The sequence below is a fragment of the Paraburkholderia sp. BCC1884 genome, from assembly GCF_900996225.1.
In the GTDB taxonomy this organism is placed as follows: Bacteria; Pseudomonadota; Gammaproteobacteria; order Burkholderiales; family Burkholderiaceae; genus Paraburkholderia.
Genome location: NZ_CAAJGL010000090.1, coordinates 170,382 through 228,052, shown reverse-complemented (window position 1 = coordinate 228,052; position 57,671 = coordinate 170,382). Strand labels below are relative to the sequence as shown.

General features: G+C 57.9%; 51 protein-coding genes, 1 pseudogene and 1 riboswitch (2 of these 53 cut by a window edge). Of the genes and pseudogenes, 32 read left to right on the top strand and 20 right to left on the bottom strand.

Features of this window, described 5'->3' with window-relative positions:
• Positions 1–238, top strand: partial view of a hypothetical protein gene (locus FQ705_RS19930; RefSeq protein ID WP_091797059.1) — the 3' portion only. The gene continues 53 nt to the left of window position 1, outside the view; only the last 238 of its 291 coding nucleotides appear in the window; the start codon falls outside the window, past its left edge; it ends in the stop codon at positions 236–238.
• A gap of 6 nt (positions 239–244) precedes the next feature.
• Here the strand turns inward: FQ705_RS19930 and FQ705_RS19925 are convergent, their stop codons facing one another.
• Complete coding sequence (locus FQ705_RS19925) at positions 245–592, bottom strand: helix-turn-helix domain-containing protein (protein ID WP_091797061.1); 348 nt, start codon at positions 590–592, stop codon at positions 245–247.
• Positions 593–734: 142 nt separating this feature from the next.
• On the opposite strand from FQ705_RS19925, the gene FQ705_RS19920 reads away from it, so the two are divergent.
• The 4 genes from FQ705_RS19920 to FQ705_RS19905 all read left to right on the top strand — a co-directional run bounded on the left by FQ705_RS19920 (position 735) and on the right by FQ705_RS19905 (position 4,253).
• Entirely contained in the window at positions 735–2,078 is a 1,344-nt protein-coding gene (locus tag FQ705_RS19920) for a hypothetical protein (protein ID WP_260854576.1), read from the top strand.
• A 14-nt stretch (positions 2,079–2,092) separates the two neighbouring features.
• The gene (locus FQ705_RS19915; protein WP_260854575.1) at positions 2,093–3,049 is read left to right on the top strand and encodes an HlyD family secretion protein; all 957 of its coding nucleotides are present in this window, start codon (positions 2,093–2,095) and stop codon (positions 3,047–3,049) included.
• 396 nt (positions 3,050–3,445) lie between these two features.
• Positions 3,446–3,850 (top strand): DUF2924 domain-containing protein, encoded by a 405-nt coding sequence (locus FQ705_RS19910; RefSeq protein WP_144143774.1) that lies wholly within the window; start codon positions 3,446–3,448, stop codon positions 3,848–3,850.
• 52 nt (positions 3,851–3,902) lie between these two features.
• Positions 3,903–4,253, top strand: a complete 351-nt coding sequence (locus FQ705_RS19905) for a hypothetical protein (RefSeq protein WP_144143773.1) — start codon at positions 3,903–3,905, stop codon at positions 4,251–4,253.
• A gap of 358 nt (positions 4,254–4,611) precedes the next feature.
• Here FQ705_RS19905 and FQ705_RS19900 read toward each other — a convergent pair whose 3' ends face one another.
• From FQ705_RS19900 to FQ705_RS19840, 13 genes are all read right to left on the bottom strand, one after another.
• A complete protein-coding gene (locus tag FQ705_RS19900; RefSeq protein ID WP_144143772.1) occupies positions 4,612–4,989 on the bottom strand; it encodes a hypothetical protein in 378 nt (125 codons plus the stop codon).
• A 933-nt stretch (positions 4,990–5,922) separates the two neighbouring features.
• Positions 5,923–6,402 (bottom strand): arsenic resistance N-acetyltransferase ArsN2, encoded by a 480-nt coding sequence (arsN2, locus tag FQ705_RS19890; RefSeq protein ID WP_144143770.1) that lies wholly within the window; start codon positions 6,400–6,402, stop codon positions 5,923–5,925.
• Between the two features lie 10 nt (positions 6,403–6,412).
• Positions 6,413–7,675, bottom strand: a complete 1,263-nt coding sequence (locus tag FQ705_RS19885) for an MFS transporter (protein WP_144143769.1) — start codon at positions 7,673–7,675, stop codon at positions 6,413–6,415.
• The gene (arsH, locus tag FQ705_RS19880; protein ID WP_144143768.1) at positions 7,644–8,408 is read right to left on the bottom strand and encodes an arsenical resistance protein ArsH; all 765 of its coding nucleotides are present in this window, start codon (positions 8,406–8,408) and stop codon (positions 7,644–7,646) included. Before arsH ends, FQ705_RS19885 begins: the two co-directional genes overlap by 32 nt.
• Positions 8,408–8,830, bottom strand: a complete 423-nt coding sequence (gene arsC / locus FQ705_RS19875; protein WP_144143767.1) for an arsenate reductase (glutaredoxin) — start codon at positions 8,828–8,830, stop codon at positions 8,408–8,410. The genes arsH and arsC overlap by 1 nt, the downstream gene beginning before the upstream one ends.
• A complete protein-coding gene (arsB, locus tag FQ705_RS19870) occupies positions 8,827–9,912 on the bottom strand; it encodes an ACR3 family arsenite efflux transporter (protein WP_144144344.1) in 1,086 nt (361 codons plus the stop codon). Before arsB ends, arsC begins: the two co-directional genes overlap by 4 nt.
• Positions 9,899–10,420, bottom strand: coding sequence for an arsenate reductase ArsC (locus FQ705_RS19865; protein WP_093647732.1), 522 nt, complete (start codon positions 10,418–10,420; stop codon positions 9,899–9,901). The genes arsB and FQ705_RS19865 overlap by 14 nt, the downstream gene beginning before the upstream one ends.
• Positions 10,421–10,447: 27 nt before the next feature.
• Complete coding sequence (locus FQ705_RS19860) at positions 10,448–10,888, bottom strand: ArsI/CadI family heavy metal resistance metalloenzyme (protein WP_144143766.1); 441 nt, start codon at positions 10,886–10,888, stop codon at positions 10,448–10,450.
• Positions 10,885–11,217: an ArsR/SmtB family transcription factor gene (locus FQ705_RS19855; RefSeq protein ID WP_144144342.1), complete on the bottom strand. Its 333-nt coding sequence runs from the start codon at positions 11,215–11,217 to the stop codon at positions 10,885–10,887. Before FQ705_RS19855 ends, FQ705_RS19860 begins: the two co-directional genes overlap by 4 nt.
• A gap of 591 nt (positions 11,218–11,808) precedes the next feature.
• Positions 11,809–13,320: a DUF1254 domain-containing protein gene (locus tag FQ705_RS19850; RefSeq protein WP_260854574.1), complete on the bottom strand. Its 1,512-nt coding sequence runs from the start codon at positions 13,318–13,320 to the stop codon at positions 11,809–11,811.
• A 39-nt stretch (positions 13,321–13,359) separates the two neighbouring features.
• A complete protein-coding gene (locus tag FQ705_RS34590; RefSeq protein WP_260854573.1) occupies positions 13,360–14,160 on the bottom strand; it encodes a DUF1214 domain-containing protein in 801 nt (266 codons plus the stop codon).
• Positions 14,157–14,837: a DUF1254 domain-containing protein gene (locus FQ705_RS34585; RefSeq protein WP_260854572.1), complete on the bottom strand. Its 681-nt coding sequence runs from the start codon at positions 14,835–14,837 to the stop codon at positions 14,157–14,159. Before FQ705_RS34585 ends, FQ705_RS34590 begins: the two co-directional genes overlap by 4 nt.
• A gap of 45 nt (positions 14,838–14,882) precedes the next feature.
• The gene (locus FQ705_RS19840; RefSeq protein WP_144143764.1) at positions 14,883–15,152 is read right to left on the bottom strand and encodes an H-NS family nucleoid-associated regulatory protein; all 270 of its coding nucleotides are present in this window, start codon (positions 15,150–15,152) and stop codon (positions 14,883–14,885) included.
• A gap of 94 nt (positions 15,153–15,246) precedes the next feature.
• Between FQ705_RS19840 and FQ705_RS19835 the strand changes: the two genes are divergently transcribed.
• From FQ705_RS19835 to FQ705_RS19810, 6 genes are all read left to right on the top strand, one after another.
• The gene (locus tag FQ705_RS19835; RefSeq protein WP_144143763.1) at positions 15,247–16,236 is read left to right on the top strand and encodes a helix-turn-helix domain-containing protein; all 990 of its coding nucleotides are present in this window, start codon (positions 15,247–15,249) and stop codon (positions 16,234–16,236) included.
• A gap of 101 nt (positions 16,237–16,337) precedes the next feature.
• Entirely contained in the window at positions 16,338–16,673 is a 336-nt protein-coding gene (locus FQ705_RS19830) for a hypothetical protein (protein WP_144143762.1), read from the top strand.
• Entirely contained in the window at positions 16,670–17,482 is an 813-nt protein-coding gene (locus tag FQ705_RS19825) for a transporter (RefSeq protein ID WP_260854571.1), read from the top strand. Before FQ705_RS19830 ends, FQ705_RS19825 begins: the two co-directional genes overlap by 4 nt.
• A 174-nt stretch (positions 17,483–17,656) precedes the next feature.
• Complete coding sequence (locus FQ705_RS19820; RefSeq protein WP_144143761.1) at positions 17,657–18,418, top strand: hypothetical protein; 762 nt, start codon at positions 17,657–17,659, stop codon at positions 18,416–18,418.
• 208 nt (positions 18,419–18,626) lie between these two features.
• On the top strand, positions 18,627–19,985 hold the full coding sequence (locus FQ705_RS19815) for a DUF1214 domain-containing protein (protein ID WP_260854570.1): 1,359 nt from the start codon (positions 18,627–18,629) through the stop codon (positions 19,983–19,985).
• A gap of 65 nt (positions 19,986–20,050) precedes the next feature.
• Positions 20,051–21,577: a DUF1254 domain-containing protein gene (locus FQ705_RS19810; protein WP_144143760.1), complete on the top strand. Its 1,527-nt coding sequence runs from the start codon at positions 20,051–20,053 to the stop codon at positions 21,575–21,577.
• Between the two features lie 529 nt (positions 21,578–22,106).
• Here the strand turns inward: FQ705_RS19810 and FQ705_RS19805 are convergent.
• The 4 genes from FQ705_RS19805 to FQ705_RS19790 form a co-directional block, all read right to left on the bottom strand.
• Positions 22,107–22,382, bottom strand: a complete 276-nt coding sequence (locus FQ705_RS19805) for a hypothetical protein (RefSeq protein ID WP_144143759.1) — start codon at positions 22,380–22,382, stop codon at positions 22,107–22,109.
• A gap of 1 nt (position 22,383) precedes the next feature.
• Positions 22,384–23,496, bottom strand: a complete 1,113-nt coding sequence (locus FQ705_RS19800) for a YcjF family protein (RefSeq protein ID WP_144143758.1) — start codon at positions 23,494–23,496, stop codon at positions 22,384–22,386.
• A 392-nt stretch (positions 23,497–23,888) separates the two neighbouring features.
• On the bottom strand, positions 23,889–24,023 hold the full coding sequence (locus FQ705_RS34580; RefSeq protein ID WP_260854569.1) for a hypothetical protein: 135 nt from the start codon (positions 24,021–24,023) through the stop codon (positions 23,889–23,891).
• A gap of 76 nt (positions 24,024–24,099) precedes the next feature.
• Positions 24,100–25,239, bottom strand: coding sequence for a helix-turn-helix transcriptional regulator (locus FQ705_RS19790; RefSeq protein WP_260854568.1), 1,140 nt, complete (start codon positions 25,237–25,239; stop codon positions 24,100–24,102).
• 520 nt (positions 25,240–25,759) lie between these two features.
• Here FQ705_RS19790 and FQ705_RS19785 point away from each other — a divergent pair.
• The 5 genes from FQ705_RS19785 (at position 25,760) to FQ705_RS19765 (ending at position 37,597) form a co-directional block, all read left to right on the top strand.
• The gene (locus tag FQ705_RS19785) at positions 25,760–28,822 is read left to right on the top strand and encodes a BPTD_3080 family restriction endonuclease (RefSeq protein WP_144143756.1); all 3,063 of its coding nucleotides are present in this window, start codon (positions 25,760–25,762) and stop codon (positions 28,820–28,822) included.
• A gap of 117 nt (positions 28,823–28,939) precedes the next feature.
• Positions 28,940–31,816, top strand: a complete 2,877-nt coding sequence (locus FQ705_RS19780) for a site-specific DNA-methyltransferase (protein ID WP_144143755.1) — start codon at positions 28,940–28,942, stop codon at positions 31,814–31,816.
• Positions 31,816–33,885 carry a UvrD-helicase domain-containing protein gene (locus tag FQ705_RS19775; protein ID WP_144143754.1) on the top strand — a complete coding sequence of 690 codons (2,070 nt, stop codon included), beginning with the start codon at positions 31,816–31,818 and terminating at the stop codon, positions 33,883–33,885. Before FQ705_RS19780 ends, FQ705_RS19775 begins: the two co-directional genes overlap by 1 nt.
• Positions 33,886–34,244: 359 nt before the next feature.
• A complete protein-coding gene (locus FQ705_RS19770; RefSeq protein WP_144143753.1) occupies positions 34,245–35,243 on the top strand; it encodes an AAA family ATPase in 999 nt (332 codons plus the stop codon).
• 14 nt (positions 35,244–35,257) lie between these two features.
• Positions 35,258–37,597, top strand: a complete 2,340-nt coding sequence (locus tag FQ705_RS19765) for a S8 family peptidase (RefSeq protein ID WP_144143752.1) — start codon at positions 35,258–35,260, stop codon at positions 37,595–37,597.
• Positions 37,598–37,607: 10 nt separating this feature from the next.
• Here the strand turns inward: FQ705_RS19765 and FQ705_RS19760 are convergent, their stop codons facing one another.
• A complete protein-coding gene (locus tag FQ705_RS19760; protein WP_144143751.1) occupies positions 37,608–38,747 on the bottom strand; it encodes a tyrosine-type recombinase/integrase in 1,140 nt (379 codons plus the stop codon).
• 816 nt (positions 38,748–39,563) lie between these two features.
• Between FQ705_RS19760 and FQ705_RS19755 the strand changes: the two genes are divergently transcribed.
• From FQ705_RS19755 to FQ705_RS19710, 10 genes and pseudogenes are all read left to right on the top strand, one after another.
• Complete coding sequence (locus tag FQ705_RS19755; protein ID WP_144143750.1) at positions 39,564–42,086, top strand: type VI secretion system Vgr family protein; 2,523 nt, start codon at positions 39,564–39,566, stop codon at positions 42,084–42,086.
• 21 nt (positions 42,087–42,107) lie between these two features.
• On the top strand, positions 42,108–44,426 hold the full coding sequence (locus tag FQ705_RS19750; protein ID WP_144143749.1) for a hypothetical protein: 2,319 nt from the start codon (positions 42,108–42,110) through the stop codon (positions 44,424–44,426).
• Positions 44,427–44,530: 104 nt separating this feature from the next.
• Entirely contained in the window at positions 44,531–45,133 is a 603-nt protein-coding gene (locus tag FQ705_RS19745) for a hypothetical protein (protein ID WP_144143748.1), read from the top strand.
• Between the two features lie 137 nt (positions 45,134–45,270).
• The gene (locus FQ705_RS19740; protein ID WP_144143747.1) at positions 45,271–45,795 is read left to right on the top strand and encodes a hypothetical protein; all 525 of its coding nucleotides are present in this window, start codon (positions 45,271–45,273) and stop codon (positions 45,793–45,795) included.
• Positions 45,796–46,203: 408 nt separating this feature from the next.
• On the top strand, positions 46,204–46,254 hold the full coding sequence (locus FQ705_RS34995; protein WP_409934726.1) for a hypothetical protein: 51 nt from the start codon (positions 46,204–46,206) through the stop codon (positions 46,252–46,254).
• Positions 46,255–46,463: 209 nt separating this feature from the next.
• Positions 46,464–47,390 carry a hypothetical protein gene (locus FQ705_RS19730; RefSeq protein ID WP_144143746.1) on the top strand — a complete coding sequence of 309 codons (927 nt, stop codon included), beginning with the start codon at positions 46,464–46,466 and terminating at the stop codon, positions 47,388–47,390.
• 95 nt (positions 47,391–47,485) lie between these two features.
• Positions 47,486–48,025: a hypothetical protein gene (locus tag FQ705_RS19725; RefSeq protein ID WP_144143745.1), complete on the top strand. Its 540-nt coding sequence runs from the start codon at positions 47,486–47,488 to the stop codon at positions 48,023–48,025.
• A 189-nt stretch (positions 48,026–48,214) separates the two neighbouring features.
• Positions 48,215–48,442 (top strand): annotated as a pseudogene (locus tag FQ705_RS34575) (hypothetical protein); the annotation flags it as partial.
• A 759-nt stretch (positions 48,443–49,201) separates the two neighbouring features.
• Entirely contained in the window at positions 49,202–49,723 is a 522-nt protein-coding gene (locus FQ705_RS19715) for an outer membrane protein (RefSeq protein ID WP_144143744.1), read from the top strand.
• Positions 49,724–49,802: 79 nt separating this feature from the next.
• Positions 49,803–49,977, top strand: a riboswitch (yybP-ykoY riboswitch).
• Between the two features lie 95 nt (positions 49,978–50,072).
• Entirely contained in the window at positions 50,073–51,083 is a 1,011-nt protein-coding gene (locus tag FQ705_RS19710; protein WP_144143743.1) for a sodium:calcium antiporter, read from the top strand.
• A 51-nt stretch (positions 51,084–51,134) separates the two neighbouring features.
• On the opposite strand, the gene FQ705_RS19705 is transcribed toward FQ705_RS19710, so the two are convergent.
• A complete protein-coding gene (locus FQ705_RS19705; RefSeq protein ID WP_144143742.1) occupies positions 51,135–52,223 on the bottom strand; it encodes an HAD family hydrolase in 1,089 nt (362 codons plus the stop codon).
• Positions 52,224–52,717: 494 nt separating this feature from the next.
• Between FQ705_RS19705 and FQ705_RS19700 the strand changes: the two genes are divergently transcribed.
• The 6 genes in view from FQ705_RS19700 to fabZ are tightly spaced (at most 43 nt apart) and all read left to right on the top strand, a layout consistent with a single transcriptional unit that may run on beyond the window.
• Complete coding sequence (locus FQ705_RS19700; RefSeq protein WP_144143741.1) at positions 52,718–53,380, top strand: acetyltransferase; 663 nt, start codon at positions 52,718–52,720, stop codon at positions 53,378–53,380.
• Between the two features lie 13 nt (positions 53,381–53,393).
• Positions 53,394–53,633: an acyl carrier protein gene (locus tag FQ705_RS19695; protein WP_144143740.1), complete on the top strand. Its 240-nt coding sequence runs from the start codon at positions 53,394–53,396 to the stop codon at positions 53,631–53,633.
• Positions 53,630–55,042: an AMP-binding protein gene (locus tag FQ705_RS19690; protein WP_144143739.1), complete on the top strand. Its 1,413-nt coding sequence runs from the start codon at positions 53,630–53,632 to the stop codon at positions 55,040–55,042. Before FQ705_RS19695 ends, FQ705_RS19690 begins: the two co-directional genes overlap by 4 nt.
• Entirely contained in the window at positions 55,021–56,103 is a 1,083-nt protein-coding gene (locus FQ705_RS19685; protein ID WP_144143738.1) for an acyl-protein synthetase, read from the top strand. The genes FQ705_RS19690 and FQ705_RS19685 overlap by 22 nt, the downstream gene beginning before the upstream one ends.
• 43 nt (positions 56,104–56,146) lie before the next feature.
• Entirely contained in the window at positions 56,147–57,301 is a 1,155-nt protein-coding gene (locus FQ705_RS19680; RefSeq protein WP_260854567.1) for an acyl-CoA reductase, read from the top strand.
• Positions 57,302–57,324: 23 nt separating this feature from the next.
• Positions 57,325–57,671: the 5' portion of a 3-hydroxyacyl-ACP dehydratase FabZ gene (gene fabZ / locus FQ705_RS19675; RefSeq protein ID WP_144143736.1), read on the top strand. Its footprint extends 127 nt past the window's final position; the window shows 347 of its 474 coding nt (coding positions 1–347); its start codon is at positions 57,325–57,327; the stop codon falls past the right edge of the window.

Genomic DNA, 57,671 nt, shown 5'->3' with positions numbered 1-57,671 from the left:
GCCAAGCGCTCAGGCCTTACTCGATGAGGTCGACATATCGGGGATCTTGCTGCTCGCCCGCCATATTCATGGCGATTGGGGTGATCTTTCGGTCGAAGACCAGACGGCGAACGAACTGGCACTGCTCACCGGCCGACGCTTGTTGTCGAGCTATGACCTACCGGGCGGCGGGAAAGTATGGATCATCACCGAAGCCGACCGTTCAGTCACGACGATCCTGTTACCAGAAGACTACTGACTGGCATCAACGCTTCGCGAGTCGTCCAGCCAGCCGCTCAACGATCTCGACCACCATCGTCCGGTCATTCCCGCCGAGCTTCGCCAGAAGCTGAGCGACGTACTTCGCCTGATCGCTGGTGCGGCTGCTAGCTTCCGTCAGCAGGTCGGCCGCATTGCATTCAAACAGGTCGGCGAGTTCCACCAGTCTCGCCACGGTAGGCATCACGATACCGCGTTCCATACGCGATACCGCCTCATTGCCGATTCCCAGCGCCTCGGCCACCTGTTCCTGCGTGAAGCTACTTGCCACGCGATGTTTCGCGATCGCCCGGCCAATCACTACGGCGAGCGGTTCCTGATCGACTTGAGCCATGTACCCTCCATTCAACCCGAATGGTCGAGCCACAACCCAAATAAATTAAGGACCTTACACGTTGAGTCTAAACCTTTAAAGTTGAATGCCGATATCTTTCCTGACAGCCCCCTTCATCAGCCATCTGAAAAGGAATCATGCAGTGAACAAAAACAAGATCAACAAGATAAAAATCACCGTATTCGCGCTTGGCGCATCCATGTGTGCGGTGCTAGCTGCATGCGGAGGAGGCGGCGGCGGAAGTTCGCCGGCTGCAGGTAGCGGATCCGCGTCGGTCAACACAACCGGTACTGCGGCGATCGGTTCGCCGATCATCGGCGGCTCGATCGAACTGAAATGTGCATCGGGCACGACGACCTCAACCACAACCGGTACGGACGGCAGTTGGAACGTCTCGCTCAAGAGCACGGACTATCCATGCGTTGCCCGTGTGTCGGGCGGACAGGTCAACGGCTCTACGCTGGCTTCGGCACTGCATTCGGTTGCCGCAGCCCCGGGCACGACCAATATCACGCCCTTGACCGACATCGTCGTCGGAGTGCTCGGCAAGCAGGACCCGGATGCATGGTTCAACAGCGCGAAGAGCGGCGATCTGAGCGGCGCGGTCACGACCGACAATCTGAATGGTGCGCTGGCGAAGCTGGTGACCGCCCTGGCTACCCTGCCGGGAAAGCCCACCTTGCCGGATGGATTCAATCCACTCAATACGAGCTTCAAGGCTCAGAAGGGCGATGCAGGCGACGGCCTGCTTGAAACCTATGGTGCAGCGCTGACGGCGTCCGGTCTGTCGCAATCGGATGCCGCTGTGAAAACAGCCAATGGCTCGGCGCTGACACAGCAGGCTTACGCCGCTACGGCCTATACGACTCCGGGCATCACGGCGATCCAGATCGGTTCGTCCGTGAATCTGGACGGCACCTTCGCGATTGCCATCGCCGATCCGAATCGCGGCCAGTACACGGCCAAGGCCAACATCGACGCCTCCGGCAATGTGACCTCGTTCACGGATGCCGGGAAATTTAGTGCCGTTATCAGTTTGCTGGGCAACCGCGTCGGCCAGCTCTGCACGGTCAATGGTGTCGGCAGCGTCGCCACTGCTCAACCGGGCCAGTACGTGTTCGCATCGTCTGACCTGACCGAAGTGACCGATCCGAACGAACTGAACGAACTGAACGGCAAGACGTTCGACGAGTATGAGGACTGCACGAAATCAGGTACGACGGCATTCGCGAACGGCAACTCCACGTTCACCGGCATTGATGGTGGCACGGATGCACCGGTCAGCGTTGCCCAGGCACTGACGGCTGACGGGATTGCGGATCCAGCAAACCATTCGGTCGAGCATGCCAAGATTTACAAATACACCGATCCGGCATCCGGCATGACGAAGTACGCCTATATCACCGTGAACAGCACGACCGGAACCGACGATCCGCTCACGTTCGATACCGACACGAAATACGTAACGATCGGGCTGTCGCAGTAAGCCTCCGGCTGTCCATGCCTCCACTTCTGGGTGCGGCGGCATCGTTCCTCGCGCAGCAGCTAGTTGGTCGAGCTTGCTGCGATTTCCTTATCTGGCGTGCGCGATTCCGTGAGCCGCGCACGCCAATCTTCATTCATTTTTCGCTGATGAACATGAAATTCACCACGCTTGCCTCGGCGGCGTTCTTAAGCCTGGCATTGGCCGGCTGCGGCCATTCCGAAATCGATACGGTCAAGGCTGCAATCGTTCCGCAAGACTCGACCCATACCTACGAAACGGCTCTATCGAATCGAGATTCATGCGAGAAGGATAGCTGGCGCACGTTCAAAGACGACACGAACCGCACGGTCGTCGAGTACCGCTGTGATCTGAGGAACGGCGCGGCGCTTCTTGCGGCGCTCCGTCAGCAGAAGATCGTCGATACGCAGCACGATTTCCAGGGCTATTCCAACGGCCTCGATCAAACTGCCGGGAACATCCAGAACCCCGAGCAGTTGGAGAAGCAGCTCGCCGACGCCCAGAACCAGCTCGCGCAGTTGCAGGCCAATGGCACACCACGGGCGGACACGCCGGAGGCGCTGAAACAGGGCATCGTCAATCGTGAAGGTGCGATGGAAGCGGCTCAATCCGCCGTCGAGCGGGCACAACGGGAGCTGGATGATGCGAAGAATGGCCTGACGGGCGTACAGCAGGAGCGCACTCGTTTTGAGAAATCAGAGAAAGACGCGCTCGCGCAAATCGACAGGACATACGGCGGCGTAACCGAGGCGAGCGAGGTGTTCCAGTGGTACGTCACAGATGATGAGGTCGTGCCGGCCTGGGCTGGCGTCGAGTTGACGAAGCAGGGCGGCAGCACTGCGCGCCAGGACAGAGGGTGGCAGCAGACCATATGGGATTTGCTTAATCACCGGGGCGACGATCACGTTCATGCGGTGCTCAACGTCCCGGACAACATCGTCCCCGGCCAGTAGCCATCGGCATCAGTACAGGCCGCCAATACGAGCCTGGCAACAGGATGAATCTGGCTAAGCCAGCACAACATGCCGCGCCAGTATGGGCGGCATTTTTTTTGCCGCCCAAGCGTGTCATCGGTCCGGCACCGGCCATGAGGCGACACTCGCTGCCCCTCGAGTCGGGACATTCACATGTCCGGTTTGACGTCAAACCCGCCATCAAAGTGTCCGATTGCGCGACGATGCGACGGACGGAAGGGGGTGCCGTCAAGATTCGGACTTTTTCGTACGCTAAGCCGCTAGTCGGAGGCGTTAGCTATTTCTCTTCGAACAGCTCGCCGAAAAGTTCCAACATAGGAGTTTACTTTAAGAGGACTGTCGGGTACTGTTGGAGTATTATCACTGGAGACTGCCATGTCCTACCCGCTCGATTCGTTTGTTGCCGTGCCCCTGTCCTCTGAACTGTATGCCCGTGTGGCCGCCCGCTTTCCGTCGCGCGTGAGCTCGCTAATCGAGGATGTGCTCAATGATTTCCTCGAACGCACCGCCGACGATGACGGCCAGGCACCGCGTACCGGCGTGAAGTGGGAAGGCCTCTTTCTGGCCAGCGGCACGCTTGCCCGCACGCGCTATCACGGCGAGGAAAAGCAGGCCGAAGTGATCGACGCCGAGATTGTCTGGCAGGGCGAGGCCTATCCGTCGTTCGGCCGTCTTGCCAATGCCATGCGCGGCGACACCAGCAATAACGCGTGGAAAGTGCTTGAACTGAAGCGGCCCACGGACGCGCAATGGCAGCCGGCGTTCCTGCTGCGCAACTGAAAACGAAGTCCATCTTCTCGCACCGTCATCACTCAACACGAAAGAATCCAAAATGGACCGTGGCGCAATTTTGGGCGCGATGCCCAGCAACGAAGAATTCCAAGCCGCGCCGGACTACCAGAAGCAACGGATCGTCGCAGACCTTCTCAGGGCGATTCTTGATGCACTGAATCAAGAAGGCCGTGAGCTGGATCGCTGGGAAGGGCAGAACATCGCGCAGGCGATTGGCTTTCTTCTGGCACATTGGTATCACGCTGCGGCTGCCGCAGCAGTGATCGCGATGACGCCTTCTAACGAGCGCGGTAAACCTGAGACGTGGGGCAGGACCAATGACACAGTAACCGCTTGTGCGCTTCGGGACGCGCTCGAATACGCGGCAGGCAAGCCAGCAATGAACCGGTGACTAACACGAACAAAGTACGGGACCGTCACCCTGAACTTTTCCTAATAAGAGGATGCCAATGTGGAACATAGTCATCGCAGGATTACTCGCGACCATAGTCGTATTGTTGTTACTACCCCGGAAGGCGCGCTGCCCAATTGCAGGCTCGCAGCTCAAGATCAAAAATTGATGATGTCCTGCTCTGAATACTGCGCGCTGAGTGTTTGCGGCTTGTGTTCGGAGTGCGATACAAGGCCTCGATGCCCGCGCGCTTCACCGAGGCGCTGACGTGCTTGCGTACGACCCTGTCGCCTTCGTGACGCAGCAGGCGTCTGGCGGCGCTGAACGCCATGGTAAGGACTAGGGGGTCTTTTCAAAATCACGGGCAAGGGTAGATTTGTTGCGCCTTCAGCAAAATGGCGAGTGATAGCGGTGTGTCAGGCCGAAACGTGTCCGCACCGGCTCGGGCATAGTCGAGTAACCCTTCAAGCTCCCAGCCTGCTAGTTGTTTGTTCTTTTCCTTTATGCAATACAACTTCTTTTCATGGTGGAGTTCGAGCAGGGCATTGGCGCTATTGAATGAAGACGCGATGCCGGCAATGTAAATGTCCAAAAGATCTCCCTGCATTTTTACTTTAGGGCCACCCGACGTGTAGTGATCTCTATACTCGTTCCAAGTCTGCCAGGTATATTCGGCGTGCGCGATCGGCGCATAAAGGCTGAAGAGTGCCGCGATAGCGGCGACGGAGTTCTTCATATTGCTCCCTGAATCTCGTCTGAGTCCTGCCGCGCAAGCTCGAAAGACGAGAAGATCTGTACAACGTGCGACAAAAGTCAGCACTAGTTTTTCAACTTGGCGTCGGCCAGCGGACCCAGCCCGCGGACGCTGCCTTCTACGCTACTTTGCAGGAGGCTGACCCGAGGATAGGATCGTGCTCAACTTCGTGCCTCCGATGGATTCGCAATCCGTTGGTTTCGGTTCGGTCCACTGCACAGCGGTGCCACGCACTACCGGTCTGACCACGCGCCAGGGCCAGAAGCCAAAGCGCTGTGAACCGGTGTACTCGATAATTGCGTCCGCTCCGCGCATCTGTGCGTATTCGGCCAACTTGGGAAGGATGGCGGTGACACTGCCGTACGAATTCTTGCCGATACTCACATCCTTAATGATCTTGTATTTCTGACTGGCGGGCGGGAGATTTGCGAAAAAGCAAAAATCACCGAGTCCTCTAGGCTGGTCAACTGGTGGGTGCGGGGCATTGCCGGTTGCGTTCGGTTCTGGCTGAGACGCGGCGTCTGTCGGAGACCCAGTCGCATGCACCGTGGTTGCTGCTAGGCTCGTAGCAATTAATGCCGTAATCAAGGAAACTTCGATGCTTCGTATGGGGTTCATTGGATGATCTCGACGATGCGCGCGCCGGGCGGCGGGAGCTTTTATTATGTAATCGGATAGTAAGCGAAGGCAGCATTGTTGGCTACCCGAGCTTGGGGTTCGTTACGTCAGGCGACGACCTTGGGATACGGGATCGCCCAAGGCGCGTTGACCGAAACGAACGTCCCTTACGCGCCTGAAAGCTGCCCTCGAGGCAGCGCTCGTACAAACGACGGCAGTGGGTCGGGATATGCCGGTCGCCTTAGGCGGTCATCGGCCAAAAAGAGCCGTTGACGAACTGATGTCGCGTGGCGGAAATCAGCTCGATACCAGCCGTTCGACCGGGGTTGGCGAGGATCTCGGGAGAAGCCGCTTTCGCATGCACGTAGCCGTCGAAGGGCATAGAACTGCGAACTGCCTGCACGACCGCACTTCGCCGGGCACCTCATCGCGGCTTACCCGCTCATAGCCAGCTCGCTCAAAAAAACACTCGGCAGTCGTTGTCAGTAACCAGACTTCCTGTTGACCGAGTAAGCGTGCGTTGTCTTCGAGCCGTTCGACCAGTTCCCTTGCGACACCTGTCCCGCGCCATTCTGACTTGAGGGCGAGCGATCGCAAAAGAACGCTCGAACCAATCTGCTCAAGACCGCCGCTACCGACAATCGTTCCACTTGCATTTTCGGCGACTAGGAATCCTTCGATTAGCGTCGTCGAAACATCCTCTACAGGTAAGCCATGCTCGTTTAACAGGTTTCGGATCTCGCCCAGGTCGGCATCGTTGGCCTTTCTTATCTGCATGACTGTCTGCTCACTCGAAATTTGCCTGATGCTCGCCAAACTTTTTGCCAGAGGTGAAGCGTATGGCGAGGATGAACGCAACGGCCGAAACCAGCGACACCATAAGCACGGTCCATTCGACAGCTACATAGTTGCCGCTGGCCGTCCAGATCGCCGCAGCCGAGATCGGTGCGATGCCCTTGGCAATGTTTGAGGGCATCGATAGCAGTCCGCTCACGGCTCCATAACCTTCCGTCCACATCACGTCCTGGACGATCGTCCCGCGCAGGATGGTCATCATGCCGTTTGCGCCGCCGTAGACGACCGCGAACAGGATCAACAATGCCGGCGACGTCCCTGCGCACATGAGTACAAGGACCGACGCCGGAAACGCTGTTGTGATCACGACGCCGACAATCGACGGACGAACATTACGGCCAATCGTGAACCACAGCACGCGCGCGAGAACCTGCGCCGGACCGATGACGGCCATCGTGGTCAGGATCAGTGCTGGCGACACCCGCCGTTCCGCCATGAGCGGTACCAGGTGGAAGGTTAGCGTCGCAAATGTCGCATAGTAGGCTGTGAAGCACACAGCCAGCGCCCAGAATGTCGGCGTCCGTAGAGCGCGCCCGGTTGCCGCCGCATTGGTCGCCTTCAGCTCGGCCTTGTAGTCCCGATCGTCTTCGCGGGGCGCATCGCGACCGATTGCGAAGATATGGATGGGCAGGCAGATCGCGAGATTAAACCCGGCAAGCGCGAGAAGCGCGTCTCGCCATTGGAGACGATCGACCAGAACCTGCGTCAGTGGGATAAAGACAGTACTGGCGAAACCGGCTACCAGCGTGACCAACGTAATCTTTGTGCGAAAGCTGCGAGGAAAGTCCCGTGTGATCACTGCGAAAACCGGATCGTATAGCGTCGCGGCCAATGCGACACCGAGGCCGATCCAGACGACGAATAACGTTACGAGGCTATGTGCCTGCGACCACAGCGCCAACATCGCCGCGGCCAGCATGGTCCCACAGACCATGACCCGCCGGCCGTGGCCGTGATCGATCCACTTCCCGACCGGATAGGCCGCCAACCCTGAAATCAGCAGACCGACCGAGAGGGCCGCATTGGTCGCCGTCCGGCTCCATCCCATTGCACCTTCCATCGGTACAACAAAAAGAGAGAACGCGTAATAGATCGAACCCCAAGAGACGAGCTGCGCAATTGCGAGTGCCCATGTCGCAATAGCTCCCCTACCGCTGCCGCCGTCACTCCGTTTCGTTGTCGTCAGTGTCGGCATTGGCGCTCACTGTTTCCTGATTCATGGCGGCGGCTGCCAGTGTCGTTGCAAGCTCCGGGTGCGCTTCCTTCCGCTCACTGTACCGATCGGTCAGGTAGTCGGACCGATCACGCACCAGCAGCGTGAACTTGTACAGCTCTTCCATCACGTCGACGACGCGATCGTAATATGCGGATGGTTTCATCCGGCCGTCGGCGTCGAACTCCTGCCACGCTTTTGCCACTGACGACTGATTCGGGACGGTCACCATACGCATCCACCGGCCGAGAATGCGCAGCGCGTTCACTGCGTTAAACGATTGCGATCCGCCGCACACCTGCATCACCGCCAGCGTGCGGCCTTGCGTGGGGCGAACGCCGCCGCTTTCAAGCGGTAGCCAATCAATCTGGTTCTTGAATACTGCCGTGAGGGTTCCGTGACGTTCCGGGCTGCACCACACTTGCCCCTCTGACCACTCCGAGAGTTTGCGCAGTTCGACTACCTTCGGATGATCAGCCGGCACGCTGTCAACCAGTGGCAAGCCGTGCGGATCGAACACCCGTGTTTCCGCGCCAAAATGGCGCAGGATGCGTTCGGCTTCGAGCGTGAGAAGCCGGCTGTATGAGGTGGGGCGCAACGAGCCGAACAGCAGCAGGATTCGCGGAGCATGTAGCGGAACCGTGCGTGGTTCGAGCTTCTGCAGATCAGGCGTGTCGAGGTGCGGAGCGCTGACGTTCGGAATGTCCTGCGTCATTAGACAAGCCTCCTTCCTTCGCTATCGACAACCTGCTCCCCATCCTCTTTCGCGAAAGAGCCCTTCTGCGGGGCGGGCAGGATGTCGAGCACTACTTCGGAGGGGCGGCACAGGCGCACGCCAAGCGGCGTGGCGACAAACGGGCGGTTAATGAGGATTGGATGCTCCATCATTGCGTCGAGCAACTGCTCATCGCTCAACGATGGTTCCGCGAGGCCGAGTTTGGTGTAGGGCGTACCTTTTTCACGCAATGCGGCCCGCACTGTCAATCCGGCACGTGCAATCAGGTCCGTCAGTGTCTTCCTGTCAGGCGGCGACTTCAGATACTCGATTACGTCGGGCTCTATGCCGGCATTGCGGATCATTGCCAATGTATTGCGCGACGTGCCGCAATCCGGGTTGTGATAGATGGTGACGCTCATACCTGCTGTCCTTTAACGCTGGGTTTTGCTTCGTACCAGTGCTGCGAACGATTGACGACGCCGACCACCAGTAACATCACCGGCACTTCGATCAGCACACCGACCACCGTGGCAAGCGCGGCGCCGGAATGAAATCCAAACAGGCTGATTGCCGTGGCGACCGCCAATTCAAAGAAATTGCTGGCACCGATCAGACTGGACGGTCCTGCAACACAATGCGCGACGCCAAGCCGGCGATTGAGCAGATAGGCGAGGCCGGAATTGAAGAACACCTGAATCAGAATCGGCACCGCGAGCATCGCGATGACCAGCGGTTCCTTGACGATCGCCTGCCCCTGGAAAGCAAACAACAACACGAGAGTCGCGAGCAATGCACTGATCGAATAGGGACCGAGACGAGCAACCGCCTGCCGGAAATGCGCCTCGCCCCTGGTGAGCAGCTTCCGGCGCAGCATTTGCGCGAGGATAACTGGAATAACGATGTACAGGCCAACCGAGATGATCAGCGTATCCCACGGCACCGTGATGGCTGACAGGCCGAGCAGCAGTGCGACGAGTGGCGCAAAAGCGACGATCATAATGGAGTCGTTGAGCGCCACTTGCGATAGCGTGAAATACGGATCGCCCTTGCAGAGTTGCGACCATACAAACACCATCGCTGTGCAGGGGGCGGCGGCCAGCAGGATCAGCCCCGCGATATAGCTGTCAAGCTGGTCTGCGGGAAGCCACGGCGCGAATACGTGACGGATGAAGATCCAGCCGAGTAATGCCATCGAGAACGGTTTGACGAACCAATTCACGAACAGCGTGACGCCGATGCCGCGCCATTGGCTCTTAACCTGGGTCATCGCGGCAAAATCGATCTTGACCAGCATCGGAATGATCATCACCCAGATCAGCACGCCGACCGGAAGATTGACGTGCGCCACTTCCATGCGGCCGATCGCCTGGAAGACTTGAGGAAGTACCTGTCCGAACAGGATGCCTGCAACGATGCAGAGCGCGACCCAGACGGTCAGGTAACGCTCAAAAAATCCAATCGCTGGCCGTGCGTCGCCGATCGCTGTGTCAGTGCTGCTCATTTGATTCCTCTGCCGGCTTCTCGCCAATGGCGCGCATTTCTCGCTGAATCGCATTGCGATCCAGCACGTGCAGGGGCAGGTTCACGAACTGGCTCACGCGGTTCATGATCTGCCGGTAGACCTTGCTGAAGACCTTGCGCTTCTCGTCGTCGCTTCCCTCGAAAGCGGCCGGATCTTCGAAGCCCCAATGTGCGGTCATAGGGTGACCGGGCCAGATCGGGCAACCCTCGCCCGCGGCCTGGTCGCACACCGTGATGACGAAATCCATGTGAGGGGCGTCATGCGCAGCAAACTCATCCCAGCTCTTGCTACGCAGCTCCGCGGTGTTGTATCCCAGCGCTTCGCACCGCTCGATGGCGAACGGGTTCACGACCCCGGAAGGGTGACTACCCGCGCTATACGCCTGAAACTTGCCCTTTCCCAGCACGTTGAATAGCGCTTCGGCCATGACGCTGCGCGAGCTGTTGCCCGTGCAGAGAATGAGAATCGAGTACGGTTTGTCGCTCACGGGAGGCTCCGGAAGGTCACGATGGGTTTAATGAGCCGGCGTGCAGCATGCGGCCGACGATTGAGGATGTGTTTGCGTTTGCTCGCGCGAGTGGCCGTAGACCGGCGCGGCTTCGAGTGTTCGAAACGTTTCCCATGCGACGCCTTGTGGATCAATCGTCCATGCCTTGTCCGACCGCGCATAGCAGCAGGTCGTCTCCGTCTGGGCTTGTACCGGCAGTTCAGCAGCGGCGAAGTGCGCATTCATTTCGGCTAGTTCCGCATCGGTTTCGACCTGAATGCCGATGTGATCGACACCTGGTTTTGCACCACGCTGCGAAATCGCAAAGTTGACGGCCGGGTTTGTCAGCTCCCACTTGCAGTAATCGCGTTTGAGGACGGTGGGCTCTGCGTTGCCGAACATCGCGCGGTAGAACCGGACGCTTTCGCTCAGGTTTTCGACCGCGACATGGATGTGCATGCGCTTCATGGTTTGTCTCCGCAACAGTTGGGGAGATCGCTCGCGGCACAGGTCGCACCGGCGCAGCAGTTCTCCGTCAGGAAACCGATCAGATCCGTCATGGCGTCGAAATTCGCCGTGTAGATGATGAAACGCCCTTCTTGTCGCGGCTTCACCAGCTCTGCATGTGACAGATCCTTCAGGTGAAACGACAGGCTGGAAGGGGAAAGCCCAAGCTGCTGTGCGATTTCCCCCGCAGCCAGGCCTTCCGGACCAGCGACAACGAGCAGGCGGAAGATCGCGAGGCGCGATTCGTGAGCGAGCGCGCTCAGGGCGCGTACAACAAGGTTTGAGTCCATGCCCAAACAATAGATTATTCATTTCTATATTTCAAGTATTATTGAAATGAAGATGATGCTAACGCGGTGGCACTCGATATGCGAGCGGACAATCAGAGGTTCAGCGGCTGCAGTCACGCACAAATCGGCCACTCAGCCAGCCGACGCGTGTGTCGCCGTGGGGTCGCTTTATGCCCTCTGCATGAGAGGTGGCGCCCGAGGCGATCATCGCGCTCGTTCGTCGGGCGCTAGCCGGCCACGAGCCGCCGTTCGAGGTCGCCATTCAATTTGAATAGCGAAGGTCTAGTCCGTCCCCGCTCAATGGCCGGTTTCCGGAGAGCAAATTGCCGGTGGCACCGCCTCAACCCGGCCACTAACGCCCAGTCGGCCCACGTTTGCGAATGACCGGTTATGGAGGGCTCACTGCCCTTCGAACCCGTTCGGACGGCGAGCATCGGCTTCCGGATTTGCACGGTTGCAACCGCATGCGCGCGACGCATAGCGGACTCAGCCTGCCCCGTCGCTGTGACACCACGTGCCTCGACAAAGCGTCGAGCGCATCGCGAGTTGCGGCTCCAGACGCAACTCGCCGAAGCCGCGAAGCCGCGCTTCCTACTTAATCCTCTCAATATCACTCGGCTTCCAGCTCCCGTCGATCGCGGGTTGCGTCGGCGCGTAAAGACGCAGAATCGCGAAGAAGCCGCGCCCGGGCACCGTGGCGAGCCAGTTGCCTTCTTCGGCCTTTGGCGCCTTCGGGCCGACGTACAGCGTCGTGCTTCCGTCCGCATTCTGTTTGGGATGGTTGAGCTTGCCGAGCGACGGGAACGGTTGCCCGTTATCGAGTCCGGACGCGTTCGACGCGTCGTATAACGTGACCGACCAGAACAGCGCGGCCGGGATGTCCGGCGGCAACGTCACCTTATAAGTTTGTCCACCGACCAGTGGCTGACCATCGCCATCGTTGAACGCGATCATGTAAAACGCGCCTTTGCCGGGGGTCATGGACACCATGCCCGGACTGATCGAGTAGTAATCCGTAAAGAACCAGACTCGCGCATCCAGGTCGCGGTAGCCGCCGCTATTTGAGGTGAAGCCCAGATCGTTGACGGCGCTCGGCCAACGCGACGAGACGTTGTTGACCGGGTTCATCCATTGCCTGTCCTTGTACACACGAATGTCATTGTCGCCTTGCAGGCCAATCACACGACTCGTCTTGTAGCCTGTCTTTGCGGCATCGTCCAAAATCTTCCGGGCGTGGGCGTCCGGTTCGAACGGTTTATCTTTCCTGATGCCGAGGCCAGCGAGCATGCCCATCCAGTCGGGATCGGCAAGATTGCTGCCTTCCGTATCCACCAGATACTTCAAATCCCTGAAGGCGCTCGCGTCGCTTCGCGGCAGCATGTTGTGCGGCGAACCCGACGCATCGAAGAATTTCATCTTTTCCGCAGAGTCCTTCTTGCCCAGTGGATACAAAACGGATTGCTTGAGCAAATCCACTGCCGGAGTGATGTTGTCCAGCGACTGATAGAACGAGCGCAGGAAAATGAAAATATTGTTGGTCCCCGAACGGTACACGTAGTAGCCCGAAGGCACCTCGCCCGAATAACCGGGCGGAAGGATCAGGAACTTGCCGCCCGCCCCACCGTCCGGGCCTGGTAGCCCAACGTCGCCAAAATACGAAGTACCGTTAACCTGTGGCCCGGGGATTGGGCGTTGCCACATATCGAGGAGAATCCCCTGCAGCTTCGGCGGCGCTTCGAAGACGAGGGGGCCCGTATCCGCAAGGTTGACGAACGCCATGCCGTAGATCAGATCGGAGTTGGGCGTGGTGATGAGGGTTTTCGCATCCAGCCGTTTGGCCCAGATCGCCATCGTGCTGTAGCCCGTGCCGTAGGCCTGCGCGAAACCGTCGCGCATACCCATTGTGTTAAGCAGTGGCATGGCCCACAGATAGGTCTGCGTTGCTCGCTGGAACAGCAGTTCGTCTGTCAGAGCCCTGGCCGTCTCCGGCGTCGGACGACCCTGAACGAAAGCGCTATTCGTCAGCGCGTCGAAACGGCTCGTCTGCGCGTACGCAAGAAGCGGAAACGTTGACGCGACGAGCAGTGCAATCAGCGTGTGCAAACTTGCAGATTTCTTCGGCATGATTTCTCCGGACGCGGATTAGTTGACCTTCTCGGCTGACGGCGGCGTCCACTTGCCCTCCAGCACCTCTGCCTTGGGCCAGTAGGTACGCTGATACAGCGAGAAGTCGCCTTTCGGTGCCGGTATCCAGTTCGATTCCTTGTCCGGACCAGGCGACTCATTCTGCACGTAAAGGGTCAGTGAGCCGTTGGCGTTGTGCCTCAGACTCTTGTTCTTCGTGCCAAGCGAATAGCGGTTAAGCGAATTGGGCTCGAAAAGGTGATGCTCGTTATAGACCGTAAGCGACCAGAAGCCGTTGACTGGCGGCAGCTTCTTATAGGTCACCGTATAGTGGTTCGCACCGTTGAGCCGGCCGCCCTTGCCGTCGACATCCAGGTAAAAGTATCGCGTCTCTTCTGGGCGATTGACGTACATGTTCGAACGCGAAACGGCCGTGCGCGTCGCGTAGTCGTATCCAAAACGACCTCCGTTGGGTGCTGTCGTCCAGCCATTGCCCACCGGAATCCCGTTGTTACTGAATTCGAACAGCGGCCCGACAAGATTCTTCTCGGCATCGACAGCGACCTGCATCAGCTCGTCCTTGATGGCAGGGTCTTTCGCCGCCGCATCCAGAACTGACTTCATCTGCGCATACAGCGCTTCCTCGCCCGGCAACGGCGGCACTTCGCGCAGGACGTCGGGCAGTTCGTCAAAGAACGTTTCCGGATCAACCCATTTCGTCTCGCCTTCGCCCTGCTGCGCCGGGGCCGGGAACGTCGGTACCTTCGCCCAGTCCTTGGTCTGTGCCTTGCCCGTGTATTTGCTGAGCGGATAGATCATGATCCTGTCGAGTACAGGCTGTATTGCTTGCGATCCTCGTCGGTATCGTCCATGAAGATGCGGGGCGCCATGCCGATCAGATCCGTCGGCGAATGGAACACCCTGGTGATGCCTTTTGGAATGGTGCCCTTCCAGTTCGGGCCGACCACCATGTAGATCCCCGGCCGGGTCCCGTATTGCTTACCGAGGCCGCCGAAACTATTGCTGCGCGCATCATAGAAGGCGTACACCCAGAACCGTTTGCCGAAATCCGGCACCTGAATGATGACCGGATCCTTATCCACGGCCGCAAAGCCGAAGCCGTAGACCACGTCCTGATTCGGGCAGGTGACGAAGCGCTCCTCAGGCGCAATGTAGTCCGTCAGCATCGTGATGTAGCCAGTTGGCGCGACAGGCAGGATGCCGCCGAGCCGACCGGGCTCCGGCGACTTGTTGAATGTGGCGCGCCGGTGACGTGCGTTGATCAGCGGCCAGCCCCAGAGATACGCCATCCGCCCAACTGTGGCCACATAGTCTTTCGTCATGACGATGCCCGCCGTTGGCGGGCTGACATCTGTGCTCGCCGGGATCGGCATGGTTTGCTGGGCGTGTGCGAAACCAGGTGTACTGGCTACCAGCAACGCGATAACACCGCGTCCCAATGTTTTTGTTGCGCTGCGCGAAACGTTGACGCTCACTATTTTCTCCCTGGATTTTGGCTCATGGTCGTCGGCGCTGTGCATTCAGTCGACACGAAATTGCTCTCGATCCTTTCCTCTGATCCAGTTGGGCGGACGCCCCATTCCATTCCAGGTTTCGCCCGTTTCGAGATTGCGATACCTTACGAGATCCGATAAATCCGGGCCGAAGAGCTGGTCCGGGGTGATACCGTAAACGCGGATCTTGCGCCGCATGTCGCTGATAATCTGGCGCAGTTCCTGGCGGCGCAACTGCTCCGCTTCGGCCTCCAGGGCACGAATGCGTTCCTTGATTTGACGGTAGTTTTCAGCCATGAATTTGGCCTCGACTTCGTGGCGTACAACTTAAGATAGCGATGTCCCGGGGTGGGCGTTATCCAAAAAGCGAAATCTTTGCGGAGAATTTTCCATGTCATTTGAGTCAACCTATTTGCGGCACACCTATTCGGGCTTTGAGCCGGCGCAGGCCTTCAATGTCGTCTATGGCGGAAGTTTTGAGCACCGTCTTCTCTCTTCGAAGTGCGCGACCATGGTGCATCAACGTCTGACGTTCGGTGAGATCAGGCTGGAAACCGGCTGCTACGACTTTCCGGTGATTGCCCGGGGCAGCATGCCACGCGATTCAATATGCATAGGCTTCATGGCAGAAGGCGGTGACGTTACCCGGTACAACACCGTTTCTATCGGTGAGGAAGATATTCAGATCTACCCCGTAGGTGTGGAGCTTCTTTATCATGCCTCGGCGTCATCTCGCTGGATCAACTTCACAATTCCGGAAGAGCGCCTTCAGGAAACAGCGGTGGCCCGAACAGGGCGACCGCTGGAATTGCCAGGCCGCTTCGCTAGTTCAGTGCGCCTTCGAGCCGGCGGCCGCGCTGCTCTCACATGCCTGGCCGACGATGCAATGGGAATCGCAAGATCGCTGGAACCCACGGGCGGCATCGCCGCCGAACTGGCGACCGAAATGTGTCAGTCGATGACGGCTGGATACGTCGATGCGCTGGCCGCTGCGCCGCCTGCGTGCAAGTCAGACGGGTCGGTCACCGAACAACGCCATCATCATCTGATCCTCGCATGCGAGCGGCTGGTCATGTCTGATGAGGCCGATATAACGCTTTCGGAGATTGCCCAACGAAGCGGATACAGTCTGCGCGCTCTCCAGCTGATTTTTCGCCGCAGCGTGGGCATGACACCGGGCCGATGGTTTCTGAACGCCCGACTGAACGGCGCATTGCGCGACCTGCTGGTCGCGGGGCCGACTTGTACCGTTGCCGACGTCGCGTTCCGATGGGGTTTTCGCCATATGTCGCGGTTCTCGGAGCAGTATCGCAAGGTCTTTGGTGAATTGCCGGGCAGGACTTTAAGCCGCTCTCGTGATCGGCACGAGTTTGTCCGCTAAAGCGTCATCGCGACGTCAAGACAGTCAAAAGGTGGTTGACCGTCTCGAACCGGCATGAGCGGCGATCGTTTCGCAACGATTTCGCTTTTCGGATACCGCCTTTGACAGCTTCGAACTACGTTACCTCTGGACAGGCAGCATTGGTGAAGGCGAGGCGATACCGTCAGAGCCAACCGGGCCGCAATCGCGCGGAACCACAGCGGGTCGACGAGGCGAAGATCATGAGTAAATTCAGGGAAAAGATCGGGCATGAATTCATCAAGGTGCTTCCGCCCACGATTTTCTTTTTTGTCATTCTGCACATCGTCGCCCTCATCCGTGCGCTCATGATTCGTGGCACGGGCGTGTCGCTAGCCTCCAACACCGCCGTCGGGTCGCACCCAAACCGCCTCGAAAATGCACGGGAAGCGTACTCGCTGCGAGAGAGATGCAAATGATGCTATTCGGTTGGCCAGGAAAAAGATCGGGGTGCTTCGCCGCGGCGCTGGTTGCGTCCATGCCCGCGTACTCTCAAAGTGATTCGGATCTCGCCAAGCAACTGAGCAATCCGGTTGCAGCATTGATCAGCGTTCCGTTTCAGTTCAACTACGATGGCAACATTGGGCCGAATCGGGACGGCAATAAATACCTGATGAATTTTCAGCCCGTTGTCCCTTTTCGCCTGAACGACAACTGGAATCTTATTTCGCGCACCATCGTTCCGGTGGTTTCGCAAAGCAATATCGCCCCGGGATCCGGTTCACAAACCGGGTTAGGTGACGTCGTTCAGAGTTTTTTCTTTTCGCCTTCGAAACCGACAGCAAACGGACTCATCTGGGGCGTAGGCCCTGCGCTTCTATTGCCAACCGACACTGACCGGCAGCTCGGAGCCGAAAAATGGGGCGCCGGACCTACAGCGGTTCTGCTCTGGCAGGCGAATGGCTGGACCTACGGTGCGCTCGCCAATCATATCTGGTCGTTTGCAGGTGACGGCAACCGGTCGGGCGTCAGCTCGACATTCCTGCAGCCCTTTCTCAACTACACAACGAAGGATGCGTGGACTTTCGGCCTGAATACGGAATCAACCTATGACTGGAATCGTCACCAATGGTCGACCCCGATCAATGCGACTGTCAGCAAACTGCTCAAGTTTGGGAAACAGCCAGTCAGTATAGGTGGGGGCGTGCGCTACTGGGCGGCCAGTCCCGATTCCGCGCCTCATGGATGGGGTGCACGTTTCGTGGTTACCTTGCTCTTTCCCAAATGAGGCCGCGATCCCCGCATGCAGTTGGCAAGAGCTTCTGTGTCGCCTGAACACAATACGAGGCGTTTTTGATGGGCAAAGTTTTCCCACAATGATGGGGCGAAGGCAACGATACCCATCGCTGCCGGCTGCCTGGAGTCTGAACATCCAGACTAGCATTCTCAGCGGAGACATCGCATGGCTGCATTCGTTGATCATCCAGCAATCCTCTTTGTGGTGCTGCTTGCGGTTTTTGTCGCCGCGTCGGCCTTGGGTGCCTTTGTGTCAAGGCACATTGCCCCACTTCCCGACGATGCACGGGAAGACTTTAATGTAGTCCAGACGTCCACGCTGACGTTGCTCGCGCTGCTTATCGGCTTCAGTCTCTCGATGGCCGTGAACCGCTACGACCAGCGCAAAAATCTTGAGGAAAATGAAGCGAACGCGATCGGCACAGAATACGTGAGGGCGGATCTTATTGACGCGCAGACGCGCATAGCAATGAAGGCCGCTCTGGTCCGGTATACGCAGCTAAGACTCGACGACTATAAGACGCGAGATTCAAACGACCTGGCGCGCATTAACCGCGATACCGCAGGGCTTCAGTCCGAATTATGGCGCCTGGCCGCTCAGGTCGCCGGAGACAAGCCGACCCCTGTCGCGGCCATCGTCGCCACCGGGATGAACGACGTGCTTAACTCGCAAGACTATTCCGAGGCCGCACGGATTAACCATATTCCCATTGGCGCCTGGATCCTGATGATTCTTATCGCGGTGTTCGGTTGTGCCGTGCAGGGCTACGGCGCGAAGGGAGGTGCACGCAGAGGACTGTTCACGATCCTTCCCGTGACAGTCGCGCTCTCGCAAGCTCTCATAGCTGATATTGACAGCCCGAGAGGTGGAATCATCCACGTCCAGCCTCAGAATCTCTCGAGACTTCTCCAATCGTTGCAGAAGTAAGTTAGTCAGAATATCGACACCAAACATCTCTCTCCCGCTCCCGCGATATCGCAAAGCGGTCCGTTTCATTGAACTTGAAAGATCGTCAGTATGCACAGCGCTACGTGGCCTGTCGCAAGAAATACGGCGTGATGTTTATCGACAGGTAACAGTCAGACGTGGGCTTTCCCACGCGATGCATATTCAATTCAATTAGCTGGAGAACAACATGAAAATGTCGAAGTGGATTTTTTCCTGTATCGCGGCTGCTTCAATTGCGTTGGGCATCGTTGCCTGCGGTTCGTCCGGTAAAGCGCCAGAAAAAGGTGCGATCGCAAGCGGCGCTGTCCCGACGGATGACCAGATCGTGTCCGCGTGGGACTATCTTTACGGACGCTACCTGGTGTTGCAGCAGGAAAATCACGACATCAACGTCGAGAAAGTCGGCTATAACAGGATCAAATACAATCCGCTCGGTTCGGCCCAGTTTGTGAATCCGAACCTCGATGTCGCCTATCTTGAGGCATGGCTCGCAGCGGACAATAACCACGCCGTTATCCTCAACGTGCCCCGGGTCACGGGTCGTTACTACACGGCCCAATTGCTCGACGGTTGGGGCGAGGTCATCACCAATATCAATGAACGAACCTACCCCGACCATCCGTACGGAAAGTTCGCGCTGGTGATCAAAGGCACCAATCCCCCAGTGCCGGCTGATGCCATCAAGATTGAGCTCCCTTCTCCCAAAGCGAAGTTGCTGGCACGGGTAGAACTTAAGGGTTCTCCAAAAACTGCAGCGCGGTTGCAGCATGAGTTCACTGTAGACGCCTCACCCGAAATCAGAATTGATCCGCCCTTTGCCGTGCCGACGTTTACTCCAGCGACCCCGATCCGTGTGGAAATTTTTGACCGCGTAAGCGAAGTGCTTGCTACCTGTCCGGACCCCATGCCGAAGGCGCCGGAATTTCAGGCAATGGCAAGCAACGTTGCCCGCTACGTGAAGAGTAGCGATGCGGCCCGGACGCGGGTCGACGACCTGATCAGGACGAGGGCGATTCCTGAGTTCTTTGCGGGGACCAAGGGCTTCGGTACGCAGAAGGGCGGCTGGTCCGTCAGTTATGTGGTGGGAAAGTTTGGCAACGACGTGATGGCACGTGACATTATCAATTACGGTGGCCTCTGGGCGAATGTCACCAGCGAGGCAATCTATTTTGTGGGCCAGAAAGACGGCGATGGGCAGCTACTTGATGGCAGCCGAACATATGAAATCCGGTTTCCGAAAGGCGGAAGGCCGGATGCACATGTTGACGGCTTCTGGTCGGTCACGCTGTACAGCGTGCCTGACTATCGCGTGGTGCCAAATCCAATACACCGCTATAACCTGAATAACGTGTCCCATCTGAAGGCGAATGCGGACGGTAGCACCAGCATCTGGTTGGCACCTAAGCGGCCGCAGCATGTACCGCAAAGCAATTGGCTGCCCACGCCTGCGGGAAAAGGATTCTCGCTGAATTTCCGCGCGTATGTACCGAAGCAGGAAGTCCTGCACGGGGAATGGTTTCCGCCGGCCATTACGACGGTGCAATAAACCAACGCACTGCTTTTTCGCAAAGTGACACTATCGAGGCAACGACTTTAACCGCGAGGCTGACTATGTCCGATCGGAACGATGTGAATTCCACCCGTAGGCTCCTGACCTTGCTGGGCGGGGCGCTCCCGCTTGCTTACGCATCTCTCTCTGTGGCGCCACAAACGGCCGTAGCGGCTGAAACCAAAGGCAAGCAGGATAATCGCGGGCGTTCATCAGCGCACACGGCTATGGCGGAAACGCAACCGCCTGCCGGGATAAACATGCCCCCCGGCTACGCGCAGACGATCGCCCGTATGGCCTATGTATGGGGCTGGCCGCTCGTCAATATGGTCAACCGGTACACCTCTTTCACCCAGGCGCCGAAGCCGGGTCTGCTAAATGGCGTGGTGCCGGTTGCTCCGAGCGGCCAGGTGGGCATGCTGTCTCATTATGTCGATCCGGCCGAGACGTTTGTGACCTGTCCGAATCAGGATGTGGTTTACGGCCTCGGGTTCTTCTCGCTCGACGACGAACCGGTCGTTGCGCAGGTACCGGATTTCGGTGACCGGTTCTGGGTTTACGCGCTGTATGACGCGCGTACCAACCAGTTCGGTCATCTCGGAAAGCCCTATAAAACACGGCGCGGCTTCTATCTGCTCGTCGGGCCAAACTGGAAAGGGTCCAAGCCGGCCGGAATCACCGAGATCGTCCGCAGTCCGACGGCGCTTGCTAACGCGATTCCACGAATTTTCATGAATGACACTGCGGAGGATCGCAAAGCCATTCAGTCCGAGGTCGACCAGGTCGTTTTCTATCCGCTGAAGGACTTCGACGGACATATGAAAACAATCGACTGGAGCGAAGCGCCGACGTTGCCCGGGCCTGAGTCAAACGGCGAGGAGACAAAATGGGTCGTCCCTGAAAAGTTCTTTGACGTGTTCAGCCACGTGCTCGAATCGGTGCCTCCACTACCCGGTGAGGAAGCGCTCTACGCGCAATTCAGGTCGCTGATGGAAGTGGCGAGCCGTGACCCGGACATCCAGAAATTACTGGTCTCGACCGCCGTCGACACCGAGCGTGATGTTATCCAGCCTTTCTTCCAATGGCGGTATAACGGGCTGCCAGCCGGCAACGGATGGAATCGATCGACCAACAACGCACAGACGGGTCTCGACTACTTTGACCGTACGGGAACCGCCAAATCGAACATGTTCGACAATCGTCCCACCGAAACGCAGTATTTTTATACGGATAACGACGCAAATGGCGAAGCCCTTAACGGTGCGAATACCTACGAGGTCGTTTTTGCGAAAGGAGAGGAGCCGCCCGTTAACGGATTCTGGTCAATGACGCTCTACAACGACAAACATCTCTTTCATCCGAATTACCTCAAACGTTATTCGCTCGGCACCAAGAACGCGGATCTGAAGCGCAATGCGGACGGCTCGCTCACACTTTACGCCAGCGCGAGGTCGCCAGGCGTCGAGCGGGAGTCGAACTGGGTACCGGCGCCGGAAGGGGTGTTTTCGTTATATATCAGAGCCTACTGGGGGAAAGAGCCGATTCTCGATGGCTCATGGAAACCGCCGCAGATTCGCAAGGCGGTCTAATGAGGGAACGGCCGCTTTCGACGGAGCTGGAGACTTTCGCAAAAGCTCGACGACTGACCCCTCAGGGTCGATTTCGGTCTGCGAGACTAACGAGACGTTCCGCGCTTTCGGTCGAAGAACGTCATAGCAAACAGTTTGTCATCCCCCGCGCAATCTCGGCACCGGATTAGCGCTTGCCAAGTAGTTCTCCACGAGGAGGGATTTTGGAGCCGAACCGCTGCTCAGGCCGTCCGCCACATCCGCCGCTTTAGCTAGCTAAGCTTACACTCATAGGCTGCACCGCCCCCCCTTAAACCTATGACCAGCGGGGCTTCCAGCCATATAGGAGGCTTTCATGCGAGGACAGTTTGCTTCCGATCCCAAACCCCAAAACCGATCTCACCGAAAACGCTCAAGGCTTGCCGCCGGCATGAGCCAGTCATCTGGCCGAGCCGGAATATGGTGCCGCGCCGATACTGGCGGCATTTTTTTTGCCACCCGAGCGTGTCATCGGTCCGTCACGGGCCAGTTTCGGTCTGAGCCCCTCCACTTAGGTCCAGGCCTGCTCAATGCCAAGCTGAAGGACTTCCATAGCGGCATGCGGGACGAAGCGCGCATCAGCAACGACATGATGAACGAGTGGCGCGGCCAGTGGGAACTGCCATCGGTCTCCCCGGTTATCGGGGTCGGCCAGCACATGAATGCCGCCTGCATGGGCGGCATTTTTTTCAATAATTCGCTCGATCAACGTATCGGTGAACAGATATATGGATCGTCCAAGCCCCGCAGCCAAGCGGACAGGCTCCTCGCACAGTCCGGTGGCCACTTCATATCTTCACTCTCGCCTTTAGTGCCTTCGTAATCATCGCTATATCGATCTCTTCGCCAGGATGGGCCAGGCAAAATTCGTACAAAACGGCGATGTAGGCATTGCCCAGACTCTTGGTAATTAGAGCGGCCGTTGTCGCAGCAATTGTGCCGCCTACAACGGTGCCAGCTCCGGGAATCATCTTCAGAAGACCGGACACGAGTGTACGTCCTATCAGTGTCGCTGCGGATGCCCCTAGCACCGAGGTAACGAGTGTAGTCAAGGTTGCAGTGCTGAGTTCCATCCCAAAAGTGACGCCAACCTTGGCAATCATTGTGATCTGGATCGGAACAAGCAGCGCCGCGTCTGAGAACGGAATAGGTACCGCGGCCGCAGTCGCAGCCAGGCCTGCGGCGATGCTCACTTCGTTCTCAGCTTGATGCTTTTTTTCATCCAGAGCCCTCCTGTTCCGCGTCGACAATGCGTTCGCATAAGCGCGCTTTTGCGCCTCCGGTATTAGTCGCGATGTCGCATCGATCAGAGCGTCCAAACCAGTTGGCGGCAGGGTGGCATCGAGCTCCTCGATCCGCTCGGGGAGAGCCCGAACGCAGACCGTACTCGAAGCTCTAGACAAGAGGCCGTTCACCTCCTTAAGGAATTTTTCGTTCTTTCGCGATTTCGTTAGTACCGCGACCACCGGAATACCTGCGGCCGCAATCATGTTGCATAGCTCGACTTCAGCGTCCTCTACACGATCGCTGCCTTCCTGGATACAAAGCCATGCAATATGAATATGCCTGTTTTGGTCTTCCGACGAAGATCGCTCCTGTATCAAGGTATCGAGTTCGTCTCTCGTCCTCGCATAATCAGCTACCTCCAGCCCTTTCGTATCGATGATGGTGAGCGGGTGGCCAGGCTTTGTGATCTCGACAATTTTTTGTGTAACCGGCTTACCAGAACCAGTTTTCGCGAATTCGCCGCGAAAAACTGTGTTGATCAACGTACTCTTTCCTACACCAGTCTTCCCAACCGTCACGACGTTGACTTTGCCCAGTCCTTTGGTTGCGGCACCTATGGCTTCCTCGATGGCATCGTGAAGTTGAGTGTGCTTGTCAGCGTCAGAAGTGATCATCCCATTTTCCCCGAAGAATTAGTTTTCTCAAATGCTGCGAAATTACCAACGTGCCCTTTAAAGTAGGACACTACCCGCGAACGATAAAATTTACAAAGATGCATGCGTCCGGTTGTCTTCGGACTGCACTCCAATCTACCTAACTCGGCTGTAAAACCACTCGATGAGATTGGGCCGCGAACGAACCAACGCGTGTGCACCACACCGAGGGCAGTGCGAACGGGTATCTATGTCAAGTACCAAGGCGTCGCTACGCGGGGCAAAAGTATGCTTCCAACCGCATTGACTACATTTCAACGTAAAAGGCGCTGGGCGCACGGGCATATAGCCTCTGGTAGCTTTTCGACATACTTGGCGGGTCACTTCAAGCCCGCCGTCCCATACAGGTCGACTTATTCGTGCCGCGCGTCGGCCTTCACCGAATCGACGTACACGCCAACCGCCGCAGTTCCCACCACAGCTGCAACAAACACAATCGCGAACGCGGCCAGATGTTGCAGAGGGGAAAAATTGCAATTCGTGAACATGACTTCTCCTGTCAGAAGGATCAATAGGACAGCAGCGACGCGCTGCCCTATCAAGATAGTCACTTCGTGAGACAGATCATGTCCGAATACCCTTGGCCGACTCCTGGCACCTCGATGCCTGCTGCTCTTCATAAAGCGCAGAGGTTGCCCTGGCCTCCGCAGCCAGTTCCGCCCGCAGGCTCGCCGGGCACAACACCTCGACGTTCGGCCCGAACGCCCTCAGCCACCAACGCAGTCGCTGACTCAACAGCACAGTGCCGCGCACCTCAAGCGAGTCGCCATTCTGGACAGCTTGCTGGTCGTCAGACAGCGGCGCTTCGAGTAAATGGTTCCCTGCTCCGTTCCTGAAACGCAACTTCAGATCGATTTCCCCTTCGACCATGAAGTCGAACTGTCGTTGTGCCCGCACGTATTCCGAAAGCTTGAACCCACGTGGATAGGTGAACGACTCGGGCAACATACTCGCGCGTGTGAGACGGTCGAGTCGGTACATCGCCGGTTTCGGATACCGCAGCATCGCAGCCACGAGATAGACCAAGCCGCCGACCTCGACCAAGCCGAGCGGGTGAACGACCTTCGCTTCGTCGTTGTCGATTTTAGTACGCGGCTGGTAAACGATTTCAAGTTGCTGCTCGCAAAAAAGCGCCTGCGAAACTACAGCGAAAACGTCGGAGTCAATCTCCGGGTGTTGCAGCACAAAGTTACCTGTCTCGACCTCGACCTTGTCAATCCATTTGCGGTAGCGCCGCTCATGCTCGGTGTTGACAGCCGCCAGCCGCTTACCCGCCAGATCGAACAGCGGTGCGAGCGTTTCGGCCACCAGTGTCGGAATCCGCCAGGTCGAAAAGCGACGTAGCGTTTGGAGAGCAAGCGCCTCGTCGTGCGTCATCACGCCCGCCGCTTTGGCAGCAAGACCACTTGCGCCCGCAACCTTCCGCCAATACTTGGCTCGCCCGCGCTGCTCCACCACGACCAGCCCGCATCCGAGCAAGTCTTCCAGCCTGCGCTGCACAGTCTTCACGACGGGGGGATCAAGCTGCATGACGCTGAGCTTGCGATGTACATCGGGAGTGGAAAGCGGTTCTTCGTCTCTACCAGCATCGGGCAGAACCTGCAAAATTTCTCGATCCAGCATATCGGGGAAGGGAATCCGGAGAAACGGTCGATTGGCGATCTTTCTTTTAACGGCCAACTGACTCAGTTCTTGAGCTTGCATGTTCGACGTTTTGGTGGCCCAAGGCAGACCTCCACCAATGAAGAGGGGTTTGGAACCGAACAGCTGACCAGGCCACCCGCTATGCGACTTCTGCAAATTGCCTCCGCCGACGCTGCGATGACCACACCGCATGCCCTGCACGAATCGCCGGGCTCGCGTGCATGAGATATCTGGTGGCCCTGCACGAGGCTGTCATTGCGACGACAGATCACTTCCGGTTCCAAACCCTGAGGCCGAGTCTACTGGCGATGAAGGCTATCCGCCCGACCTCGACGTTCCGAACGTGTACGCCCGCGCCACGGACGACCATGGGCGCACGAAGACTCAGCAGTTCCCGTCAATGCGGATCGCCGCCGTATACCGCGCGATTCGATGCAGGGCCTTACGGAGCCCCGCCGGCCCGGACGTACATTGTTAGATCACTTCAATGGAAAAAATAAGACTGAGTCACCGATACATTTACAATTGGCGATCCTAGCCCTAGAGAAGGGCTTTTTGTGCTGGATCAGGTTATCAAAAAATGAGCGACCAGTTCTTTGACGGACCCATTCTCAACTCCCCGTACAAGTATCCGGCCCTGCACTGGGAACTGGATGCCACCGGCCAGCCAACTCAGAGGGTCATCGAAAGCCGCCGCCGTGCGGACTTCATCACCCCGATCCCGAAGCCACGCAAGGCCAAGGGCACTCAAACCAGCTTACTCTTTGACGAAGGCAAGGGCCTGTCCACCAGCGAACAGGCATACGACCATACTGCCGTCATTAACTCTGTCCGCCAAGAGGTAGATGCATGGCGAAAGCTGCCGCCATCGCAATGGAAGGTGACGCCTGAAACGGCCCGCCTGTTGGAGCACTGGCGTAACCACGAGTTTGCCAGTGTGCGCCCCTTCTTCTGCCAGGTCGAGGCGGCCGAAACCGCGATCTGGCTGACCGAAGTCGCGCCAACAGGCAAAAGCGGCGAACGCTTCCTCGACCATCTGAAGAAAGCCAACCTCAACGCCAACCCTGGCCTGATGCGATTGGCATTGAAGCTGGCCACCGGCACAGGCAAAACGACGGTGATGGCGATGCTGATTGCGTGGCAAACCGTGAATGCTGTACGCCATCCGCAGAGCAGAAAATTCACGCGCGGCTTTCTGCTTGTTGCGCCGGGCTTGACCATCCGCGATCGTCTGCGCGTGCTGCTGCCCAACGACCCGGACAGCTACTACGCCAGCCGCGAGCTCGTGCCGCGAGACATGCTGCCCGATCTGGATAGAGCCAAGATAGTCATCACTAACTACCATGCTTTCAAGTTGCGCGAACGCGTAGAACTGTCCAAGGGTGGTCGTCGCTTGCTGCAGGGCCGTACCGGCGTGGAGCTGGACACCCAGGAAACGGAAGGCCAGATGCTCCAACGCGTCATGCCCGATCTGATGGGGATGAAAAGCATCCTCGCCATCAATGACGAGGCCCACCACTGCTACCGCGAAAAGCCAGCAAATGAGAGTGACGAAGACATCGCTACCGAGGACAAGGCCGAGGCCGAGGAAAACAACAAAGCGGCGCGGCTGTGGATTTCCGGCTTGGAAGCGGTAAACCGCAAGCTGGGCCTGCAACAGGTGATCGACCTCTCGGCCACGCCGTTCTTCCTTGCGGGCTCCGGCTATGCCGAAGGCACGCTGTTTCCTTGGACGATGAGCGATTTCTCGCTGATGGACGCCATCGAATGCGGCATCGTCAAGTTGCCGCGCGTGCCGGTGGCCGACAATATCCCCGGCGCAGACATGCCCATCTACCGTGAGTTGTGGAAGCACATCGGCAAGGAGATGCCGAAGAAGGGCCGCGGCAAGAACGCCCAGCTCGATCCACACGCCATCCCCGTGGAACTGCAGACCGCGCTTGAAGCGCTGTATGGCCACTACGTCAAGACCTATGAAGCCTGGAAACAGGCTGGCATCAGGGTGCCACCGTGCTTCATTGTGGTGTGTAACAACACCGCCACATCGAAGCTGGTGTTCGACTACATTGCCGGCTTCGAGCGCCAGAACGCCGACGGTAGCGCAAGTTATCACGCCGGCCGTCTGGAACTGTTTCGTAACTTCGATGAACACGGCAATCCGTTCGGCCGCCCGAACACCTTGCTGATCGACAGCGAGCAACTCGAATCCGGGGAAGCACTGGACGACAACTTCCGTGGCATGGCCAGCGATGAAATCGAGCGATTCCGCCGAGAGATCATCGAGCGCACCGGTGATCGTACACGCGCCGAGGCCATCACTGACCAGGACTTGCTGCGCGAAGTGATGAACACCGTCGGTAAGGAAGGTCGCCTCGGCGAATCCATCCGCTGCGTGGTATCGGTGTCCATGCTCACCGAAGGCTGGGATACCAATACCGTTACCCACATTCTCGGCGTGCGAGCCTTCGGTACCCAGTTGCTGTGCGAGCAGGTGATTGGTCGTGCGCTGCGCCGCCAGTCCTATGAGTTGAACGAACATGGCCTGTTTGACGTCGAATACGCCGACGTGTTCGGCATCCCATTCGATTTCACTGCCAAGCCCGTGATCCCGCCGCCGCCTAGACCGCGCGAAACCATCGTGGTCAAGGCACTGCGACCGGAACGCGACGCGCTGGAAATCGAATTCCCGCGCGTGCAGGGTTACCGCGTCGAGCTGCCGGAAGACCAATTGGAAGCGGAATTTAACGATGATCACACCTTGTCCCTGACGCCCGATTTGGTCGGGCCTTCGGAGACGAGGAACGCGGGTATCATTGGCGAAGCAGTGGACTTGAACCTTAAGCACCTTGGCGACGTGCGTCAGTCCACGCTGCTGATGGAGCTGACCAAACACCTGTTATTCCAGCACTGGCGCGAACCCGGGCAGGATGCGCCGATCAACCTGTTTGGCCAGCTCAAGCGCATCACTCGCCAATGGCTGGATACCTGTCTGGAATGCAAAGGTGGTACCTATCCGGCACAACTGATGTATCGCGAGCTGGCAGACATGGCTTGCGAACGGATCACCAAGGGCATCACAACCCGAGAGCTGGCCAAAGGTCGCCAGGTCAAGGCCATCCTCGACCCGTTTAACCCGACCGGCAGCACCGCGCATGTGCGCTTCAACACCTCACGTGATACCCGTTGGGAGACCCTTGGCCCGCCGCCTAAGAACCAGATCAACTGGGTGATCCTGGACAGCGGGTGGGAAGCCGAGTTTTGCCGCGTGGCCGAATCGCACCCTAAGGTGATCGCCTATACCAAGAACCACAACTTGGGTCTCGAAGTTCCTTACCGCTTTGGCTCGCAAAACCGGATCTACATCCCGGACTTCGTCGTCAAGGTCGATGACGGGCACGGCCCAGACGATCCGCTCAATCTGGTCGTGGAGATCAAGGGCTATCGGCGCGAAGATGCGAAAGAGAAGAAATCCACGATGGACACCTATTGGATTCCCGGCGTGAACCACCTCGGTTCGCATGGCCGCTGGGCTTTCACCGAATTTGGCGACGTGTATGAAATGCAGGAAGACTTCGCCGACAAGGTACAAGTGGAGTTCGAGAGGATGCTGCTTGCAGCAACCGAAGCCGCTGTCGAGTCGTAGCCCCCACGAAAACCTGTCGGCAGCCGAAGACATCAGCAAGGTGGAACGTCGCCTCGTAGCCGCCGACCAAACATCTCTGAAGAAGCGCGACGCGCTGGACAACTGAGCAACATACACATGGCCAAGAAACTTGCCACGCAAGCCTCCAAAGTAATCGAAGATCTCGTTCACAACGAGGCTAAGCGTAAGAATATTCCTACCGTGGAGCATCAGTCGGTGATGCAGCACCACGAGCAAGCGCCAGTGAAGGTGGCGTACCCGCGCGGTGGCAAAGGACTGGACGACGAAAAGGCGCAGCGCAATCGTGACCTCGACCCCCAGTTTGTCTGGCGTGGGAAGGATCAGCAGGACTGGTCCGACTTGGTGGTCAACGCGCCGCCGCTCTACATTCAGGAAAAGGTAAAGCCCAAGGTGCTGATCGACGACCTGCGCCGGGTCAGCGAAGCAGCCGCGCCATCGGCGATGGGCGATTTGTTCGGCGACTTCAACGGGCTGCCGGAAGGCGCGGACAGGACCGATTTCTACCAGCACGAAGGCCATTGGCAGAACCGGATGATTCTTGGCGACAGCTTGCAGGTGATGGCGTCGCTGGCCGAGCGTGAAGGACTGCGCGGCAAAGTGCAGTGCATCTACTTCGATCCTCCGTACGGCATCAAATTTAACAGCAATTTCCAGTGGTCAACGACCAGCCGCGACGTGAAGGATGGCAATGCTGCGCACATCACGCGGGAGCCGGAGCAAGTCAAGGCGTTTCGGGATACGTGGCGGGATGGCATTCATTCGTATCTGACCTATCTGCGCGATCGACTGACGGTAGCGCGAGATCTGCTGGCTGAATCGGGATCGGTCTTCGTACAAATTGGGGATGAGAACGTACACCGAGTACGGGCGGTAATGGACGAGGTGTTTGGAGATGAAAATTTCGTTGCTCAGATTCAGATAAAAAAATCAGGCGGCGCCACCAGCGAATTTTTGCCGGGCATAACGGACTATGTCTGCTGGTTCGCAAAGCGAAAAGAGTCTCTAAAGTTTCGCTCTGTTTATCAGGCTCAAGGTGGCAGACGCGATGATGATTACGGACTGGTTGAGTATGACGTGGATCGCTGGGTGACTGAGGCGGAAGCAGAGTCTCGTAATTTATCTGGACGTGCAATGCAGTTGATTACGCTCACGAGCCAACGGCAAGGGCGAGACACATCGGATACATCGGCCATGGGCTATGCCTTTCCATTTCGAGGCCAAGAGTTTCGTCCATCCAAGGGGCGCGGGTGGACGACGACGCTGAAAGGCATGGACCGACTCGTAAAGGCGTGTCGAGTAGCACGTTCGGGATCCAATGTAAGGTTGAAGAAATATCTCGATGATGCTCCGGGACAGGCCGTTACAGATTTTTGGGATGATCTGATCGCTGGAGCCGGGCGGGACAAAACTTACGTGGTTCAGACCGGGGCAAGTGTCATTCAACGTTGCGTCTTGATGTCTACCGATCCCGGAGATCTCGTGCTCGACCCGACCTGTGGATCGGGCACCACTGCTTATGTTGCCGAACAGTGGGGTCGCCGCTGGATCACCATCGACACCTCGCGCGTGGCGCTGGCACTGGCTCGTGCCCGCATCATGGGTGCACGGTACCCGTTCTACCTGCTCGCTGATAGCCGGGAAGGCCAGTTAAAGGAAGCCGAGATCAGCCGCAGCGTACCGTCCTCGCAACCGGTGTACGGCAACGTCGCCCACGGCTTCGTTTGCGAACGCGTGCCGCATATCACGTTGAAGTCGATTGCCAACAACGCCGAGGTTGACGTCATCTGGGAGAAGTGCCAACAAACGCTCGAGCCTCTGCGCGAACAGTTGAACAAGGCGCTGAAGAAAAACTGGCAGGAATGGGAAATTCCCCGCGAAGTCGATGCCAAGTGGAGCGAGGCGGCTAGGAAGCTGCACGCTGACTGGTGGCAGCAGCGCCTCGCCAGGCAGAAGGAGATTGACGCTTCCATTACAGCGAAGGCCGAATTCGAATTCCTCTACGACAGACCGTATGAGGACCGAAAACGCGTGCGCGTGGCCGGCCCGTTCACTGTGGAATCGCTCAGCCCGCACCGGGTGCTCGGCGTTGATGAAGCCGACGAACTGATCGACGGCGCGGCCGAAGATCGTGCCGATTACGGGCAGGATTTTACGTCGATGATCTTGTCCAACCTCAAGACGGCGGGAGTGCAGCAGAAGAACAAGGACGACAAGGTCGAGTTCTCCGCGCTGGAACCGTGGCCGGGCGAAGGCTATGTGGTGGCCGTCGGCACATATATGGAAGGCGACAATTCTAAACGCGCCGGCATCTTCGTCGGCCCGGAATTCGGCACGGTGTCCCGTGCGGACCTCGTGGACGCCGCGCGTGAAGCAGGCGACGCCGGGTTCGATGTACTGATCGCCTGCGCCTTCAACTACGACGCACCGGCCAGCGAATTCAGCAAGCTCGGCCGCATCAACGTGCTGAAAGCGCGGATGAATGCAGACCTGCACATGGCAGAAGACCTGAAGAACACCGGCAAGGGCAATTTATTCGTGATCTTCGGTGAACCGGACGTGGACGTTCTTGACACGAATGGCAACAGTATCCGGAGGTACGATGGCAAACGCGACATTATCGAAGTACCTGCCGGCGAGGAGCTGGTGGTGAAGATCCGAGGGGTTGATGTATTTGACCCGAGCACCGGAGAAGTGCGCAGCGACGATCCTGACGACATCGCCTGCTGGTTTCTCGATACCGACTATAACGAGGAATCCTTCTTTGTCCGACACGCGTACTTCCTCGGCGCGAACGATCCGTACAAGGCTCTGAAGACTACCCTCAAAGCCGAAATCGATCCGGACGCGTGGGCTACTCTCAACAGCGATGTCTCACGCCCCTTCCCCAAACCCACCACTGGCCGCTTCGCGGTTAAGGTTATCAACCACTTGGGGGATGAGGTGATGAAAGTTTTTAAAGTGGGTAAAAACTGATGGAATTCCGAATCGCCGACACATTCACCGCCAGTCTCGCACGACTGACTGGCGACGAGCAGAAGCTGGCCAAGACCACCGCTTTCGACCTGCAAGTCGATCCGACGGGCAATGGCCACAGCTTCCATAAGCTCGACAAGGTCAGGGATCCCAATTTCTGGTCGGTGCGGGTCAGCCGCGACATTCGCCTGATTGTCCACAAGACTGCGGGTAGCCTATTGCTGTGCTACGTCGATCATCACGACAGGGCCTATCAGTGGGCCGAGCGCCGCAAACTGGAAACCCATCCAGCCACCGGTGCGGCGCAACTGGTGGAAATCCGCGAGCTTGTACGGGAAATATCCGTTCCTAAATATGCGGAACAGGCCAAGCCTGCGTCGGCGACACTTTTCGGCAAATACAGCGACAAGCAACTGCTGGCTTACGGTGTGCCCCTGGAATGGCTGATGGACGTGCGTGCGGCGGATGAAGATAGTCTGCTGGAGCTAGTGGCTCACCTGCCTAGCGAGGCAGCAGAGGCTCTGTTAGAACTGGCCACAGGCGGCACACCTGTTGCGGCGAAGCCGACGGAGAACACTGAGGATCCATTCCAGCATCCGGATGCCCAGCGCCGTTTCCGCGTGATGTCTGACACGGACGAACTGGTGCGTGCGCTCGAATATCCGTGGGATAAGTGGACGGTGTTCCTGCACCCGGCGCAGCGGCAGATGGTCGAGCGCGATTACAGCGGTCCGGCGCGTGTCTCCGGTTCTGCTGGCACCGGCAAGACCGTGGTGGCCTTACATCGGGCGGTGCAACTGGCCCGCAATGACGAGGACGCACGCGTCCTGCTTTCCACCTTCTCGGACACTTTGGCAAACGTCTTGCGATCGAACCTGTATCGGCTTGCCTACAACACGCCAAAGCTGGCTGAGCGCATCGACGTGGTCGCGATGGATGCGGTTGGGACAAAGCTTTATTCGGCGGAGTTCGGCAAGCCGACGTTCGCTAGCCGAGAGGAGATTTCATCGCTGCTGAAGTCAGCTGCCAGGGACGTCGATGGGCTGAGTGCCAACGCGTCCTTCCTGCTGTCCGAATGGGATGACGTGGTGGATACTTGGCAACTCGAAAGCTGGGAGGCGTATCGTGACGCAAAACGACTGGGCCGCAAAACACGCCTGCCGGAGGCGCAGCGCGCGTTGTATTGGCAGGCGTTTGCCAAGGTGAAGCAGCAATTGCAACAGACTGGCAAGATCACCAAGGCCGATATGTTCGGCAAACTGGTTGAGGTCATGCCAAAACGTAAGCATGCGGTGTTCGACTACATCATCGTCGATGAAGCTCAGGACATCGGCGTGCAACAACTGCGCTTCCTAGCTTCAATCGCTAGGGACAGGTCCAATGCGCTGTTCTTTGCCGGAGACCTAGGGCAGCGTATCTTTCAGCAGCCATTTTCGTGGAAGCAACTGGGCGTGGATGTGCGCGGACGTTCCCGGACGTTGAATATCAACTACCGCACCTCGCATCAGATTCGTTCGCAGGCCGACCGGCTGCTCGGTCCGGAAGTGTCGGACGTGGACGGCAACCTAGAAAGCCGTAAAGGTACCATTTCTGTTTTCAACGGGCCCGAGCCGGTGATCCGTAGCTTTGACGGCCCCGATCTGGAAAGTCAGGCAGTTGGGCAATGGTTGAAGCAATCGGGCACGGGCGGAGTGTTGCCACATGAAATCGGTGTCTTCGTCCGCTCGAAGGAAGAATTCCCGCGGGCGCAGGCCGCCATTTTAGCCTCTGGCCTAAAGGCTCGCGTGCTCGGCAAGGATATGGCTACTGAGGAGGGATTTGTCAGCGTCACCACCATGCATTTGGCCAAAGGTATGGAATTCCGCGTGGTAGCAGTTATGGCCTGTGACGATGAAATCATCCCTTCTCAAGGCCGCATCGACATGGCGTCAGATGATGCCGAGTTGACCGAGATTTACAACACCGAGCGTCAGCTGCTGTATGTCGCCTGCACCCGCGCCCGCGATCTTCTGCATGTTTCCGCAGTGAAGCCAGGATCGGAATTCCTGCAGGATTTGATGCAAAAATAGGATGGCAATTGGCACCACGGGCACAGTGTTACCGCGCCGGACGTTCTCGGCGGTTGGATTTTGCGCCGAAGGATTTGCAGAGGTGATCAGTGGTCGGCATCGCTGTGGCCAGTTCGCATCGTTTTTCGGGCGCGATAGGGATGGCGGTCGCGAGTTTTACGAGCGTCCGATGGTGCCGCAGATAAGCGCAAACGCTAGCATGGTCCCAGCCGCTAGTTTGCCGCGCTCCGGTTGCGTGCCGATCCGGCATTCATAGCTCCGTCAATGCTCCCGTGGCCGATCTGGCGAGGCCAGTAATCGGGCCGGCCGTGGCAATCGCGTATAATTCTGGTGGGAACAAATAACACTGAGGATCTGAAATGGCACGCGGCGAACTGATGAAAAAGTTGCTCGCGAGTTACGGGCAGGACGACGAGTTCCGCGCCGTCGCCGAGCAGATCATCCTAGAAGAAGAGCAGAAAAATAATCGGGTGCTTGCTCGCTCGCTGCGCCGCACACTCGACAACGCGTCTGCAGTCGCGAAGGAAGCGAAGACGCCTAAAACACTGGCGCCGCTGATACCGTTTCCAGATGCGGCCGGCGAATTCGTCGAAAAAATTGAACCAAACAAGACCCACAAGGACATTGCTCTCGCACCGGCCAATGTACGGGTATTCCTCGGCTTGATGAAGGAGTTTCGACGTTCGGATGAAATCCGCAGGAAGGGATTGCCAGTCCGCGCCAAACTGTTGTTCTGCGGCCCGCCCGGCTGCGGAAAGACCATGTGTGCGGAGGTCTTTGCGAGTGAACTCGGACTGCCCCTCTATATCGTCAAGCTTGATCGGCTGATTTCGTCCTATCTGGGTGAGACTGCATCGAATGTCCGCAAGATTTTCGATTTCGCGCGCAAGCATCCTTGCGTGTTGTTCCTCGACGAGTTCGATGCCCTTGCTCGATCACGCGACGACACGTCCGAGCACAACGAACTGCGTCGGGTTGTCAATAGTCTGCTCATCTTTATCGATAGGATCGAGCCGAAGGGATTCCTCGTCGCGGCCACGAATCTCGGTCAGGCACTAGACCCAGCAATCTGGCGACGTTTTGACGAGGTGATCTGGTTCGACCGGCCGGATACCCGCATGATCCGGCAGTTCTTGCGAATGAAATTCAAGAACATCGAAATCACGTTCGACCCGGTCTCATTTGGCCCGAGGCTATCTGGGTACTCATACGCCGAAATCGAAAGGATATGCCTCCAGGCGATCAAAGCAGGCGTCATAGACCGCAGGAAAGAGGTGAGCGAGCGTGACTTCAGGATTGCGCTCGACGACGAGCATCGTCGCAAGGCGGGGCGTGATCGGATGAGTGAAACTACATAACGGCATCCGCACAGATGCCCCACTACGAACACTTGCGTCTGGTTCGCCTGCCCGAGCAATTTGAGCGCAGAAAGCACGGGGGCGGCGGACCTCCTCCGCAGCGCGACCCAGGCACCCATAGTGCGCGTCTATCAGTTGAACTCGATAACACGATCGCTGCGCAGCGTGCGCGGCGTCGACCAGAGTTCGTTGATCCGGCGCTGATTCTGCGCGTCCGAATGGCTGGCGCGCTGCAAGAAGGCGCTTGGGAAGGGTTGGGGCTCACCGTGTTGTCTTCTGACGCAGATCGCTCCCTTGTTCTTTTCGCCGATACTGACGACCTGCGTGATTTTCGACAGCGACTGAATGTTTACGCGCAGGGAGTACCGGCGGGACAAATTAACCCTGCCTACGCTGCATTTGTTGCAAACATCGAATCCATCGGGGGCGTAGAGCCTCGCGACAGGATTGGAGTCAAGTTGCGAGAAGACGGATTCGCGGTCGAAACAGACTTTGTTGACGGGCAGCGGTATACGCTTGACCTTGAGCTGTGGGATTTCGGCCGGCGCGATCTACGGGAGCGGAAGCTTGATGAGATCGGCGGGTACGTCGCAGCCCGTGGTGGCGAGGTGCTAGATCGCTATATCGGCCCGTCAATCTCGATGTTGAGAATGGTCGTCGAGGGTCCGTTAGTTAGGACGCTGCTGGGTATCGACGTGGTCGCAAACATCGACCTCCCGCCACAGCCAGACATGGGCACGGCGGAGGCCTTGGCTATAGACCTCACTGACATTCCCGATCTGAACCGCCTGGACGCGGATGCGCCGCTGATCGGTGTTATAGACAGTGGTATTAATGATCACCCGCTCATCGAAGACATTCTGGTTGGAGCGATTGGAGTCCCTGAGACCCTCGGTACCGCAGATGTATGGGGTCATGGAACTCGCGTCGGCGGCATTGCTGTTTTTGGCGACATCAAAGGGCAACTCGCGGCGGGGACGTTGAACCGCGGAGCGCGCTTGTGTTCCGCAAAAGTAGTCAATGACCAAGGTGGCTTCGACAATCGGCGCTTGGTTCCGTCCCAGATGCGCGAAGCGATCACGACACTGCATCGCCGTTTCGGCTGCAGGATCTTCGTCATCGCGTTGGGAGACAAGCGGCTTCATTACGACGGCGGTAAGGTCGGGGCATGGGCGGCCACGCTGGACGAGCTGGTTCGTGAGCTTGACCTAGTGATCGTCGTTTCGGCAGGCAACCGGCATCCTCGTGGCGGCCATCGTGTTGAGCAGGCGGTAACCGAATATCCGGACTATCTTGTCGAGGCTGCTAACCGGTTTCTTGAACCCGCAGGTGCGATGAACGTAGTGACTGTGGGTGCGCTATCGCACGGCACAGGCATCGCGCAGGAACTGGCTGATGACGTTCGTGTGCGTCCGATCACGGGCGCACTTGAGCCTTCACCGTTCACGCGGGTGGGGCCCGGGATTGCCGGGTCGCTCAAGCCAGATCTCGTTGACTTTGGCGGCACGATGGTGTTCGACGCCGTTACTGCGAGTCTGCGCAATGGTGACGACCTTCCGAGTGCTGGCGTAGTGTCCCTGCACCATCTGCCGGTTGAACAGCTGTTTACGGCGCGTTCGGGGACCTCATACGCGGCCCCCACGGTTGCATTCAAGGCAAGCCAGATTCTTTCGCTTTTGCCGAATGCCTCAGCTAACCTCGTGCGTGCACTTCTGGTTGGGGCCGCTCGAGTGCCGACTGAGGCGTCGGATCGTCTTGGCCTGCTGGGTGCCGACGCTATTGACCAGGTGTGTGGGCATGGGCTTGTGGATCTGGAGCGCGCTGCGTATTCAGACGACGCAAGGGTTGTTCTTTACGCCGAAGATGAGCTTGCGATTGATCATTTCGCCGTTTACGAAGTACCGATTCCAGCTGATTTTCAACAAACCCCCGGACGACGCACGGTCAAGGTAAGCCTCGCCTTTGACCCACCGGTGAGGCATACGCGCACGGACTATGCGGGAATCGGAATGAGTTTTCGCCTGATCAGGGGGTGCGATGCTGAGGAGGTGTTCGAGCACTATCGACGGCGGAATGTGGCGGCCGAAGGTGCCGCGCCAGAAATGGCAGCTCGCTATGCTTGCAAGCTTGAGCCGGGTCCTCAAACCCGTGAAAAGGCAACCCTTCAGTGCGCTTCGGTTACCTTTCAGCGCGATGTCTCGGTCTATGGCGATCGCTACTATCTAGTGGTGCGCTGCGAAAGTGGATGGGCTCAGGAGCTCGTGCAGAGCCAACGCTTCGCGGTGGTCGTCGAAATTAGTCACGAGCAGGACATTCGGCTCTACCAACAAATTCGCGTGCGCGTGCGGGCATGAGCGCTTGTTTTTACAAGATCCCAATCGCATCCAGCTTCGCCCGCATCCTGTCATGCCGAAGATGTCCGTAGTGTTTGTCGATCATCTCCGTTGACGTACCCGCCATGCGCGCAACTTCAAAACTATCGATGCCATTCGCAATCATCTCGCTGATTGCGGTGTGTCGAAGAGAGTACATTACGATCGTGGGTGGAAGCTTGGCCGCCTTGGCCGCTTCCTTGACGGGCTTTTTCCACGAATCCTTGTTCCAGCGTTGACCATACTCGGTCGTGAAAATCGGAGCGTCGGCGATCTTGTCCGTGGTGTGTTCTTTGAAGAACTGGATGGCGGACGACGAAAGGGACACGATTCGATAGCCGGTTTTGCCGTCAAGGGCGAGGGTCCCTTGTTGTCGGTCGAAGTGTTTGACGCTGACTTTGGCAAGTTCTCCGGGCCGAGCTGCGGTAAAGAGCATTGCCTTGACTAACTGTCGAATGTCGTCGGCGCATGCAGCGACAAAGGCTAGGCGTTGCTCGCTTGGCAGGAATGATTGGCGCCTGCGACCGACGTCCTTGAATTTTGAGACCGTCTTCCAACCGACATCCGTCGCAACCAGCCTGTCGTGCAGCGCGAGATTCAAGGCCGCTTTCAAAGAAGCAAGGTTGCGGTTTGCGCTGTCTTTGGCACGGCGCAAATCGTCTTCGTCTTCGGCGCTTTCTTCGATTGTGTCGATTTGATTCGCCAGCCAGTCCTTCAGATGCGAGGTGCGCAGTTTGGAAAGGTCGATTTTGGCGATTTTGTCGTCGTAGACGAGCCGCTTGAACCGCCCTTCGGCGTCTGCCTTGCTCGCCGAGCCTTTATGAAGTCCGAGATGCTTGACGTAATGATCGCAGGCTTCCTTGACGGTCGTACTTTTGGGTGAGACCCCAGCGTCTAGCGAGTTAGACCATTCGATGGTGGCTTTCGTCGCGTCGTCGTAATTCGCAAAGGTTCCCAGTGCACGGTATTCCTGTTTTCCAGTCTCGGCTCGGCGGCGGCCAATCCAGGTTCCTTCCCCTTCGGCTAGCTTACGAAATCCCACGTAGAGGCCAGACTGGACGCGCGCGAAGTAAGGTTCGCGTCGTGGGGCGAGCTTGTCGCGAGCGGTTTTGGTGGTGATGGATGAGGCCATGATTTTTTGTACGGAAACTGTACGGAAATTCTAGGCTGGATTGGCTCGGACATCAATGGATTAATTTTTGATAATTATCAATAGGTTGGCTTTTGTTTCTGGACTTCGATGGATGGCGGTAGACTAAGTTTCCGGCCCTCCGAAGGCAGGGGTTGCTGGTTCGATCCCAGCCGGGCGCACCAAGTGAATTCGAGCACTTAGGTCATCTCTCGCCACTGTTGTCGGCCGAGTACGTACGGAAATCATACGGAAACTGTGCTTGCGCCAAGGCGGGCTTCCTATGCTTAGAGCCAGTTCATTCTCGCAGCTTTGGCCCCTTTCGCAGAAGCCGCTCTTTACCCCTATCTCAATTCACCTGGCTCTAAACTGCTGAGGCTAGGGCACGTGCTTTCAATTAGGTCCTACTTCCAGTAGTCGCTGACTGTCCAGCTCTCAACGTATGAGCGATAGCTGATGTGCGCGAGCTACCTGACGACAGGGGCCTCTCCGATCGTGCGCTCGCCTTCTGGGAAAACGCCTGAACGTGGCGGCATCGGCAGCTGAAGATGCATATACCGAAGCTTCTGCCCTGTCTGACTGAGTGGGCATCGGATTGCGGTCGTTTAAAACCGGACCTTGTAATCTATTTGCTAATCAGAAGGGATATCTTGGAAGTTATTTAGCAGAATTAATAGATATGTCGTGCGCATATTCGGGTTGGAAAATATATATCGCCTCACACTTACTGATGTTGAATAGCTGGCCGATTCATCTGAACTTTCGTAAAATCGCGTGGAGCGCGGTCGCTTAGTCAGCCAACAAGAAAGAAGAGGCAGTATGGGTGCGCAGGACATAATCGGGGCAATAACTGGCGGACTCATCCAGAGTGATCGCCTGCTGAAGCTGGATACTGCACTGGGAAATAATGTCCTGTTGCCCCAACGGGTCACCGGTTATTCACGAATCGGCCGCCACTACGAATTCACGGCCGATGTCGTGTCCACCGCCGACACGATTGAACTCAAGAAGCTGATCGCCCAGCCGGTGACGCTTTGGGTTCAACAGACGGACAGGTCCTATCTTCCTCATCACGGTTACGTGCATACCGCACGGCGTCTTGGGTCGGACAGCGGGCTCACCAGTTATCAGATCGGCTATGCATCATGGATGCATTTCCTGCGCTTTCGCAAGGACGCACGAATCTGGCAGGACAAGCCGGCCGACGAAATCCTGAAGGATGTTTTCAACATGCATCCGCAGGCCCAAGGTGCATTTCGCTTTGCGTTGAGTAAGCCGTTGCCCTCGCGTTCGTTCTGCATGCAATACGAGGACGACTGGAATTTCGTTGAGCGGTTGATGGAAAACGAAGGGCTGTTCAGCTACTTTGAGCAGGCCAGCGACGGTAAATCGCATACGCTCATCGTCACGGACAGTCTCGACACGTGCCAGCCTCTTTCACCGCAGACAGTGCAGTTTTATCGCGCGGGCACGAACAGTGAAGCCGATGCCCTGGTTCAGTGGTCGGGCACGCGAACACTGCAAAGCACGACACTCACGACCCGCACCTTCGATTACAAGGCACCCGCTTCTCCTGGCTTTGCCAAGGGCACAAACATTCCAACGCTTCCTACGCAGGGGAATCTGCCTGAGCAGGCTGAGGTGTATGAATACACGGGAGCCTACACCTATGGGACGCAGGATCGGGGTGATGCCCTGTCAAAAATCCGCGTGGAAGAATGGGAATCGCGCGCGAAACGGTTTTACGGTTCAGGCGGTGTGCGTGGTGCTGATGCGGGACACTGGTTTGCGCTTGACGATCATCCCGGCCATGCGACAGATAGCCAGCAAAACCGCCAGTTTGCGATTATCGAAGCCGCCTGGTTCATCGAGAACAATCTGCCAGTGTCCAGTCAGGCGACCGATTTTCCGCACAGCCTGAAGAGCGAACTTGCCGCTGCGAAAGCTAGCCATGCCGGCCTGACAGTCACGCATGCTGATGGAAGTGAAGGTTTCTTCCTCGCCAAGATCGAGGCTCAACGCAAGCTCATTCCGTATCGCAGCCCGTTTGAACATAACAAGCCGGAAATGCACTTGCAGTCAGCGATTGTCGTTGGCCCTGCAAACGCAGAGGTCTACACCGATCCGCTGAATCGGATCAAGGTGCGTTTTCACTGGGATCGCCTCAATGACGGTGATGAAAAAGCATCGTGCTGGATTCGTGTCGCTATGTCAGATACGGGTGGTGGATACGGCGGCGTGCATGTGCCAAGAGTCGGCGAAGAGGTGCTGATCAGTTGGGTAGATGGCGATTGCGATAGGCCGCTAGTTACAGGCCGCGTCTACAACGGTCAAACGCAACCACACTGGCATTCCAACGGCCTGCTATCGGGCTACAAGTCGAAGGAATATCAGGGAAGTGGGCATAACCATTTTGTGATGGACGACGCGACAGGTCAGAATCGGCTGCAACTCTACAGCTCCAGCGCCAATGCGCAATTGCACCTAGGCTATCTGATCGCGCAAAACGGCAATTCACGCGGATCGTACCTCGGTAGCGGGTTCGATTTGAAGTCGGATGCGTTCGGCGCGGTGCGCGCCGGCCGCGGACTGTACGTGTCGACATACGCCAGATCGGCCACGAGTCAGCAACTGGATGTCAGCGAAACACAGTCGCAACTGGTGAATTCCGAGAGCGTCATCGAGGCGCTATCGCAGGCCAGTGAAGCGCATCAGGCCGCAAGTATGAAAGACGGCTACAGCGCGGTAAAGACGATGACCGACGCTACGCAAAACAGCGTGATGGGTCCAACGTCGAGCGGCGGCAAAACGGCGGGTGGCGGGACAGGCAATGCAAATGCGTTCAAGCAATCTGTTCTGGTGATGGGCAGCCCCGCGGGCATCGCGCTATCAACACAGAAGTCGGTGCATGTATCCGCTGAGGAGCAGATCAACCTGATCAGCGGACAGAGCACCCACATCGCATCAGGTAAATCGCTAATCGCCAGCGTTGCCGAGAAGATCAGCTTCTTCGTGCAAAACGCGGGCATGAAGTTATTTGCCGCGAAAGGCAAAGTAGAGATTCAGGCACAGTCGGACAACATCGAACTGACCGCACAAAAAACCGTGAGGTTGATATCTGCCACCGAGAAAATCGAAGCCGCCGCAGAGAAGGAAATCCTGCTGACGTCGGGTAGTGCATATATCCGCTTTTCCGGGGGAAACATCGAGATTCATGCTCCGGGGAAGATCGATATCAAGGGCAGTCAACACGCATTCAGTGGACCAACGTCGGAGCCCTACCCGCTTCCTCTATTGCCGAAAGGCCCGCTCAATCTAGGCGACGCGGACCTCTCAGAATAAGACCAAGCTAAAGACAAATCGATGCTCATCAGCTACCCGATCATTCCCGACAACTTTTCGGGCGCGCAAGCCCCCGAGCCGCAGACCGCATCTCACGGTCAGTATCCCGTCAGCAGACAGAACCGATGGCATGGCGGCGTTCACCTGGACCCCGGCGTCAGCGCGGACACGTTTGTGCGCGCGATCGCCGATGGTAAGCTGGTCGCTTACCGTCAAGCGTCCCAGCCTGAGTATAAATCGTACGACACGAACAAAAGCCAACCGAGCGATACCAGCTTCGTCCTACTCAAGCACAGTACCGAAACAGGCGATGGCATTGAGGTCGAGTTCTATTCGCTTTACATGCACCTACGGAACAGTGCGGACTTCCCGTCCAGTTTCGTGAACCGCGTCCGCGCCAATTACGCAAAGCCGCTGCAGACGCCGCAGTGGGATACCGTCAAAGTGTTTTCAGACGCCGACGCTCCGACGATCTACCGAAAGGAGATTGTGGGTATCATCGGACAATGGACGGGCAAACATTATGTGCACTTTGAGACATTCTGCAGCGAAGAACAACTGAACGCGTTCTTCCACGACTGCAAGACCGAATATCAGGACGCCAACAAGAACGGTCACGATGAGTACTGGGGCGACAGCTATTTCATGATCCCGGCGTCGACGCAGTTCCGCAGCACTTATACCCAGCCATCCGCGAGCCCGGCTCGCCCTAATCACATCGCGCCGCTTCAGCAGGGGCAAAATGCGCAGCGGCAGTACGTCCGCATGCGGTACGAGAGCGGTACGCGCTATCTGCAAACGTGGGCCTGGGATGATCAAACCCAGCAAGCCATCGCGCTAGGTGGCGAGCGAGCGGACCGCGAGTACGAGTACGAGTTGTATCAGCACGCGGTAGACCTTTACCCGTCAGCCCCCAGTGCGGGGTACGACCTGCTTCGTAACGGTCGAAATCTCGGGCCGGACAAGGCCCGCCTGGCGGACAACGAGATCGTCGCGTGGGTGTCTTTGCCCTTCAATGAGACGCAAAGCGGATACGTGAATCTTGCCGATACCGCGATTCTGAAGTTTTCGGATGCCGATTTCCCCCACTTCATGAACTGGCGGAAGATCAACGAAGACGGCAAATATATTCCGGCGAATGGACAGGCTGCTGCCGACATACTCGCGGAGATTGTGAGCTCGGTGGACACCAATCACGACGGCAAGCTGACGAAAGAAGAATACGAAGCATGGTTCCGTGGCGACCCAACAGCGCGCGAGAAAATGCGCCGTCTGGTCGTGCAGCACTCGAGTGAGTGGGACAAACGCACTCAGGCGGCCCGATATCAGGATCTGACGCAAGATGGTGAGGTGTTCGACCGCAATCCTCAGAATCATCAACCATTTCTGGATTTCTACGCGAAGGCCGCGTTCTGGGAAGAAGCCGGTTTGCCGGACAAAGTGTGGTATTTCCATCCGCTTGAATTGATCGCGCATTTCCGCAAATGCGGATGGCTTTCGCGCGACGAGCTGACGCAGTTGATTCCGCGTAAGTATGGTCTGCCTCACCCGGTCAATACTGTCACCTGGCACGCAGCGCTCAGCCGTTTGAGCGGATCGCCGATTTCGCACGCAGACATCGGCAAGACCTTCCGCAAATACGGCTTCACAACCCCGGAGCGGCAGACAGCGTTTCTGAGCCAGAGCTACATCGAAACCGGGCTTCTGCGATTCACGAAGGAAGTCGGATCGGGCGCGCCCAACCCCCAGTTTCCGGCGACGCAATACTATACGGTGTTCTATGGTCGCGGGTTGATGCAGCTGACGTGGCCGACGCTTTACGCCGATTACGGCACGTTCCGCAAATTTCCCCACAACGCGTCCGGCACGTATGTGGACCATCGCATTACGTCGACGTCGACGCACCACTGGAGCGGCGGCCCCACCGTGGATCATCAGGGGCACGTTCACAGCGATATGCGTCAGTGGTCGCCGCGATACGATCCGGATATCGTCGCAACCGATACCTTTAATGCTTGCGACAGCGCCGGCTTTTTCTGGGTTTGGAAGCACTATATGGGGCACTCAAACATTCACCGCGTAGCGGATGACGGCATCTCGACTGAGTCGGTGGGCAGAATGTCCATTCTGGTTAATGGTGGGGGCAATGGATACAACGATCGCCAGCAATACGCGGCCTTCATTTTCCGGTATCGCTCCGACACGACCGCCACCGACGCGACTGGTACGGTGACCGTCACGCGACAGCGTATCGTGACCCATCCGCATCAGACGCCAACCTGGGGCCAGGCCACCACGAGCACTCAGGTGCAAGTTGACTACACTCCTCAACGTACTTGATCCTCAGTCAGAAATCCGGACATCTCATGAATTGTCGAAACCTTATTGCCACGTCTCTGACTGTTGTGCTCGCTTCGCTCGCTCCAGTCGCCCACGCCGACGGTATGAACGCGTCAGTATCGGCGATACCGGCGCTGAATCAACACACTGCGCCGCTGGACGCATCGTTACGAGCGTTGCGCGCCGGCATTCTTAAAGACGCGAAGGAATGTGCAGAAAACGCGAGCGGTATGGGCGCTACGGCGCAATATCACGCCGATATAAAGAAGACGGTTGAGACGCCGAGCATTGTTGGATTCGAAGTTACCGGAAGTTCGCAGTGCGATGGCGCGCATCCTAACGCGTACCAGTATGGCATTTCATATCGCATCAAAGATGGCAAGCGATTCGATCTTAACGAAGTGTATGCAGTAGGACATCGCGATAGCGGTAGCCTGTTTCTGACCAGGGAATCGGTTGTCCCCGTCATGGCTGAGTTCAAGCGGATCAATGCTGGGAAACCTGATTGCCTCGATGCGTCGACTTTTAATGACGAGTCTCTGATGTCGAAGGCGTTTACGTTGGCCGTGCGGACAGATGGGACTCTGCAGTTTTACTTCGATACGGCCTATGTGGAAGCAACTTGTTTTGCGCCAATCCGGTTGGGTGCTCAAGCGGTCGGTGCGTTCAAGGATGGAAAGAAGGCTGCAGAGTATGGATTGCCTTGATGGCAGATCGATATACGCGCTCGAATTGGGGCCGCGCCGAATCACCGTAAACGTCGTCGCGCTGGGTGCGGTAGCGACCGATATCCGTGTTCGGAAAAATGGCAAAGCGCTTTGACAGCAGCAAACGGATGGTAAGCATGAAACATACGTTTCTCGTACTCATCGCGATCGCCGTGGTATTTTTCTCCGGGCAAGTGTTCGCCGGAGACGATGTGACTTTGTCGGCGAATCAGATTCATCCCGGCTGCTCCGTAGTCATGCACAAGCAATATCCGTCCGGGGTTGATCCGAACGTCAATTCGACCGTGTTTGATCAGCAACTGCTCTGGAAGTGTGAGGGCGCACAGATAGTCAAGATCGGGGCAATTGAGACGGAAGGCGGCGGACCGAAAATCGTCACGGTGTTCTACAGGCCAAACGAAATCGTCGTCCTTGCGCGCTGGACCTCAGCTTCGGCCGGCGCTGACTTCCAGGGCGATTTTTATCAGGTCAGTGCATTTCGTCTTGAAAAGATCGGCAACCAAACGGCGTTCAAGGCCTTGCCAGCTATCACCAAGGCGTTTGGCGATGGCTATGATGGTTTGCTAGATGGAAAACGGGTAACGTTTCCGTATAAGAATGCCGCGTCGATCCGCGTCCGCCTGGCGGCACTTGGTCTTTAATCTGGTGCGCCACGCAAGACCATACGAAACACGCAAATGCGCCAGCTGGGGGACGATTGGCTTGAATTGGCTTGCAAAACCTGCTTATAGCCGTGTCGCTCGTTCCAACGGCAGACCTGAGCGACTGCTTTTGCGGCGATGAAATCGAATTTCTGAACGTACTCAGACCAATATCTTCATGGCGGTTCGGCCGATCAAGCTTTGGCAGGTGCGAGATTAACGCGCGATTTATTTGCCGGTTTTTCAGAGCTGGAAGTAAGAGCAGGGGGCCGGTCATTGGGATGCTGCCACCCGCAACTGCGCGAGCTGACTTTGGGAATCGGCGAGTTGTTTCTCCAGTAACTCGGGATTCATTGGATCAAGCTGGGTGAGCGTTATATAACGGAACAGATTTACGTGCATACCAAGATGATGGTTGTAGACGATCTGTTTGCTCTGGTTGGGGGCGCGGGACTCTGAAATCGCCGTTCTGGTTGCGGATAGCGCAATGGAGAAACACGACATCGACGGGAGTGGTCACGTCAAGGTGACGCGATCCAGCTGTACGCACCAAGCTGCGGCGTCTGGTGTGTGAGTTTCCGACGGAATGGGAAAGTGGTCCTTTTGACGAGCGCTACGGCTTCCTTCTCCAAGATGGAACCTGGGGGGACAGCACAGCGCGTCCGGCCATGACGCAAGAACAATACGCGCAGTTCAAAGCTCACGCATCTGCGTTGCAATGGTGGGATGCTGCCGCCCTCGGTTTGCCTTCTACGCTTTGGCATTTCCATCCGATTGAATTCATTACCTGGATGCGCAAATGCGGGTGGGTCGACAAGAGCACGCTCGCGCGCATATATACGTCGACAGCCGAGGACTTGCGAGAACGCTATCGGACGCCGCTCAATCAGATCATGCAAAAGTTCGTCTTCACCACGCCGCTTCGGCAGGCACACTTCTTCGGACAGGGCGCGGTGGAATCCGGCAGTTTGACCACCATGCAAGAAGCGAGCATGTTGAACGGGGCGAAGAACCCGGAATCGGAAGTGCCAGAAGCTCAGCGAGGACACTGGTACGGACGCGAGCCGGGTGAATTCGACAGCTACTTTAGCACTGACAAGGTCAATAGCCTTGGCTTAACTTTCGCGCACTCTTATAGCTGGATGCTCGGCAACGTGGGTGACGTAGATGCACAGAAGTTTCGAGGCGGGGGCTTCAAACAGTTGACTGGTCGAGAAAACTATGCTGACTACTACGTCTATCGTGGCTGGCTAAAACGTTCGGATTTCGATGCGAACTGGTGGTCGGATTCCGCTTATAAAAACCACCATCCCTCCCAAATGACGAAACGGCCTGCGCCAATCGACGACCCCGATCGCATCATTGCAAATCCGTACAACTGCATCGACAGTGGTGGCTTCTTCGTTACCTATGTAAAGCCAATCATCAAAGAGACGATCGACCATGGGTCACCACAGATTCCCGCTACAAATGCAGAAACCGAAGAATTGAGAAAGTACTCCCTTTTGGTTACACAGGCGATCAACGGCAGGACTGCCCTTGGTCATGCCGAACGCTTCGATGCAACACTTGCCGCCTTAAAGGTCCTAAATTGAGAAACTATAAAGTGGGGGCCGCCGCTCTGGTCGCCATCACCGTCCATGCCCAGGCTCAGACGCTGGATTCGGTACGGTATGTTCGGACGACTAGTATGCTCGTCCTCACCAACACGGATCACACTGAAAGGCAATGTCGCGTCGATACAAAGGTCAAGGATGCGACGCCCGTTTTCAATTGGAACAAGACGATCGTAACTCTCGGCAATGTCGAATACGTGAGCGTCGCATCCGTGACCAACTGCACCGATGGCGTTGCGCCAATTGAGCGCATTCCTGAAAAAGCTGGCACCGTCAAAGATGTGAATGTCGCGAAAGGGCTGTATCTCTCGGTTGCCGTCGTGAGCTCCAGCCCACTCACCTACACTGCATTGGTTGCGAAGCTCGGAAGCAGGCAGCCCGTCGCCGATCTTCCCGGAATGTATAGCGCGACGAAGAGCATGTCGCGCGTGCTCAAGGAGTCATTCACTTACCTTGATTCGAGGCCTGGTCGAATTTCTGCTGACGGACGCTACGTGAGCGCTGACGGCAGCATGCGATGCACGCCGGAGGCATATCCGGGAGTATGGGATTTGAAGCGTAAGCAAAAGGTCGTGCGAGAGGACGGCTGCGAGTCGCTTTTCACATCCTCTTAATGTACCTGGCGGCTTGGACGAACTCACGAAGTTGCGGATCTGTAGCCGCAATTTGATCTGACATGGCATGACGTCAGCAGCGGACCGTTTTACGAAAATTCGAGCGTATCTGGCAGCCGACGTATTTTCCCTGCTGGAGCAATCCTGGACCGGCGCGTGGTTTCAGAACGACGCGGCGAGGGATTCTAGATACAGGACATCCCCGCAGAAGACACGCCAACATACGAGATGATTTCCCGGGCGGATAAGGTAGGCGTATTTCAGATCGAATCGCGCGCGCAGATGTCGATGCTGCCGCGACTGAAGCCCCGTAAGTTCTACGATCTCGTCATTGAAGTCGCCATCGTTCGGCGAGGACCCATTCAGGGTGGTGCCGTTCACCCGTATTGCCAGATACGACCGTGCGCTTCTCCAGTAAATGTGCACGTTGATGGAAGCGATTGTCGTCGACGATCCACGTATCAAGGCCGAGTGGCCGCTCTTGACTGATGACAGACCGATGGCAAGCTCTACATGCGAAAAAAAATGCCGCTCTTACAGCGGCATCGATACTCCGACCCAGCCGGAGTACCGGTATGGATCGAAGCCAGGCCATACTGGCGACGACCATTCGGTCGTCATGTCGTTGCTCGCCGGAGCGTCTTCCTCATGCTACGGTGGAAGCTCTTTGCTTCGCGTCCTAGTAGACTTGACGCTGGTTGCCTGACCAGCATCGGAAGCCTAGGTCGTTGCCGATTCGGATACCTGTCTTCTGAGCCGGCTGTCCATCCTGAAATCTGGTCGAAAAACTCCGGAAACGACACGAGTTGGGTGTGCTGAGCGACATCAGTGGGGTAACGACGCACGCATTGCGCGCTAAGCCCTTTTTTGTTTTCACAGAATCGCCACATAAAACCGACGTCGCAATCACACGCCTCCTACCCCACCCCCGCGATTTACAAAATCACCTTAAATATCCGTCATTTTTCTGTGCGATTAACTGCAAACGGATTTGTGCTCGCCCGTTTGCAGAAACATCCCATTGCAGCTGCCCGACCGCTTAAATAGCATGCGTTGACCATGCGAATTGAATAAACGCTGGCCACTCCCGAAGCGACCTATGTGTCGGCGCTTTCCTATTGATTAAGCAGGTTTGGGCGAAGTCATTCGCCTGCCCAATGTATTGGTTAGCAGGTCATGAATAAAATATCCCGGCTGATTCTGGCCATATCCATCGTTCTGCTGTCCGGCGCCGTGCGTGCGCAAGCCGAGTCGCCGCTCGCCAACGGCAGTCAGTTTGCCGGCCCTTACGTGGGGCTCAAACTGGGTGTGAATAATTCCAACGCGTCCGGCGCTATCAGCAGGGCATCGCACAACACGGTGTTCCCTGGCTTCACGGCCGGCTACAACGTCGACGTCGACCGTTTCGTGATCGGCGCCGAAGCCTTCGCCGATCTTCATAACGGCTCGAGCACCGGCAAAGACGGTGGTATCGATGCGAGATTCGGCATGCCGTTCCAGCAGATCATGCCGTACGCGCGGCTCGGCTTCACGGCGCAGGAACCGAGCACACGCCTTCATTGGGGACTGGGCGTCGAATACAAATTCGCCCGGCACACGAGTGCGCTCGGCGAATGGACGACCGACTGGAGCAATCACGACGGCACTCGACGGCGTAACAACAGTTACACCGTCGGCCTTCAATATCACTTCAACTAGGCATTCACGCGACGGGCTTCGCACCTTGCCGGCCTCCCATTCCTATAAGCTTGTTGAAAGCCGTGACTGCCGTTAGAATCCTTCGGTCACTGGGGAGTAGCCTTCCTTCATCCATCGAAGGAGAGCGCGTCAACATACTTGGCCTGCGGGTCATGGCGCGTTCGACCGGGTCGGTTTGGCGAGACCATTGACGTACTGCTTCGTTCTGGTCGGACGGGTGGCGGTGCGTCATGGTTCGTCACTGCGTCCGACCGCGGAGTTGCCTTGTGAAACATCGTCGTATCCCGTCAGATTCCTTTGTTGGCCGTTCGCTGCCTCACCTGCTTTGCCCGGTGGCAGGGAGTCGCGCATGACCGGTCTTCTGTTCGAACTCGGCATCATGCTGATCGTCATTCTGGCGGCGGCTGAACTCTTCACCAATGCGCTCGAACATCTGGGCGAGCGGCTGAAAATCTCCGAAGGCGTAACGGGTTCGCTGTTCGCGGCGGTCGGCACGGCGCTGCCCGAGACTCTCGTGCCCTTGCTAGCGATTGCCGGCGGCACGACGGATAGCACGGTCAATCAGGAGATCGGCGTCGGCGCGATTCTCGGCGCACCGCTGATGCTCTCCACCCTCTCCACCTTTCTGATGACGCTCGCGATCCTCCGCTCACGTGGCGCGAGCGGCTGGGTCAAGCCTGAGCGCACCGGCTTCACGCGCGATCTCAACTATTTCCTGTGCGCTTTCGTGCTGGCTGCGGCGGCGATGTATGTGCCGCACGAACAGATGATCGTGCGCGCGCTTTTCAGCGTGGCGCTCGTCGGCGTGTACATCACGTACGTGGTGATGACGTTCCGCGCGTCCGGGCAACTGGTCGACGCGGGCCACGGCACGGAGGCGCCCGGCAAGATGCTCTTGTCGCGACTCGGCGTGCCGACCAATCTTGCGACGATCGGGTTGCAACTGGCGCTCGCCGTCGCGTTGCTGGTGTGGGGCGCCGAAGGGTTCATCCATGGCGTGCGAGGTGTTTCGCAGGCGTTCCGCGTGTCGCCGCTGCTGCTGTCGCTGCTGATTATTCCGATTGCGACCGAGCTGCCGGAGAAGGTCAACAGCATTCTGTGGATTCGCCGCGGCAAGGACACGCTCGCGTTCGGCAACATCACCGGCGCGATGGTGTTTCAGGGCACCTTGCTGCCCGCGATCGGGATTCTGCTGACGCCCTGGACGCCGCGCATCGAAGTAGTGACGGGTATCGTCATTACGCTGGCTGCTGCCGCCTGGTTGCGGATCAATGTGCGGGAGCGAGGCGTGCCGGTGTGGGCGCTGCTGGTTTGCGGCGCGCTGTACGTAACCTACCTGGCGACTACGCTGTCGCGCTGAGTCGCGCTGAGTCGCCTCCGGCGCGAGACGTCCATTCGCTCCGCAGAAAAGCTAGTTGGCTGGCGCCGCTGCGCCAGCCGTTCCGGCTGTTGCCCCGGTTCCAGCCGTTGCCGCGCTCTCCGGCCTGAACACCGTCTTCCAGTCGTCTTTCATATCCAGAAGCAGCCAGCCCTTCGCAGCGGCTTCGTCGAGACCTTTGTCGAGCTTGCCGCTTTTCGACGTGCGGTCGTAGGCATATTCCCGCTGCGCGTCCGTGTGATGCACCAGCGCGGCCAGGCGCGGGCCGTCGCCCGCCGACGTCCATTCGAGCATCGGCACATCGCCGTCCGAATTGCCGATCGCGATCACCGGGCGTCGGCCGATCACGCGATCGATGGCCAGCGGCTTGGCCGCGCCGTCCACCAGGTTGTCGACCTGTGCGAGCCTGACCAACGAGACCGCGCCGTTCGTCTGGCTGTAGCGGTATTTCACCGTGCTGCCGATCACCTGCTCGGGCGGAATGCCGACCATCCGTTGCGCGACCTCGCGCACGAATTCGACATCGCTGCCGGTCACGAGATAGGTTTTAAAGCCGTTGGCGCGCAGATAAGCGAGTAACTCGAGCATCGGCTGATACGCGAGATCGGTGTAGGCGCGATTGAAGTGCGGATCGCTCGCGGAATCGAACCATTCGTGCACGAGCGCGGCGAACTGGTCGCCGGTCATGCCGGCGTGGGCCGCCGCGAGCACGCGCATCGAGCCGGCGTCGCCGCTTGCGGCCACGTTCTTGAGATTACCCTTCAGGATCGAGCGGAACGGTTCCTGCCGTTTCCATTCCGGATGCTTTGCCGCCACTGTCTTCACGCGCTGCAGCGCAAACACCAGTTGCACCGAAGCGGGCTGCTCCGGCCACAAGGTGCCGTCGTTGTCGAAGACGGCGATCCGGTCGGCACGCGAAATGAAATCCTTGGACTCGGGCGTCGTCACCAGCGTGACGAAGTCCACGATCGAGCGCTTCTCCGCCGTGTCGTTCCACGAAGGCAGCGCCGTCGTCGATGCGCCGCTCTGCGGCTCGTTCGCGTCGCGGTGCGGCGTCACCGAGCAGGCGGAAAGAGCAACAACGGTGATGGCAAACCAGCATCGGCGCATCGTGCGAATCATGAAAGCCTCATCGAAAACGGTGGATCGAACTTTAAGCGAGCGACAGTCTAATCGGGTAAAGCGGTTATTGCAGCTTTTGTAGAACTTTTAAGCCGATATTTTATGTTCTGACGGCGCCAATGCCCATTGAATAAAGGCGTTCACGGCAATTCGATTTAATTCGGTTAAGGAAACGCGCTCGGCGTTGAAAATACGTCAGGAATGGATTCGATAATCACGGCGGCTGCGCATAGCGCAGTTTACCGATGCAAAAGCTGCGGCCACCCGGCTCAAATGTCTCCGAAAGCCGCCAAATCCCTGCGAACACCGCCGAGCGCCCCGGCCCGCTGGGCCATGCGCCAAATTGGAGGCTATTCCCGTGCTATCTCCCAGGATCGACCCCGGCGGGCCACCGGCATAATTTCGGAAAATGTTGCACGGGGCGTCGGCGCCTGATCGGCCGATCGTCTCGCGTGCACACCCGGCGTTGGTCCTTCCTTGGCGTGGTTGAAATCGTGACTTTGAGACTTTTTGTATATGGCGCGGGTGGCTTCGGTAAGGAAGTCATGGACGTCGCGCGACGCCAGAACGCGGTCAGCAAACGCTGGGAGCAGATCAGCTTCGTCGACGATATCCGCACCGAGCGCACGCACTACGGCGCCGCGGTCTATCGCTTCGACGACCCCGAAGTACAGCAGCACCTCGACCAGGCCGAGTTCGTGATTGCGTTGGGTGAACCCGCTGCGCGCGAGAAGCTCGGCGAAAAGCTGCGCCTCGCGCACGCGCGGCCCGGTCGCGTGGTCGATACGAGTTCGCTGGTGGTAGAGAGCGCGATGCTCGGCGAAGGCGTGGTGATCACGCCGCTCTGTTCGGTTTCCAGCGACGCGAAGCTCGGCCGCCACGCCTGCGTGAACACCATGTCGATCGTGGGTCACGACGTGGAGATCGGCGACCACACGGTTGTCTCTTCGATGGTGAACATCGGCGGCGCCTGCGTGATCGGCGCCAACAGCTACCTCGGCATGGGTGCGCTGATCAAGGAAGGCGTGCGCATCGGGTCGAATTCGATCATCGGCATGGGCTCGGTCGTGTACAGCGATATCCCCGACGATGTGATCGCATTGGGCAATCCCGCGCGCGTGGCTCGCCCTAACAACGACCGCAAGGTCTTCAAGTGAGATTGGTAAAGCAATGACGAACAAAGATACGTACGACAAGGTCTTCATGGACTCCTTCTCGGTTCCGCGCGACGCCCTCAATGCGGAATTCGTCTATCAGTGCGTCCCCGCGTGGGACTCGGTCGGCCATATGGGCATGATCGCGGCACTCGAAGACGCGTTCCAGATCATGATGGAGACGGACGACATCATCGAATTCGGCTCGTACACGATCGGCATCGACAAGCTCAAGAAGTACGGCGTCGAAGTATGAAATCCGGGCTCGTCAGTCGGCAATATCCTGAACGCACCGCTCTCATCGCAGCGGGCGGGGTCACGCTTGGCTATGCGGACCTGCATCAGGCTATCGACCGACTGGCGAGCCGGTTGCCCGCACGGCAACTGATCTTTATCCTGGGCGGCAACGATCTGCCGACGCTGCTGTGTTATCTCGCCTCGCAGGCGCGCGAGACGGTGCCGCTCCTGCTCGGCCGGGGGCTCGATCAGGCGCAGTTGGACAGATTGATTCGCACGTACGATCCGGCGTACATCTTCGCCGCGACGGAAGGCTCCGAGGCGGGCTACGGCACGTTGACGCACGCAGAGGGCGCATACGGTCTGTATCACCGCCCCGATGCGGCGCATCACGAATTGCATCCCGACCTTGCGTTGCTGATGGCCACGTCAGGCTCGACAGGATCACCGAAACTCGTGCGACTCACCGCGCAAAACCTCGCTGCGAACGCCGCGTCGATCGCCGAATACCTCGCGATCACGCCGCAGGAGCGAGCCGTCACGTCGTTGCCGTTTCATTACTCGTACGGTCTGTCGGTCATCAACAGTCATCTGCTGGCCGGTGCTTCGCTGGTCCTTTCGGACGACTCGCTCATGGCGCCGGCTTTCTGGAAGCAGGTCAACGAGCATCAGGTGACGAGTTTCGCCGGTGTGCCGTACAGCTACGACATCCTGCTCAAACTGCGCCTCGCACGCATCAATATGCCCTCGGTGCGCACGCTGACGCAGGCAGGCGGCCGCATGGACCCGGCCAAGGTGCAGCAGGTTGCCGACATCTGCCGCGAAAAAGGCATTCGCTTTTTCTCGATGTACGGGCAGACCGAAGCCACCGCACGTATCGCCTACCTGGCGCCGGAAGAAATGGCGAGCAAATCTGGCAGCATTGGCCGGGCGATTCCGGGCGGCCGTCTTTGGCTCGAGAGCGACGACGGCCGCATGATTACCGAGCCGGGCGAAGTGGGCGAGCTGATTTACGCGGGCCCGAACGTCTCGATGGGTTACGCCGAAAGTGCCGACGATCTCAGGCTCGGCGACGCGAACCACGGTCAACTGCGTACGGGCGATCTCGCTCGCATCGATGCGGACGGTTGCTTCTTTATCGAAGGCCGGCGTCATCGCTTTCTGAAAATCCTCGGTATTCGCATCTCGCTCGACGCCGTCGAGCGGCTCGCCGCCGACAAGGGCCTTGCCTGTGCGGCCCACGGCAGCGACGACAAGCTGGTGATTCACGTCGGCAACGCAACGGAGCTCGCCTCCGACGAACTTCGGCAGGATATGGCGAAGTCGCTGGGACTTCATCCGTCGGTTGTCGCGGTGAACCTGCTGCATGAATTGCCGCGCCTCCCCACAGGAAAGGTGGACTATCAATGTCTGAGCCAACTGTCCTGAGCGACGTGACGCAATGGCCGGTCTTCGGGCTGGCGAAGGCGGACAAGGAACGCGTGCTGCTGGACGAACTCCAGCGCCTGACGGACTGGCACTACGGCGCCTGTTCGCAGTATCACGCGATCGTGGATAAATTCGGCACGCCACGCGAGGCGGCCGGCTTGCCTGCACTGCCGTTCCTGCCGGTGCGGCTCTTCAAGCACGAGCAACTGCTGAGTGTGCCGAAAGCCGAGGTCATCAAGACGATGACTTCGTCGGGCACCAGCGGCCAAAGCGTCTCGCAGATTTTCCTCGACAAGCAGACCTCGGCGCTGCAGGTGAAGGTGCTGTCGCGGATCGTCGGCAATTTCATCGGCCCGAAGCGGCTGCCGATGCTGGTGATCGACTGCCGCGCCACAGTGGCCGACCGCTATCGCTTCTCCGCGCGCACGGCCGGTATTCTCGGATTTTCGATCTTCGGACGCGAGGTGGAATTTGCGTTGAACGACGACATGTCGCTCAACCTCGACGGCGTGCGCCGCTTTCTCGAGAAGTATCCGGATCAGCCGATTCTGTTGTTTGGCTTTACGTTCATCGTCTGGCAACACTTCGTCCAGGCGCTCGAGGCGTGCGGCGACACGCTACCGCTCGAGCACGGCATCCTGATCCACGGCGGCGGCTGGAAGCAGCTTCAGTCACAAGCCGTGAGCACGGAGGAGTTCAAGCTCCGGTTGGCACACGCAGCAGGCGTAAAGCGCGTGCACAACTACTACGGCATGGTCGAACAGACGGGTTCGATTTTCGTCGAGTGCGAACACGGCCATCTGCACGCGTCGTCGTGGTCGGAGGTGATCGTGCGCGATCCGCTGGATTTCAGCGCACTGCCGCCCGGCAAGGCTGGCTTGATCCAGTTGCTGTCGGTCATTCCGCACAGCTATCCGGGGCACTCGCTGCTGAGCGAAGACCTGGGCGAAATCGTCGGCGTCGACGATTGTGCATGCGGACGCATGGGGACGTACTTCAAAGTGCACGGTCGCATCCAGAACGCAGAGACACGAGGTTGCAGTGATACGTATTCCCGATGACATCCGGCGCAGGACCGAGATCCTGGTAGGACATCCGGAGCAGGTGTCCAACGAACCCGCACCGGTGTTCGACGCCGCACGCCTCGAGTTTCTCGCCGACCTGTCGCGCGCGTTGCTGGCGCGGCCCGAGTCGCGCGCCTTGGCCGATGTCGTGAGTTTTGCGTATTGGTGCCGTCGCTCGAATCTGACGCAGCTGGCTAACAAACAGAGCTCGCGCAACGAAGTGCGCCTGGGTCTCGGCCTGTCGTTTCACATCTGCCCGTCGAACGTTCCGGTGAATTTCGCGTTTTCTCTCGCGTTCGGCTTGCTCGCGGGCAATACCTGCGTGCTGCGTTTGCCTTCGCGTGACTCGGCCACCGCGCAACTGATCGTCGAGGTGATCGCTGAATTGCTGAAACAGGAGCGTCATGCGCTGCTCGCGGACTGTATCGCGCTGACGCGCTTCGAACGCGACGACGAACTGAACCGTTTCTGGCTCGGCGTGGCCGATGCACGCCTCGTGTGGGGTGGCGACAAGACGGTCGACTATATGCGCAGCCTGCCGTGCCGGCCGCGTTCGCGCGAAGTGGCGTTTTCCGACCGGTATTCGTTGTCGGTGATGGAGCCGCAGGCCGTGCTGGCGCTCGACACCGAAGGCCTGCGCGCGCTGTGCAATCACCTCTTCAACGATCTGTACCTGATGGACCAGGCCGCCTGTTCTTCGCCGCAACTGGTGGCGTGGATCGGCAAGCCGCGCGATGTCGACGCCGCCAAAGAGCGCCTTTGGCCGGCGCTGGTCGAGCATCTGACGCCGCGTTATACGCCTGAGCCGGTGCAGGTGATGGACAAATACGTGCAGGCCTGCCGCCATGCCTACGACAACGAGCAGGTCGTGGCGATCCGCCAGCACGGCAATCTGCTTTACCGGGTCGAGTTGTCGAAGGTCGTGGCGGATCAGGACGAATGCCGCGGTTACTTCGGCACGATTCACGAAGTCACGATCGCTTCGCTGAATGAACTCGCGCCGATCGTCAACGAGCGCTACCAGACGCTCACCTACTTCGGCGTCGATAAAGAACAGTTGCAGGATTTTGTCGTCTCGCAGCGGCTGCGCGGCATCGACCGGGTGGTCCCGGTGGGGCGCGCACTGGATATGAATGTCGTGTGGGATGGCTACGACGTCGTCGCGAGTCTTTCGCGCGTCGTCGAGATTCAATGACGCACCGATTACCCGAGGAATAGATGGAAACGTTCAGTCTCAATTGCGTCGAACTGCAGGATTACCAGCCGAATCGCTACCCGTTCCTGATGATCGACCATGTCGATGAAGTCAGCCCGGGCAAGTTTGCGCGCGGCTACAAGAACCTGACGATGAACGAGTGGTACTTCCCGGTGCATTTTCCGGGCGGCCCGAATATGCCCGGCGCGCTGCAGCTCGAAGCGCTCGCGCAGATGCTGACCGTGGCCATCACCACGTTGCCTGGTCTGAAGGGCATGGTCACGCACGCGTTGCAGCACACGGTGCGCTATCGCAAGGAAGTCCTGCCGGGCAAGAAATTCGAAATCGACACGCAGGTGTTGTCGTGGAA

Excerpts from the sequence above, each read along its gene's own strand:
- FQ705_RS19925 (WP_091797061.1), bottom strand. The coding sequence starts at position 592 with ATGGCTCAAGTCGATCAGGAACCGCTCGCCGTAGTGATTGGCCGGGCG.
- FQ705_RS19915 (WP_260854575.1), top strand. The coding sequence starts at position 2,093 with ATGCCTCCACTTCTGGGTGCGGCGGCATCGTTCCTCGCGCAGCAGCTA.
- FQ705_RS19910 (WP_144143774.1), top strand. The coding sequence starts at position 3,446 with ATGTCCTACCCGCTCGATTCGTTTGTTGCCGTGCCCCTGTCCTCTGAA.
- FQ705_RS19905 (WP_144143773.1), top strand. The coding sequence starts at position 3,903 with ATGGACCGTGGCGCAATTTTGGGCGCGATGCCCAGCAACGAAGAATTC.
- FQ705_RS19900 (WP_144143772.1), bottom strand. The coding sequence starts at position 4,989 with ATGAAGAACTCCGTCGCCGCTATCGCGGCACTCTTCAGCCTTTATGCG.
- arsN2 (WP_144143770.1), bottom strand. The coding sequence starts at position 6,402 with ATGCAGATAAGAAAGGCCAACGATGCCGACCTGGGCGAGATCCGAAAC.
- FQ705_RS19885 (WP_144143769.1), bottom strand. The coding sequence starts at position 7,675 with ATGCCGACACTGACGACAACGAAACGGAGTGACGGCGGCAGCGGTAGG.
- arsH (WP_144143768.1), bottom strand. The coding sequence starts at position 8,408 with ATGACGCAGGACATTCCGAACGTCAGCGCTCCGCACCTCGACACGCCT.
- arsC (WP_144143767.1), bottom strand. The coding sequence starts at position 8,830 with ATGAGCGTCACCATCTATCACAACCCGGATTGCGGCACGTCGCGCAAT.
- arsB (WP_144144344.1), bottom strand. The coding sequence starts at position 9,912 with ATGAGCAGCACTGACACAGCGATCGGCGACGCACGGCCAGCGATTGGA.
- FQ705_RS19860 (WP_144143766.1), bottom strand. The coding sequence starts at position 10,888 with ATGAAGCGCATGCACATCCATGTCGCGGTCGAAAACCTGAGCGAAAGC.
- FQ705_RS19855 (WP_144144342.1), bottom strand. The coding sequence starts at position 11,217 with ATGGACTCAAACCTTGTTGTACGCGCCCTGAGCGCGCTCGCTCACGAA.
- FQ705_RS34590 (WP_260854573.1), bottom strand. The coding sequence starts at position 14,160 with ATGATCTATCCGCTCAGCAAATACACGGGCAAGGCACAGACCAAGGAC.
- FQ705_RS19840 (WP_144143764.1), bottom strand. The coding sequence starts at position 15,152 with ATGGCTGAAAACTACCGTCAAATCAAGGAACGCATTCGTGCCCTGGAG.
- FQ705_RS19835 (WP_144143763.1), top strand. The coding sequence starts at position 15,247 with ATGTCATTTGAGTCAACCTATTTGCGGCACACCTATTCGGGCTTTGAG.
- FQ705_RS19825 (WP_260854571.1), top strand. The coding sequence starts at position 16,670 with ATGATGCTATTCGGTTGGCCAGGAAAAAGATCGGGGTGCTTCGCCGCG.
- FQ705_RS19820 (WP_144143761.1), top strand. The coding sequence starts at position 17,657 with ATGGCTGCATTCGTTGATCATCCAGCAATCCTCTTTGTGGTGCTGCTT.
- FQ705_RS19815 (WP_260854570.1), top strand. The coding sequence starts at position 18,627 with ATGAAAATGTCGAAGTGGATTTTTTCCTGTATCGCGGCTGCTTCAATT.
- FQ705_RS19810 (WP_144143760.1), top strand. The coding sequence starts at position 20,051 with ATGTCCGATCGGAACGATGTGAATTCCACCCGTAGGCTCCTGACCTTG.
- FQ705_RS19800 (WP_144143758.1), bottom strand. The coding sequence starts at position 23,496 with ATGATCACTTCTGACGCTGACAAGCACACTCAACTTCACGATGCCATC.
- FQ705_RS34580 (WP_260854569.1), bottom strand. The coding sequence starts at position 24,023 with ATGTTCACGAATTGCAATTTTTCCCCTCTGCAACATCTGGCCGCGTTC.
- FQ705_RS19790 (WP_260854568.1), bottom strand. The coding sequence starts at position 25,239 with ATGCAAGCTCAAGAACTGAGTCAGTTGGCCGTTAAAAGAAAGATCGCC.
- FQ705_RS19785 (WP_144143756.1), top strand. The coding sequence starts at position 25,760 with ATGAGCGACCAGTTCTTTGACGGACCCATTCTCAACTCCCCGTACAAG.
- FQ705_RS19780 (WP_144143755.1), top strand. The coding sequence starts at position 28,940 with ATGGCCAAGAAACTTGCCACGCAAGCCTCCAAAGTAATCGAAGATCTC.
- FQ705_RS19775 (WP_144143754.1), top strand. The coding sequence starts at position 31,816 with ATGGAATTCCGAATCGCCGACACATTCACCGCCAGTCTCGCACGACTG.
- FQ705_RS19770 (WP_144143753.1), top strand. The coding sequence starts at position 34,245 with ATGGCACGCGGCGAACTGATGAAAAAGTTGCTCGCGAGTTACGGGCAG.
- FQ705_RS19765 (WP_144143752.1), top strand. The coding sequence starts at position 35,258 with ATGCCCCACTACGAACACTTGCGTCTGGTTCGCCTGCCCGAGCAATTT.
- FQ705_RS19760 (WP_144143751.1), bottom strand. The coding sequence starts at position 38,747 with ATGGCCTCATCCATCACCACCAAAACCGCTCGCGACAAGCTCGCCCCA.
- FQ705_RS19755 (WP_144143750.1), top strand. The coding sequence starts at position 39,564 with ATGGGTGCGCAGGACATAATCGGGGCAATAACTGGCGGACTCATCCAG.
- FQ705_RS19750 (WP_144143749.1), top strand. The coding sequence starts at position 42,108 with ATGCTCATCAGCTACCCGATCATTCCCGACAACTTTTCGGGCGCGCAA.
- FQ705_RS19745 (WP_144143748.1), top strand. The coding sequence starts at position 44,531 with ATGAACGCGTCAGTATCGGCGATACCGGCGCTGAATCAACACACTGCG.
- FQ705_RS19740 (WP_144143747.1), top strand. The coding sequence starts at position 45,271 with ATGAAACATACGTTTCTCGTACTCATCGCGATCGCCGTGGTATTTTTC.
- FQ705_RS19730 (WP_144143746.1), top strand. The coding sequence starts at position 46,464 with ATGACGCAAGAACAATACGCGCAGTTCAAAGCTCACGCATCTGCGTTG.
- FQ705_RS19725 (WP_144143745.1), top strand. The coding sequence starts at position 47,486 with ATGCTCGTCCTCACCAACACGGATCACACTGAAAGGCAATGTCGCGTC.
- FQ705_RS19715 (WP_144143744.1), top strand. The coding sequence starts at position 49,202 with ATGAATAAAATATCCCGGCTGATTCTGGCCATATCCATCGTTCTGCTG.
- FQ705_RS19710 (WP_144143743.1), top strand. The coding sequence starts at position 50,073 with ATGACCGGTCTTCTGTTCGAACTCGGCATCATGCTGATCGTCATTCTG.
- FQ705_RS19705 (WP_144143742.1), bottom strand. The coding sequence starts at position 52,223 with ATGATTCGCACGATGCGCCGATGCTGGTTTGCCATCACCGTTGTTGCT.
- FQ705_RS19695 (WP_144143740.1), top strand. The coding sequence starts at position 53,394 with ATGACGAACAAAGATACGTACGACAAGGTCTTCATGGACTCCTTCTCG.
- FQ705_RS19690 (WP_144143739.1), top strand. The coding sequence starts at position 53,630 with ATGAAATCCGGGCTCGTCAGTCGGCAATATCCTGAACGCACCGCTCTC.
- FQ705_RS19685 (WP_144143738.1), top strand. The coding sequence starts at position 55,021 with ATGTCTGAGCCAACTGTCCTGAGCGACGTGACGCAATGGCCGGTCTTC.